Consider the following 55,719-nt stretch of genomic DNA (forward strand, 5'->3'; position numbering starts at 1 on the left):
GGATCGGCACACCGACCACGCCCGAGGCCCAGGTAAAGATCTTCAAAGGAATCGGGGTGAAACCCACCAGCACCAGTGCCCAGAAGGCCTTCCACGGCGACTCTGCCACCAGCGCGCGCAGCATCTCGATCTGCGCCTGGATCTTCACGCTCCAGCCCAGCCATTCGATCACCGGCTGCAATGCGGCAAAGGCGAAATGGCCGAGCAGATAGCCGACCAGCGCGCCGCACACCGAGCCGATCAGGCTCAAGGTGGCGAACCACAACGCACGCTTGGGCTCGGCCAGCGACATCGGCGCCAACATCACTTCCGGCGGCACCGGAAAGATGAAGCCCTCCACGAAACTGAGGCCGGTCAGTAGCGCGGGTGCGCGCCGGTTGCGCGACCAACGAATGGCCACGTCGTACAACGGCCCGAAGATCTTCATCGAGGAACTCTCATGGATTCAATCCAGCATGCCCGACAACAGCGGGACGAACGTGACCGGCGCCAGAACCTGCTGTTCGATCGCGCCGTCGGCACCACGTGTGAGTTGCATCAGCGATTGCGAAGACGCGCCACCGACCGGGGCGACCAGACGTCCGCCGACCGCCAGTTGATCGACCAGCGCATCCACCAGCGCCGGAGCGGCAGCCGTGACCACGATGGCATCGTAGGGACCATGCTCGGGCCAGCCGATGCGGCCGTCGTCATGCTTGCTGCGCACGTTCATTCCCAGATGGCGGAAGCGCTTGCGCGCCTGCCGCAGCAGGTCGCCGATGCGCTCGACGGTGTAAACCTCCAGGCCCAAAGCGGCCAGGATCGCGCCCTGGTAGCCAGAGCCGGTGCCCACTTCGAGCACTTTGGTCGGGCCAACCTGCAGCACCGCCTCGGTCATGCGCGCGACCACCCAGGGCTGCGAGATGGTCTGGCCGTGGCCGATCGGCAATGCGGTGTCTTCGTAGGCGCGCGAGGCCAACGCTTCATCGATGAACAGATGCCGCGGCACGGTACGCACCGCGTTGAGCGTGGCCTCGTCCTGGATGCCGGCCTCGCGCAGGCGCTCGACCAGCCGGTCGCGCACGCGTTGCGAGGTCATGCCGATCCCCACCGACTCCGGTTGCAGCAGACGCAGCCTCGGCGTCATGCCGGTGCGTCCAGTGCGGCAGTCAGGCCACCGACCCAGCCGGCCACGGTTTCCAGCGCCTGATAGCGGGTGAGGTCGACATGGATCGGGGTGATCGAGATATGCCCGGTGCGCACGGCGTGGAAATCGGTGCCGGTGCCGGCATCCTGCTCGGGACCGGCCGGGCCGATCCAGTACACGGTACGGCCGCGCGGATCGCGTTGCGGCACGCAGGGCTCGGAACGGTGGCGGTTGCCGAGCCGGGTGACTTCGAAACCGAGCAGATCCGACCAGGCCAGATCCGGCACGTTGACGTTGAGAATGGTGTCGGCGGGCAAGGGATCGGATTTGAGCCGCGCCACGATCTCCACCGCTGCGCGCGCGGCGGTTTCATAGTGATGTGCTTCGTGGTTGTGCGTCACCAACGAGACCGCCACTGCGGGCAAGCCGAGAAAGCGGCCTTCCATCGCGGCCGACACGGTGCCCGAATAGATCACGTCGTCGCCGAGATTGGCCGAGTTGTTGATGCCGGAGACCACGATGTCCGGGTCGTAATCGAGCATGCCGGTCAGCGCCAGATGCACGCAGTCGGTCGGTGTGCCGGCCACTGCGCAGGTCTGCGCGTCGATGCGGCGGGTGCGGATCGGCACGTCCAGCGTCAGCGAATTGCTGGCGCCGGAGCGGTCGCGGTCGGGGGCGACCACCATCACTTCATGACCGGCACGCCGCAGCGCCTCGGCCAGAATCTGGATGCCGGGGGCGTCGACACCGTCGTCGTTGCTAACCAGTACGCGCATGGGACTCCTCGGAAAACCGGGTCATGATACCGGATGCGTCCCTCGCCTTCGCGCTTGATCTTCGCTTGCACCTGAGGTTGGGCACGTTACGCTGTGAGCATGTCGCATCCTGAAGACGAAGACGACGGCGCGCTGTTCCGCGCAGCGATTGGCGCGGTCAAGCCGATTCGTGAAGTCGCCCCCCCGGCCAACGCCAAACCGCGCCCGAAGCCGCGCGCGCGCATGGCCGAGCGCGACGACGCCGAAGCGCACACCGAATTCGCACGTCTGCTGCGCGACAGCGCGCCGTTGGAGGCGGGCGACACCGCCAGTTATCGGCGCGAGAATCTTCCCACCCGCTTGTTTCAGCGGCTCAAGCGTGGCCAGTTCTCGATCCAGGACGAACTGGATCTGCATGGCGCCACCGCAGCGCAAGCCGAGTTGTTGTTGCGGCAGTTCCTGCTCGATGCGCATGCGCACGAACATGGCTGCGTGCGCATCATCCACGGCAAAGGCCTGCAGTCCGATAACGGCGCGCCGGTGCTGAAGAACCTGATGGACCGTCTGTTGCGCCAGCGCAACGATGTGCTGGCGTTTCATTCGGCGCCGGCCACGCAAGGCGGCACGGGGGCGTTGTTGGTGTTGTTGGCGCGGCGTTAGGGAAGATGCGCTGGCGCGTTGTTCGGTTTTATCGGTAACGCCCGTCGCGGCCAGGGCCGCTCCTACAACGCCTCGGCTCCGGCAACGTTTGTTTGCGCTGCGCGTCGCCGCACGACGCAAAACTCAAGTGTCGGAACGGACATTGGCCATGCCGCGACCTGCGTCGATCACCTCGCCCAGCTCCCACAGCACCGCGGTGGCGTAGCAGCCCGGCGGCAGTGCGAATTCGACCTGCAGGGTCTGCGCATCCAACCAACGGTAGTCCAATCCTTGCGGGCGCAGACGCAAGGCGCGGCGCTCCTGCTTCAAGCCAGCGGCTTCCAGACCGATCCGCAGCGCCTCGGATTGCGGATCGGACAACGCGCCCCGCTCCACTGCGGCAGCCTGGTCGGTGGAACGCAGTTCGCCCACGCCCCACAACGGGCCACTGGGATGGATATCGAAACGCGCCAGCCGCTCGGCCAGCACCTCGCTCCACGGCTCGGGGCCGAACACGCTGCGTGAGCCATCCAGCATCCAGGCCTCGCCCTCCAGCGCGGCGTCCCAACTGCCCTGCTCCACGCGTGCAGTGAGCACGCGATTGAACAGTGCCGAGCGCGCCGCCGACAGCAATATCGAACGTTGATCGTTGCGCAGACGCCGCTTCGGTGCCGGCACCAACGCCCCCTCGGCATCCTGCATGTAGCCGAACATCGCCAACGCCGATGCCACGTTGCCGCCATCGCGACCAAAGCGTTGTTCGCCAAACCAGTTGGGAATGCCGCGTGCAGCGATCGCCTGCAAGCGTTGCTCGATCGCGCCGCGTTCGCCCTGCACCTGGCGCAGCGTCAACACAAAGCGATTACCGTGCAGCGCGCCGCGTTGCAGCTTGCGGTTGTGCCAGGTGCTGTCGACCACCTGCATTTCGTCGTCGTCGAGCGCAGCGATGTCCGGCGCGATACGTTTGGGCAGATGCACGCTGAAACGCTGCGTGGTCACCGCATGGCGATCCTTCAAGCCGGCGTAGCTGACGCCCATTTCCGCAATGCCCGCCCACAGCGCAAGTTTCTTGGCGATATACGCGGTGTTCTGGCCACGTTTGCGCACGCTGAGCAACAGGTGCTCGCCTTCGCCGGAGGCTTCGAATGCAGGCAGCTCATCGACCTGAAAATCTTCGGGCGTGCTGCGCATTGCTGCGCCAAGGACCGCAGCGCCATGCGCGCGCGGCAGGAGAGAGGTGTCGCTCATGCTGTGGTTACCTTCGCGCCGACGTGTCGTGCGCTGTGTGCCGAATGCCTCGGCGCGGTGGTGTCGCGTTGCAACGCCGAGGCGAGCCCGGCGTGCGTGACTACGAGTTAGAGCGGCTAAAAACCTGGCCGGCAGGCGTCAGGTGAGTGTGGACGGCACGCTCGGAACCGCAGGGTACGCGTGCTACATGCTGTAACGAGCATCGGTCGCGCCCGCCTGACGATGAGCCCCGTTGTTTCGTTGGTCGCCGTCAGGCTGCGATCCTGCCGAGCAACACCGCCGCCTGCGCAGCAATGCCTTCGCTGCGACCGGTGAAACCGAGTTGTTCGCTGGTGGTGGCCTTGACGCTGACCGCATCGAGCTCGATCGCCAGCAGGCCGGCGATGCGTTCGCGCATTGCCAGCGCATGCGGGCCGATCTTGGGGCGCTCGCAGATCACGGTGATGTCGGCATTGCCCACGCGCCAGCCACGCTCGCGCAGCAAGTGATCGCAGTGCTGCAGGAACTGCGCGCTGTCGGCGTCCTTCCAGCGCGCGTCGGACGGCGGGAAATGCTGGCCGATATCGCCCAGCGCCAGCGCGCCCAGCATCGCATCGCATAGCGCGTGCAGCACCACGTCGCCGTCGCTGTGCGCGAGCACGCCATGGCTGTGCGCAACGCGCACCCCGCCCAGCATCACGTGGTCGCCCGCGCCGAACGCATGCACGTCGTAGCCCTGACCGATTCGAACATTGAAAGACATGGAAAATCCGTGGTGAGTGAGAGTGCCCAACAACAGGGAGCAAGCTGTCGTTTAGGTCGGCATGGACGTTGCAAAGAGAGCGCAGTGTACGAGTGGCCTACACAGCCGGTTCCGCAAACCGGCCTCGCAATCGTTCGACAGCCGATCTAAACGTCGTGATTGGCACCGGCAAACACCGCATCGTTGCGTATAGCCACTAATTCGGCATCCACCGCCACGCCGCGACGTGCCAGTTCGAATTCGAAGCGTGCCAGATCCACCGGCGTGGTCACCTTGAAGTTGTCCTCGGCACCTTCCACCAGCAACGGACGCAATCCCAACCGTTCCATCGCCATCGCCTCGTCGGTCACATCCACGCCAGCGGCCGATGCTTCGGTGAGGCCACGGATCAGTTGATGGCGACGAAACAGCTGCGGGGTCAGCGCGCGCCACAGACGCTCGCGCGGCTCGGTGGCATCAATGCCGCCATCGTCGCCGGCCCGCTTGAGGGTATCGCGCACCGGTGCGGCCAGGATCGCGCCGACCGGATCGCCGCGACCGATTTCCAGCAAGCGCTCCAGATCGGCCAGCGCCAGATTGGGACGTGCGGCATCGTGCACCAGCACAAAGTCGTCGGCGCGCACGCTCTCGGGCAAGGCCAGCAATCCGGCCAGTACCGATGCCGCACGGGTCACGCCGCCCACGCAGGTCAACACCGGCTTGGACTGCACCGCCGTCCAGCCCGGCCAGTCGGCATCGTCGGGCGCGATCACTACGACAATTCCGGCCACTACCGGATGCGCTGCCAGTGCCGCCAGCGTGTAAGCCATCAAAGGCTGACCAGCAGCATGCAGATATTGTTTGGGGGTCTGCCCGCCAAAGCGCGTGCCGCGCCCTGCGGCCGGCACGATCGCCCAGATCGAACCGGTCATGGCTGTTCCACCGGAGCGGTTGCGGCGGGCGCCTCGGGTTCGGTCGACGGTGCGGCCACTGCGGGCGGCAGCGGCGGCGCATCCTCGACCACGCGATAGAACGTCTCGCCCGGCTTGATCATGCCCAGCTCGCTACGCGCGCGTTCCTCGATTGCCGCCTCGCCGTCCTTCAAATCCTTCACCTCTGCTGCCAACGCCTGGTTGCGTTGGCGCAGACCTTCGTTGTCCTGTGTCTGATGCGCGACCTGGGCTTCCAGCATCATGACTTCGCCGGAATTCCCAGGCCCGAACCAGAAGCGGTACTGCAGCCAAGCCAGCAGCACCGCCAGCACCAGCAGTAGCCAGCGCCAGTTGCGCACGGCTTATCGCTTGATCGAAACGAACGCGTCGCGGCCGGCATAGCGTGCGCCGGAACCCAACGCCTGCTCGATGCGCAGCAACTGGTTGTACTTGGCGACGCGATCGCTACGGCACAGCGAACCGGTCTTGATCTGCGTGGCGGTGGTGGCCACGGCGATATCGGCGATGGTGGTGTCTTCGGTTTCGCCCGAACGGTGCGAGACGATCGAGGCGTAGTTGGCCGCATGCGCCATCGCGATGGCTTCCAGCGTCTCGGTCAGCGTGCCGATCTGGTTGACCTTGATCAGGATCGCATTGGCGGTGCCCGAGTCGATGCCCTGCTTGAAGATCTTCGGGTTGGTGACGAACAGATCGTCGCCGACCAGCTGCACCTTCTTGCCGACACGGTCGGTGAGCAGCTTCCAGCCCGCCCAGTCGTCCTCGGCCAGGCCGTCTTCGATGCTGATGATCGGGTACTGCGCGACCCAGTCGGCCAGGAAGTCGACGAACTGCTCGCTGGTCAGGCGCTTGTTCTCGCCGACCAGGTTGTACTTGCCGTTGTCGTAGAACTCGCTGGAAGCCACGTCCAGGCCCAGCAGGATGTCTTCGCCAGCGGTGTAGCCGGCCTTGCCGATCGCTTCGAGGATGGTGTCCAGCGCTTCGACATTGCTGCGGAAGTCCGGCGCAAAGCCGCCTTCATCGCCCACTGCCGTGCTCAGGCCGTGGCCCTTGAGCACCGACTTGAGCGCATGGAAGATTTCGGTACCGGCACGCAGCGCTTCGGAGAACGAGCTGCAGCCGACCGGCAGCACCATGAACTCCTGGAAGTCGACGTTGTTGTCGGCGTGCGCGCCGCCGTTGATGATGTTCATCATCGGCACCGGCAGCGACACATCGGATTCGGTAATGGTGGACAAGTACTGCCACAGCGGCTGCTTGCGCGAGGCGGCCACGGCATGCGCGGCGGCCAGCGACACACCCAGCAACGCGTTGGCGCCCAGGCGGCCCTTGTTCTCGGTGCCGTCCAGGTCGATCAGGCGACGGTCCAAGCCCTGCTGGTCGGCCGCATCGAAGCCCTTGAGCGTCTCGGCAATGGTGCCGTTGACGTTCTGCACCGCATGCAGCACGCCCTTGCCCAGGTAGCGGGTCTTGTCGCCATCGCGCAGTTCCACCGCTTCCTTGGTGCCGGTCGAGGCGCCCGAGGGCACAGCGGCGCGGCCGAACGAGCCGTCTTCCAGCGTGACTTCGGCCTCCAGCGTGGGATTGCCGCGAGAGTCGAGGATTTCGCGGGCGAGGATCTTGGCGATAGTGGTCATAGGAACGATCGGTTACCAGTAAGGGGGGAAGTACACCGGAAACAAGCTGCGGGATTATCGCCGCACACCGGCACATTGCCAAATCGCATTCAGCCGCCGCACGCGACAGGCCGGCGAACATGCCGCTAGGCCATCAAGCCCAGCAGCGGTAAACCAGACAGCAGCAGCAAGACCGACAGCAACACCAGCGCAACGATCGCTGCGCCGGATTGGCGAGCCAACCGCAACGCCAGCGGGCCGGCGATCAGGCAACTTGTGATCGCTACCGCGGCCAGCAGCAGCGTGACCAGCATTGGCACCCGCGTGGCCCGCATGGCATGGTCGCCGTCGCCCGGCATGCCCATGCTGGCAGCGACCAGCACCGTCATCGCGGCCATGCACGCCCACGCGGTGATCGATGCGACCAGCGCGATCCAGCCCCAAGGCCAGTGGCGCCACTGCCGACGCTGGCGGCGCGACGCGGCCAGCGCCCACGGATCGGAACTCATGCGAAGCGCGCGAACCCGTGCTTCTTGGTCACTGCGTCCAGTTCCATCAGGGTCTCGAGCAGTTCCTCCATGCGGTCCAGCGGCCACGCGTTGGGGCCATCGGACAGCGCCTTGGACGGATCCGGATGGGTTTCGGCGAACAGCCCAGAGATACCCACCGCCACCGCAGCGCGCGCCAGCACCGGCACGAACTCGCGCTGACCACCGGAACTGCTGCCCTGCCCGCCCGGCAACTGCACCGAATGGGTGGCATCGAAGACGACTGGGCAGCCGGTGTCGCGCATGACGCTCAGCGAGCGCATGTCGCTGACCAGATTGTTGTAGCCGAACGAGGCGCCACGCTCGCAGACCATGATCTGCTCGTTGCCGGTCGACTTGGCCTTGTCGACCACCGGCTTCATGTCCCACGGCGCCAGGAACTGGCCCTTCTTGATGTTGACCGGCTTGCCGGCCGCGCAGACGTTCTTGATGAAGTCGGTCTGGCGCACCAGGAAGGCCGGGGTCTGCAGAACGTCGACGACGGCGGCGACCTCGTTCATCGGGGTGTATTCGTGCACGTCGGTCAGCACCGGCACGCCGATCTGCTGCTTCACCGCAGCCAGCACCTTCAGGCCCTCTTCCAGGCCAGGGCCGCGGAAGCTGGTGCCGGAGGTGCGATTGGCCTTGTCGAAGCTCGACTTGAAGATGAAGTTGATCCCCAGCTTGCCGGTGATCTCCTTGAGTTTGCCGGCCACGTCGAGCTGCAGCTGCATCGACTCGATCACGCAGGGGCCGGCGATCAGGAACAACGGCTGATCCAGGCCAACGTCGAAGTCACACAGTTTCATCAGGTCACCTTGTTGATTGAAGCCCCTCTCCCATCGGGAGAGGGGCTGGGGTGAGGGTATGGTTGCGAAGCGCTTGTGAAGCCCGATGGTTTGCCCTGGCTGGCGCGTGGCGACGCGTTCGTCATGGTTGCCATCTTCCGGTTTACTGCGGCGCCCCTCATCCGGCGCTTCGCGCCACCTTCTCCCGATGGGAGAAGGAAAATCTCAGGCGCGCGCTTCCTTCAACAACTTGCCGCCCGCCTTCTTCTCGCGCGCGGCGCGCACGAAGCCGATGAACAGCGGGTGCCCGTCGCGTGGTGTGGACAGGAACTCCGGGTGCGCCTGGCAGGCCAGGAACCACGGGTGCGTCTCGCGCGGCAGCTCCACCATTTCCACCAGCGTGTCGTCCATCGACTTGCCGGAAATCACCAGGCCGGCATCTTCCAGCTGGGTGCGGTAGCGGTTGTTGAACTCGTAGCGATGACGATGCCGCTCAGCCACCACGTCCTTGCCGTACACCTCGCGTGCCAGCGTGCCCGGCTTCAGGCGCTGCTCCTGCAGACCCAGCCGCATGGTGCCGCCCAGATCGGACTTCTCGTCGCGCTTTTCGACTTCGCCGGTGGCGGTACGCCATTCGGTGATCAGGCCGATCACCGGGTGCGGCGACTGGCGATCGTTCTCGGTACTGTTGGCCGCATCCAGATTGGCGACATGGCGCGCATAGTCCACCACCGCGGCCTGCATGCCGTAGCAGATACCGAAGTACGGCACCTTGTGCTCACGCGCGTACTTGGAGGTCTGCACCTTGCCTTCGAAGCCGCGATCGCCGAAACCGCCCGGCACCAGAATGCCGTCGATGTCCTGCAAGGCGGCCATGTCGCTGCCTTCCAGATCCTGCGCTTCCAGCCACTTCAGATTGACCTTGGTGCGCTGGCGCAGGCCACCGTGCCGCAATGCTTCGGCCACCGACTTGTAGGCGTCCTGGTGATCGACGTACTTGCCGACCACCGCAATGGTGACTTCGTCCAGCGGATGCTTGACCGCATCCACCACCGCAGCCCATTCGGAGAGATCGGCCGCGGCGACCTTGTCGCGCAGCTTGAACTGATCGATCACCAACTCGTCCAGGCCCTGGCGGCGCAGTTCCAGCGGCATGCCGTACAGCACGTCGATATCCGGGCAGCTGATTACCGCGCGCTCGGAGACGTTGGTGAACAACGCGATCTTGCGGCGTTCCGAATCCGGCACCGCCTGCTCGGAGCGGCACAGCAGTACGTCCGGCTGGATGCCGATCGAGCGCAGTTCCTTGACCGAATGCTGGGTCGGCTTGGTCTTCAACTCACCGGCAGCAGCGATGTACGGCACCAGGGTGAGGTGCATGAACATGGCCTTTTCGGCGCCGCGCTCGGTGCGCACCTGGCGAATCGCTTCCAGGAATGGCAGCGACTCGATATCGCCCACGGTGCCGCCGATCTCGATCAATGCGACATCGAAACCTGCGGTGGCCTCGTCAATGCAACGACGGATCTCGTCGGTGATATGCGGAATCACCTGTACGGTGGCGCCCAGATAATCGCCGCGACGCTCCTTGCGGATCACGTTCTCGTAGATCCGGCCGGTGGTGACGGAGTTCTTGCGCGAAAGGCGCGTGCGCACGTAGCGCTCGTAGTGGCCCAGATCCAGATCGGTCTCGGCACCGTCGTCGGTGACGTAGACCTCGCCGTGCTGGAACGGGCTCATCGTGCCCGGGTCCACATTGATGTACGGGTCCAGCTTCATCATCGTGACCTTCAGGCCACGCGCTTCAAGAATGGACGCAAGCGAAGCGGCCGCAATGCCCTTACCCAACGAGGACACTACGCCGCCTGTAACAAAAATCAGGGGGGTCATGGGGCTTGAAGCCTCCCGGAAAGCCATAGTTTAGCGGGTGACGGACGAATGCCCAAGGGTTGCGTGACGCCGCTGCGATCACGCAGTGACAAACGCGCGCCGCGTGGGCCGCAAATGCAGACGCCCCGACCTAGGCCGGGGCGTCTGTGGAGCAGATGACCGATGTGAAGCCAGCCGATGCGCAGCGCGATCAGCGCGCCGGCTTCTTTTCTTCCTCTTCCTCGGGCAGCGCGGCATCGGCCTTGGGCTTCTGCGCGGCAGCGGCGGCACGGCGCTCGGCCTTGCGCTCGGCTTCGGTCTTGGCCTTGGCGTCGTCGGCCTTCTGCGCGGCGGCGCCCTGGCCCGTCTGCTGCGGAGCGGCCTGGGCCATGGCAGGAAGCGCCGCGACTGCGGCCGCACCCAGGGTGAGCATCAGAATGTGCTTGAACTTCATGGTGTCCTCCGGTTTCGGTGACATCCTCAGGTGGGGACGTTTGGTTCCGAATCCAACGCCAGGGTATCCAGCCGCACCCCGCCCTGCACTGAACGCCTGTCGCGTGCAAAAAAACGGTTCTGCCCCCACACTTGCGCGTCGTTTCACGTGCCAAGAGATGCATGAACACCCGTTATAACGCCGCCGATATTGAAGTGCTGTCGGGCCTGGACCCGGTCAAACGCCGTCCTGGCATGTACACCGACACTGCGCGCCCGAACCATCTGGCGCAGGAAGTGATCGACAACTCGGTCGACGAGGCGCTGGCCGGTCACGCCAAGCAGGTCGAAGTGACCTTGTTCAAGGATGGCAGCTGCGAGGTCTCCGACGACGGCCGCGGCATGCCGGTGGACATGCACCCGGAAGAGAAGATTCCCGGTGTGGAGTTGATCCTGACCCGGCTGCATGCCGGCGGCAAATTCAACAATCGCAACTACACCTTCTCCGGCGGCCTGCACGGCGTGGGTGTGAGCGTAGTCAATGCGCTGTCGACCAAGGTCGAGCTGTTCATCAAGCGCGAAGGCAGCGAGCACCGCATGGAGTTCCGCGACGGCATCGCCGCCTCCAAGCTGGAAGTGGTCGGCACCGTCGGCAAGAAGAACACCGGCACGCGGCTGCGCTTCTGGGCCGACCCGAAGTACTTCGACACGCCCAAGTTCAACGTGCGCGCGCTGCGCCATCTGCTGCGCGCCAAGGCGGTGTTGTGCCCCGGGCTGACCGTCAAGCTGCATGACGAAGCGACCGGCGAGCAGGACAGCTGGTACTTCGAAAATGGCCTGCGCGACTATCTGAAGGGCGAGATGGCCGAGCACGAGATGCTGCCGGCCGACCTGTTCGCCGGCAGCCTGAAGAAGGACACCGAGATCGTCGACTGGGCTGCAGCCTGGGTGCCGGAAGGCGAACTGGTGCAGGAAAGCTACGTCAACCTGATTCCGACCGCGCAGCACGGCACCCACGTCAACGGCCTGCGTTCGGGCCTGACCGATGCGTTGCGCGAGTTCTGCGACTTCCGCAATCTGCTGCCGCGCGGCGTCAAGCTGGCGCCGGAAGATGTGTGGGACCGGGTCACCTTCGTGCTCAGCCTGAAGATGACCGACCCGCAGTTCTCCGGGCAGACCAAGGAGCGTCTGTCCTCGCGTCAGGCCGCCGGCTTCATCGAAGGCGCCGCGCACGACGCCTTCAGCCTGTACCTCAATCAGAACGTGGAGATCGGCGAGAAGATCGCGCAGATCGCCATCGATCGCGCCAGTGCGCGCCTGAAGACCGAAAAGCAGATCGTCCGCAAGAAGGTCACCCAGGGCCCCGCCCTGCCCGGCAAGCTGGCCGATTGCATCAGCCAGGACCTGTCGCGTACCGAGTTGTTTCTGGTCGAAGGCGACTCGGCCGGCGGCTCGGCCAAGCAGGCGCGCGACAAGGATTTTCAGGCGATCCTGCCGCTGCGCGGCAAGATCCTCAACACCTGGGAAGTGGCCTCGGGCAGCGTGCTGGCGTCCGAAGAAGTGCACAACCTGGCGATCGCGATCGGCTGCGACCCGGGCAAGGACGACATCAGCGGGCTGCGCTACGGCAAGGTCACCATCCTGGCCGACGCCGACTCCGATGGTTTGCATATCGCGACCTTGTTGACTGCGCTGTTCTTAAGGCATTTCCCGGCATTGGTGGCTGCCGGCCATGTGTTCGTGGCAATGCCGCCGCTGTTCCGTGTGGACGTGGGCAAGCAGGTGTTCTACGCGCTGGACGAGGAAGAAAAGACCACGCTGCTGGACAAGATCGCGCGCGAGAAGATCAAGGGCCAGGTCAGCGTCACCCGCTTCAAGGGCCTGGGCGAGATGAATCCGCAACAGCTGCGCGAATCGACCATTCACCCGGACACGCGCCGGCTGGTGCAGCTGACCATCGACGATGGCGAACAGACCCGTTCGTTGATGGATATGTTGCTGGCGAAGAAGCGCGCTGGCGATCGCAAGCAGTGGCTTGAGAGCAAGGGCGATCTGGCTTCGCTGGAAGTCTAAAAGATACGGAAAGGGTAAAAACATCGGAAGTTAAAGCCCCTCTCCCCTCGGGAGAGGGGTTGGGGTGAGGGTACGGGCGAAGCCACTCTGTAATGGATGACACGAGGCTTCGCCCGTACCCTCATCCGCCCCTGCGGGGCACCTTCTCCCGAGGGGAGAAGGGTGTGCTATCGATTTTCTTTGACGTGGATGCTTATTTCAGCGGACTGCGAAAACCTCACCCCTTGGGTCAGACGGCTGCCTGCTTCGGCACATACTGCTGCAGGCCAGGCAAGCCACATCGGTCAACGCGACACACATGCCTTTGTGCACATCCACCGAGCGCTGCCGGGGCCTAGCATCGTCGCTCCCCTGTTCGAACCTCGATCGCCATGCCCTCTTTTCTCCGTGCCAGCCTGCTGGCCTGTGTCCTGCTCAGCGGGACGGCGCTGGCCGCTGCGCCAGATAAAAACGATAGTAAAAGCGACGCCAAAAGCGATGCAAAACCCGACGCAGCGGCATCCAAGCCTGCGCCGTTGCCGGCCGATGCCAGCGTGCGTCAGAGCACGCGCGTGGCCGGCCGGACGCTGAGTTACACCGCCACCGTCGGCACGCTGCCGGTACGCGACGCGCAAGGCAAGACCACCGGCGAGGTGGTATTCACTGCCTACACCGTGGATGGCAAGGACCGGCCAGTCACGTTCGCATTGAACGGCGGGCCCGGCGCGTCGTCGGTGTATCTGAACATGGGCGCGATAGGGCCGAAGGTAGTGGGTTTCGGCGCCGAAGGCGATAGCGCCTCGGCACCGGCAGCATTGCGCGACAACCCCGGCACCTGGCTGGACTTCACCGATCTGGTGTTCATCGACCCGGTCGGCACCGGCTTCAGCCGCTCCCTGATCGGCGACGACGATGCCAAGAAGCAGTTCTACAACCCGCAGGCCGACGTGGAATACCTCTCGCGCGTGGTCTACGACTGGCTGCTCAAGAACCGTCGTCTGCAGGCGCGCAAATATCTGGTCGGCGAAAGCTATGGCGGCTTCCGTGGCCCGCGCATCACCCATTACCTGCAGACCCGGCTGGGCGTGGCGATGAACGGTGTGGTGCTGGTGTCGCCGTATCTCAACCCGACCCTGGACGACAACAGCGATGTGTCGCCACTGGCATGGATGATGACGCTGCCCTCGATCGCCGCCGCGCACCTGGAGCGCCAGGGCAAGCTCAGCGACAGCGCCATGCGCGAGGTGATCGATTACACCCGCGGCGACTACGCGGTGGCGCTGATGAAAGGACGCACCGACCCGCAGGCCAGCGAGGCGATGCTGCAGCAGGTCACGCGCATGACCGGGCTGGATCCGGCCTATGTGCGGCGCTCCGGCGGACGCCTGGAAACGCAGGCGTATCTGCGCGAGGTGTTTCGCGACAAGGGCGAACTGGGCAGCCGTTACGACTCCAACGTGACTGCATTCGACCCGTTCCCGAACGATCCGGAGCAACGCGCCAACGACCCGTTGCTGGACAGCATCATCGCGCCGACCACCACCGCGATGGTGGACTTCGTCACCCGCGTGGTCGGCTGGAAGGTCGACGCGCGTTATCAGGCGCTCAATTACGACGTCAACAAGCTGTGGGACTGGAACGACGAACTGCGCAAGGGCGCGGTGACGCAACTGCGTCAGTCGGTGGCGATCGACCCGAAACTGCGCGTATTGATCGCGCACGGCTGGAACGATCTCTCCTGCCCGTTCATGGGCTCGGTGCTGACGGTGGATCAGATGCCGGCGATGGGCAACGACCCGAAACGTGTGCAGGTGCGCGAGTATCCGGGCGGCCACATGTTCTACAACCGCGCCGACAGCCAGACCGCATTCCGCAACGACGTCAAGGCGATGTACGAAACACGCTGAGCGCAAGCATCGCCAGCCGCACACGCGGCTGGCGATGCTGCAGGCCGGTTGCAGCAAGCGAATGCGCAGCAGTCGCAAAGCCACCGTGCCAAGCCGTTACTTTTCCCGGCCGCCGCGCATGCGTTGCTCCCGTCGAGATCTCCACGGCACCAGGCAACGTTGAAAATAAATCAGCCGCGCACACCAGGACGCACGCCGGCTTTTACGAATCTCGAATCTCGAATCTCGAATCCCGAATTCCCAATCCCGGCTCACAACTCCCCAGGCAGCGTAGCCTTCACATTCCAGCCCAACCACTCGTAGACCCGATAGCGCGCAATGCCCAGATACTCGTGCAAGGCGACATCGGCCACGGTGAAGTTGTAGCTCTGCGGCAACCAGGCCCAGGAGGCGGTCAACCAGTCCGAGCGCACCGGCGTGGCCTCGATGCCGAAGTGACGGAAGTAGAGTTCGGCGCGGCGCAGATGCGTGGCCGACGACACCAGCACCACCCGATCGGCACGGTACTTGCGCAGCAACGGCTGGCTGAACTGCGCGTTCTGCCAGGTATTCATGCTGGACGGCTCCATGATCAGATCGGCCTGATCAATGCCTATCCCGATCAGCACCTTTCGATACACCACCGCTTCGGACAGGCCCAGCCCGCGCGCGTCGCCGCCGCTGATCTCGATCTTGCAGTCGCCGCCATGCGCGCGGCATTGCCGATACAGCCGCGCCGACTCGACGATGCGGCCGTAAGCAAACATGTTCGCTTCGGCGGTGGCATCCGGGCCATCGGGCCGCACCGTGCCCGCGCCCAGCAACACGATCATGTTGCGCGCGCGCCAGTCGTTGAAATCGTTGACGCCGGTCTGCTGCAAGCCGTGCAGCATCCAGCTCGACAAGGGACCGCAACCGACCAGCAGCAGCAACGCCAACGTGGCCGCCGCCAGCGCGCGGGCGCTGCGCCGCCAGCGCCGGCGGCCGATCAGCCAGGACAGCAGGAACAACACGCACACCAGCGCAAGCATCATCGGCGCGTTTTCCTCAGGCAGAACGCGTTAGAACATCAGTGTCGAACGGGATGACCTGCAACAGGACCACCCGCAATCAGCGCCGTATCGTCGCCGACCGAGGTGACCAGGCTACGACAGCGCTCAGGTCCAGCCAAACCATTCAAAGCAACGCAGGATCAGATACGCCACGCCGCCGGCGGCCGGGATGGTCAAAATCCAGGCCCAGACGATGCGCTCGATCACGCCCAGCCGCAGCGAGCGTGGATTCTTGGCAAAACCCACGCCCATGATCGCAGTGGAAATGCTGTGCGTGGTCGATACCGGCATGCCGAAATGCGCGGCCACGGTGAGCACGGTGGCCGAGCTGGTTTCTGCGGCAAAGCCGTGGATGGGGTGCAGCTTGACCATCTTGTGGCCGAGCGTCTTGATGATCTTCCAGCCGCCCGAGGCGGTACCGGCGGCCATCACCACCGCGCAGGTCAGCACGATCCACATCGGGATGCCGTCGCCGGCTCCAATGCCGGTACCCGGATGCAGGAAGCTCAACCAGCTCGGCAGATCGTCCAGTGCACCGGCCGACTGCGCGCCGATCAGGGTCATGGCGATGATGCCCATGGTCTTTTGCGCATCGTTGTGGCCGTGCGCATACCCCATGTAGGCGGCCGAGGCGATCTGCGCCTTGCCGAAGAAGGCGTTGACCCAGCGCGGACGCGCCAGCCGGCCGATCGGCCCGCCGAGCTTGGCCATGCCGGCGATGATCGCCCACAGCAGCAGCATCACCACGATGCCGAGCAGGAAGCCGGCGATCGGCGAGGTGATCATCGGCACGAACACCTTCCACAACAGGCCCTTGTTCTTGGCCCAGTTGCCGATGTTCTCCGACCAGATCAGCGCGTCCCAGTTGTTGTGCGCCGCAGCCAGGCCGGCGCCGCACAGGCCACCGATCAAGGCGTGCGAAGACGACGACGGCAGGCCCTTCCACCAGGTGATCAGGTTCCAGATGATGCCGCCCAGCAGCGCGCACAGAATCACCTGCGGGGTGACCTCGACCACGTTGGTGTTGAGCAGGCCGGAGGCGATCGTCAGCGCCACGGCGGTGCCGGTGAGCGCGCCGATGAGGTTCATGCCGGCGGCCAGCATGACCGCCCAACCCGGCGACAACACCTTGGTGGCGACCACGGTAGCGATGGAGTTGGCGGTGTCGTGGAAGCCGTTGATGAATTCGAATACCAACGCCGCCAGGATCACCACCAGAACTAGGGTAAGCACGCGGCGACCTCAGCTGTTCTTCAGCACGATCTGGTACACCACCACCCCTGCCTCGCGGCAACGGTCGATGGCCTTTTCCAGAATCTCGAAGAATTCCTTGAGCAGGAACATCTGCAGCGTGTCCAGGCGGCCGGAATAGATGTCGCGATACAGCTCGAGCATCAGCCGGTCGGCTTCGTTTTCCAGCATGCGCAGCTTGTCGTTGAGCGCGGTCATGCGATCGATGTTCATCTGCGGCAGGTCGGTCACCATCTCCACCACGACGGCCGCAGCCTGTTCCAGCATCGCCGCGCGCGGCGCGAAGTCGATGTGCTCCAGATGCTTGGTGGCCAGCGAATAGCGGTCGGCGAATTTCTCGACCTGCTTGGGGATCTTGTACAGCGCCGAACCCAGCGCTTCGATGTCCTCGCGCTCGATCGGGGTCATGAAGCTGTCCACCAGCGCCTGGCCGATTTTGTCCGAGGCGGCGCGTTCGCGCAGGCGGGCCAGCTTGAAGGCGTCCAGCGCGGGTTGGCGGTCGGACGTGCGCATCATGGCGTGCAAGGCCTTGGTGCTGTCGTAGGCGGCCTGCGCCGCTTCGTTCAGAAGCGCATAGAACTGCTTGCCGGAACCGAAGATGGTCTGCAACGAGAACATGGGTGAAGAACTTCCTGCCGTCGAGGGAGAGACGGACGCCGAGGGCGAATTATGACCGTTCCATGACGTGTCTGGATATCTCGGTGCCTGGGGCGGCCTTCACATGCGCATTTCCCGGTTCGAACCACCCTGCGGTTTGCTAACATGCTCGCGCGCCTTCGGGTGCACCCTATGGAAGACGACCCCCTACCCTCCCGTTGCCGCCCCGCCCTCGTGCGCGCCGGCCAACCTATTGCTCGCCCGCCCTCCCCTTCACTGACCGGGGAAGACGCCCGTGGTTGAGTTTCTGATCGTTATCGCGCTGATTTTGTTGAACGGCTTCTTCGCCATGTCGGAGATGTCGCTGATGACCTCGCGCAAGAGCCGCCTGAAGCAGATGGCCGGCTCCAGCAAGCGCGCCGCGCGGGCCCTGGCATTGGCCGAAAGCCCGGAAAACTTTCTGTCCACGGTGCAGATCGGCATCACCTCGATCGGCATCCTGACCGGCCTGTTCGGCGGCGAAGCCATCGGCGAGGCGATCGGCGAGCGGCTGCAGTTGGCCTTCCCCGCGCTGTCGGCCACTTTCTCGCTGGTTGGCGAGCCCAAACCGTATTCGGCGGTAATCGGCAGCACGCTGGCGGTAGCCTTGATCACCTTCCTGACGCTGATCTTCGGCGAACTGGTCCCCAAACGGCTGGCGCTGCGCAATTCAGAAGACATTGCCGGCGTGGTCGCGGTGCCGATGGCGTGGCTGGCAAAAATCGCCGCACCCGGCGTGTGGGTGCTGGCGCGCTCGACCCGGTTGGTGCTGCGCATGCTGGGCATGGGCAAGGACGAATCGGCCTCGGTGACCGAAGAAGAGATCCGCATGCTGGTGGCCGAAAGCCACGAAGCCGGCGTGATCGACGCGCACGAGCGCGACATGATGAATCGCGTGATGCGGCTGGGCGACCGCACCGCCGACAGCCTGATGACGCCGCGTAACCGCATCGCCTGGCTGGATGCCAATGCCGAGCCGGAACGCAACCTGCAGATGATGCGCGAGCACGAGTTCTCGCGTTACCCGGTGTATCGCGGCAGCGACCAGGACATTGCCGGCGTACTGGAAGTCAAATCGCTGGTCACGCGCATGGGCGGGCACGGCGAGAATCTGTTCCAGGCGCTGCGCGACACCTTGTTCGTGTCCGAATCCACGCATGCGATGAAGCTGCTGGAGATCTTCCGCGAAGAACAGCAGTCGATGGCGCTGGTGGTGGACGAATACGGCGAAATCCGCGGCCTGGTGACCATCAGCGACCTGATGGGCGCAGTGGTCGGCCGTCTGCAGGCGGTGGAAAACACCGACGAAGACGCGCTGGTGATCACGCGCGCCGACGGTTCGTTACTGATCGACGGCTCGCTGCCGGTGGAAGAACTGCGCGAAGTGCTGGGCGCCGAATTGCCCGAAGCCGACGAGGGCGATTACCACACGCTCGCCGGTTTGTGCATCTACTACTTCGGGCGGATTCCGCAGGCGGGCGAGTTCTTCGATTGGGCCGGGTGGCGTATCGAGATCGTGGATCTGGATGGCGCGCGCGTGGACAAGCTGTTGCTGAGCCGCATCGGCGATGAGGACAGCGATGACATCGTCGGATAACGGCGCGCCGCCATCCGATGATTCCGGCGGCGAACACATGCGGTATCGCAACGAAGGCATCCGCAGCCTGCTGGCGGCCTTCAGCGAGGGCGACCCGAATCATGTGTTGCGTGTGCGCGAGATTCTGGCCGATCTGCAGCAGAGCGCGTTTGGCGTGTTTCTGTTTCTGGCGATCCTGCCCTCTTTTATTCCGATTCCCGGCGTGGCCGGCGGCATCAGCGGCCCGCTGACAGTGCTGATCGGCGTGCAGATGATGTGCTGCCTGCGCAAGCCGTGGGTGCCGCGTTTCATCGGCGATCGTGGGCCGCGCCGCAGTACCAGCCAGCGTTTCGTTGCGCGGCTTGCACCGACGTTGCAACGCCTGGATCGGCTGCTCAAGCCGCGTCTGCACGGCATGCTGGATCGTATTCCGGCGCAGGTGTTCACCGGCTTGCTGCTGGTACTGGTCGGCATCTTGCTGACGCTGCCGATCCCGTTTACCAACTACATTTTCGGCCTGATCCTGCTGTTGTTCGCGCTGGCCCTGCTGGAGCGCGATGGCGCCTTGCTGCTGGTGGGCTGGGCGGCGGCGCTGGTGTCGGTGGCGGTGTTCGGGGTCACTTCCGACCAGCTGCTGGATCTGGTGCGCGATTGGTGGCCGGTCGCCTGGCGCTGATGCGCGAGACGATCGGCACACCCGATCGGTCGCCGTTACTTCAGATCGACCACACGGTTGTCTGACAGGCTGCCCGTGTCGTCGGTGACTGCCGTCATCACGAAGTACAGCGCCTTGCCCAGCAGCCCGCTCGGGCCATCCCAATATTCGGCCGATTCGGCACGCACGTGGATCAGACGCAGATTGGGGTCGTCCTTGCCACCCGGAAAAAACACCTTCATTGCCGGCGACCAGAGTTCATCGATCTTGGCGCGGTCATTGACCACGCGTGCGGTACCGGCGACCGACACATAGCTGTTCTTCGACGCCGAGGCATACGCCACATTCACGCGCGGATCGGCGGCAATCTCTGCCACCTTCGGGCTATCTGCAGCGGTGGCGAACCACAGGTCGCCATCGAACTCGACTTCCTGCGTGCCCAACGGCCGGCTCACCAACTTGCCGTCGGCCGAGACGGTGGTGAACATCGCAATGTCCACGCCGCGGATCAATTCCGCCAACTGCTTGATGCTCTCGCTGCGTTGCTGAAGGTGCATGCTGGTCTTCCCAATGGATGTGCACACATCTGAGCGGATCGCCGCGCAAAGCGACGTGAATCACGCAGTGGTCACGTCCAGTTCGCGGCAGGCGATGGCGGCGATTTCGAACGAGCGCAGACGCGCGGCATGGTCGTAGATGTTGGCGGTGAACAACAGCTCGTCCGGCGTGTGGCGGTCGATGAACTCGGCCACGCCCTGCGCGATCTGCTCGGCATCGCCCAGCACCGTGCAGGCCAACGCGCGCTCCACACCGGCACGTTCGTGCGGCTGCCAGAAGCTGTCGATATCGTCGATCGGCGCGGGAATCTTGCCCGGCTTGCCGCGACGCAGGTTCACGAAACTCTGCTGCTGGGTGGTGAACAGGCGGCGCGCCTGCGCCTCGGTCTCGGCGGCCACCACGTTCAAGGCCAGCATCACGTGCGGCTTGGCCAACTGTGCGGACGGGCGGAACTCGCGGCGGTAGATCGCCACGGCTTCGTCCATCGCATCGGGTGCGAAGTGCGAGGCGAACGCGAACGACAGGCCCATCGCTGCGGCCAGGCGTGCACTGAACAGGCTGGAGCCCAGCAACCACACCGGTACGTCCAGCCCGGCGCCCGGCACTGCCTGCACCAGTTGGCCCGGCACCGCCGGTGCGAAGTAGCGCAGCAGCTCGGCCACGTCCTGCGGGAAGTGATCGGCACTGTCGAAATAGCGGCGCAAGGCGCGCGCGGTGGGCTGGTCGGTACCGGGCGCGCGGCCCAGGCCCAGGTCGATGCGCTTGGGATACAACGACGCCAGCGTGCCGAACTGTTCGGCCACCTGCAGCGGCGCATGATTGGGCAGCATGATGCCGCCGGCGCCGACGCGGATGGTCTTGGTGCCACCAGCCACATGACCGATCAGCACCGCAGTGGCGGCGCTGGCGATGCCTGGCATGTTGTGGTGCTCGGCCAACCAATAACGCTGATAGCCCCAGCGCTCGGCGTGCTGGGCCAGATCGAGCATGTTGGCGAAGGCGTGTGTGGTGTCGCTGCCTTCGCAGACCGGCGCCAGGTCGAGCACGGAAATGGGCGTCATCGGATGACTCCGGGGAATGAATGATGTGCAAGAGATGGGGCTGGCCGGCCGGCATTGCTACCCGCTCAGGTGGCGCTGAGGGGATTACAGCATTCCAGTGGTCGAACAGCGGGGATGGTTTATGGAGGCGTTACTCCCTTCTCCCCTGGGGAGAAGGTGCCCCGCAGGGGCGGATGAGGGTACGTGCGAAGCCTCGTGTGCTCAACTATTGCTAGGGCCTCGCCCCCGCTCCGCGCCCCGGCCCGTGCTTGCGGCGCGGGCGCTCCAAGACAAGCACGCCAGTGGCGCGCAAGCCGTGCCTTCTCGCCCCGCAGGAGAGGGGCTTTTAGAGGGGCTTTTAGATGCCTGTGGCTGCTGGTGCGCGAATGCGTTGAGCGCGCCGCGAAGCACAGCTACTGACCCGTCAGATGGCTGGCTATGATGAATGCCGAACTGACCGCGCTGCATGACAATGGCTTTGACCGCTCCGCTTGACCCTGCTTCCGGCGCTGCGCAGATCGCGGCGCGCATCGATCGGCTGCCGGCCAGTGCCACGCTGTGGCGGCTGGTCGGCTTGCTCGCGCTGGGCGGATTTTTCGAGTTGTACGATCTTTTCCAGACCGCGTACATCAGCCCCGGGCTGATCCGCGATGGCATTTTCGCCAGCGGTGCGGATGGTGTGTTCGGCATGTCCGACCAGGCCGCGTTTGCGGCGGCGACCTTTCTGGGGCTGTTTGTCGGCGCCGCATTGCTGAGTCCGTTTGCCGATCGTTTTGGGCGCAGGCTGGTCTTTACGTTCGCGTTGATCTGGTACACCGCTGCCACTATGGCGATGGGCCTGCAAAGCACTGCCACCGGCGTCATCGTGCTGCGCTTTGTGGTGGGGATCGGGTTAGGCATCGAGCTGGTCACTATCGACACCTACCTGTCCGAATTGGTGCCGCGGCATATGCGTAGCGCCGCATTTGCGTTTGCGTTCTTCGTGCAGTTTCTGGCGGTGCCGGCAGTGGCGCTGACCGCCTGGCTGCTGGTGCCGCATGCACCGCTAGGGGTGAGCGGCTGGCGTTGGGTGGTATTGCTGAGTGGCGTGTTTGCGCTGGCGATCTGGTGGCTGCGCAGCCGTTTGCCGGAATCGGCACGTTGGTTGGCGGCGCAAGGACGCCATGCCGAAGCGGACGCGGTGCTGATCCAACTGGAGGCGCGCTGCGAACGCGATCTGGGCGCGCCATTGGCCATGCCGCAGCAGGTGGCGGTGCCGTTGGCACACAGCGACACGCAGGCATCGCTGTTATGGCGAGCGCCCTATCGCGGGCGCATCGGCATGCTGGTGGTGTTCCATATCTTTCAGGCGATCGGCTTCTTCGGTTTCGGCAATTGGCTGCCGGCACTGATCTCGGCGCAAGGCACCGGCGTGACCAAGAGCCTGGGCTATTCCTTTGCGATCTCGCTGGCCTACCCGTTGGCACCGCTGCTGTTGTTGCGGTTTGCGCAGCGCTGGGAAAACAAGTGGCAGATCACCGCATCGGCGTTGGGCGCGGTGCTGTTTGGCGTGCTGTTTTCGCAGCAGCATCAGGCGACCGGCATGGTGGTGTGCGGGGCGATGATTGCGTTCTGCAATGCCTGGATGAGCTTCGCTTATCACGGCTACCAGGCCGAGCTGTTCCCCACCGAATTGCGCGCGCGTGCAGTAGGGTTCTGTTATTCCTTCAGCCGTCTTTCCACCGCCGTGAGCAGCGTGCTGATCGGTTGGCTGCTTGCCCAGGTCGGCAGCCATGGCGTGCTGGCGTTTATCGTCATCAGCATGTCGATCGTGGCGAGCGTGATTGCGCTGTTCGGGCCGCGTACGCGCAATCGTGCGCTGGAAGAAATTGCCGGTTAATCCCGGTGCCGACGCAATTGAACTGCGCAGCGATTACGCGCGCGAGCTCGCAACTGCATCGACTTTGGCAGCTGCCTGCGCAGCAAGCACGACGCCGAGCGCAACCGTGCGATCTGCCACCGCCGCCAAGCTGGTGCGGTGCGAGACCACCACCAATACCGTCTGCGGCAGACGCTGCCGCAACATGCATAACACCTGATGTTCGGCATCCGCGTCCAGCGCACTGGTGGCTTCGTCCAGCACCGCCAAGGTCGGTTTGCGCAACAGCACTTGCGCCAACAACAAGCGCTGCGATTCGCCACCGGACAGGCGTCCCTCCGGGCCGTTGATCGGCGTGTCCAGACCTTGCCCGTCGCGCTGTAGGCGCGCGCTCAAGCCGACATCGCCCAACACCTCCCACATGCGTGCATCCGCTGTGCCGGGCAGCGCCCAGTCCAGACAATTGCGCACGCTGCGCTGCCATGGCCGCACGCCCTGGCCGATGTAGGCGCTATGCCGAACCAATGCGCGATACGCGCCGAAATCCAGCCGGCGTCCGGCCATATGCGCGGTGAACTGTGCGGGCGGGGTTTGCCCGGAAAGCACATCCATCAGACTGCTCTTGCCGATACCGGACGGCCCGACGACCAAGGTCATTTCGCCCGGCAGCAGAATCATCGGACCCAGATCGAGCCTGGGCAGCGGCGGTGCCAGGCCGATGTGTTCGATATGCAGCGCTGCCGGCAATGGCACTGCCGTCTCGGCCGATGCCTGCGCACGCGTGGTACCGAGTTCCACATAGCGCCGCCACAACTGCAGCGCCGGCCAGGCCGAGCGCAGTTGCTGCACGCTTTGCCGCGTGGTGACCAGATACGGCAGCAAGCGCCCGAGCAGCAGGCTGACGGTGATCAGCGCGGCGCGGTCGGCGCCCTGCCAGAGATTGGCCAGCACCAGAATGCCGGCGATCGCGGCCACGGCAGTGAGTTCGAGCACCAAGCGGCTACCCGCCACCAGCTCCTGCTGTTGTGCATAGCCCTGCCCCAGCCGCGTGGAAATGCGCTCGTAATGGCGGCTTTCGACATCTTCGCGCTGGAACGAGCGCACATGCCGCAGGCGACGCGGGAAGTCTTCGCTCAACCAGAACAACTGCGTCATATCGGCCACGTAGTCGCGGCTGATGCGTGCCTGCCTGTCGCTGCTGGAGATGCGCAAGCCCAACCAGGCCAGGGCGAGCAGCAACGGCATCGCCATCACTAACGCGGGTGCGATCAGCACGGCAATGCAGATGCTCACCAGCGCCGTCATGCCGGCCACCAATAGCTGCAGCACCGCGCTGAAACCTTGTGTGGCGATTTCGATGTTGTAGGTGAGCACGTTGGCGATTTCTGCCGAACTGGCACCGGACAAGGCTGGCAGCGGTGCGTCGATCAGTGCGGCATGCACGCGGCGGCGCAGCCCGATTGCGTAGCGGCTGGTCAGCCGTGCGGCCAGCCGCGCGCTATGCCATCGCAGTGCGGCAAATACCAGGCTGACGCCGGCAAACAGCGCCGCCTGCATCGCCAGACCATCAGGCAACGCCAGCCGATAGCCGGCCAACTGCACGCCATGGCCAGGCTGCACCAAGGGGACCAAGCAGACCGCCACGATGCTGCCGGCCAATGCAGCCGCCAGCGACAGGGCGACATAGAGCGCAATGGTTGGCAGGTCTGCAGGCACCAGCGTGCCGACGAACGTGCGCAAGCTGGCACGCCTACGATCGCGGGGGATGGAGGTCTGCATCTCAGTGATGCATGTCGTGCGAGAGGCGCTTCGGCACGCTGGCAGGCGTATGGATCACACCACAACGCACCGGCATCTGCGCCCTCATCGCAGCAACTGCAGCAGTGCATCCACCGATGCCTGTGGATGCGCGCCGCGCCGCAGCGTGAACATGCCCACGCGCTGCACCTGTTCGACAAAGCGCTGCCACCCCGGTTGACCGGCGGCGTAAGGTTGATCGCGCGCCAGACACTCGGCAATCTGCTCGGCCGGCGTTGGCAGCAGACGCTGCGCCGACGTGCTGGCAGGTGTGCCGGACAGCATCACCACAGCGCACAGCTGCAAGGGCGTGCGCGCCAGCTGTGCACGGCCATGGCGGATATCGATCTCGAACTTCTCCACACCACTGCGGCGACGGATGGTCGGCGATGCGCTGATCCACGCGCGAGTGTCTGCATCGACCAAGCCAAGCGCGTCCGAGCGCAGATGCAGGAAGTTGGCAACGCCGGTGGTCAGCAAACTTTCCGGCGCAACGAACACGCCGTCTTCGGCAATGAAGTCCAGCCCATGCAGCAAGCTGTGCAGCGCCAGCGTCGACTTGCCCGCGCCGCTGGCGCCGAGCAGCAACACGCTGCGTCCGTGCCGGCCCACGCAGGCACCATGCAGCGGCACCAACGCCATGCCACGCGCGGCGAGCAGGAACACCGCAAATTCGATCAGCTCATAACGCACGTGATAGGCGTGGGTGAGCATGTCCTCGGAGACCACCAGCATGGCGCGACGCTCGGGCACCGACAGCATCAGGTAATTGCAGGCATCCATGACGCCGCACAGCAAGCCACCGCTTGCGTGCGTGCGCACCGGTGGCGGTTCTGCGCTCGATGGCGCCTGGCCACGCGGCACCAGATCCAGCGTGATATGGAATTCCGGCGCAGCCGGCAGGCGATGCGCGGGCAAGCCTGCATAGGCGGCATCCACCAACGCCAGCAACGCCTCGCTGTCGCTCTGGAAATGAAACAGCGCGCCGAGAATCTGCCGGCGCACGACGAAGCGACGCGCACTGCGCTCGCCGAACGGGTCTGCAGGCGATAGCGCATTGCCGGGCGCCGCCAAGCGTGCGGTATCGCTCACTGGCAGGAGTTCCGCCAACGCGGCCGAGTGCGGCATGCCTTCCATCCATTGCATCAATCAGCCGGTGGGTGCCGATCCGTTGCTGAAAGGTTGCATCGCTGCCATCGATGAAGATGCACAACGCTTTGCACAGTGTGCATCGCAGCGGCGCAACCAAACGCATCTGCGTGCGCACCTACTGCCGAGCCGAATGCCGGTGTCTGCGCACGCCATTGCTGCGCGTACCTGGCAACAGAACGAGAGCCTTGTGCAGATGCTAAAGATCCAGGTCAGTCATTCGTATTTTCTGCGTTACGACCCAAAGCAATGGGAGCGCGGCAAGCCGTATCCACCGTTGGCAACACTGCAGGTCGCAGCGTTGCTGCGCGAGCGTGGCCACACCTTGAGCCTGTTCGACGCGATGCTGGCCGAGGATGTGCAGGACTACACCGGCGCCTTGCACGCCGCGCAGCCGGACCTGGTGGTGTTCTACGAGGACAACTTCAACTTCCTCACCAAGATGTGCCTGAGCCGCATGCGCGAGGCTGCCTGCCAGATGATTGCGCAGGCGCGTGCGGCCGGTTGCCGCGTGCTGGTGGCCGGATCGGATGCCTCCGACAACCCGGATGTGTTTCTGGCCGCTGGCGCGCATGCGGTACTGATCGGCGAAGGCATCGCACCGCTGCTGGAACTGGTGGCGCGCGTCGAAGCAGATCCCACCATCGACACGGGTACCTGGCTCGCGGGCGTTGCACGTATCGCCACCAGCCCCTCTGCTGAGGCACACGTGCATCGTGGCGCACAACCGCCGGACGCACGCCTGAGCGGCCTGCCGGCATGGGACCTGGTCGACATGCCGCGTTACCAGCGTTTCTGGCAGCAACGGCACGGCTACTTCAGCTTGAACATGGCCGCTTCGCGTGGTTGCCCGTTCCGCTGCAACTGGTGCGCCAAGCCGATCTGGGGCAACCACTACAAGCGCCGCGATGCCGAAGATGTGGCTGCGGAAATGATCCACCTCAAGCGCAGTTTTCAACCCGATCATATCTGGATGGCCGATGACATCTTCGGCTTCCATATCGATTGGGTGGAAACCTTTGCGCAGCGTTTGACCGATGCCGATGGCGCGATTCCGTTCACCATCCAGACCCGCGCCGATCTGGCCAGCGAGCGCATGGCCGCGGCACTGGCGCGCGCCGGCTGCGCAGAGGCATGGCTGGGTGCGGAAAGCGGCAGCCAGCGCATCCTCGACAAGATGACCAAGGGAACCACGGTTGGCGAGGTGATCGCCGCACGCCAACGCCTGGGTGCGCGCGGCATTCGCGTGGGTTTCTTCATTCAACTCGGGTATCTGGGCGAGGAACTCGACGACATCCTGGCCACGCGCGCCCTGGTGACGCAGGCCAACCCGGACATCATCGGCGTCAGCGTCTCCTATCCCCTGCCCGGCACCAAGTTCTACGAAGAAGTGAAAAACCAGTTGGGCGGCAAGACCCATTGGCAGGACAGCGACGACCTGGCGATGATGTTCCGTGGCGCCTACGGCTCGGAGTTCTATCGCAGCGTGCGCGATCTGCTGCATACGCAAGTGGATCTGCAACAGGCGTGCGCAACGATGAGTGCCGATGCGTTTGCGCAGGCATCCGATCGCCTGGAAGCACGCTGGTCCGAACTGATCGCCTCGGAAAAACAGCATCGCACCGAACCGCTGGTCAGCGTTGCCGCAGGTCAACCGCGGCAGCTGGCAACCGTGCTGGTCGGCTAGCGCGCAACGCCTCTCGATCTTCTCGCACATCACCTCGCCTTACCGGATCACCTTCGCATGCAGCCTTCCCTTCGCACCATCAAGCACGGCCTGCGCACGGCCACCGAACGGCTGGCGCAGGAATTGGCGCAGCCGGGGGAAGTGGCGCCGCAGTGGGATCGGTTGCAATGGCAGCTGGCAGCCGCAGCGGCGGCAGCGCATGGCGTATCACCGCTGCTGCAGCGTCGCTCGCTATGGCAGAACGCCGAATGGACGACGTTTCTGAGCGAGCAACGCCGCCATGTCGAAGATCGGCATCGGCGCATCGCCCTATTGCTGACGCACATCGATGCTGCGGCGCGTGCTGCAGGCATCGCGCTGGTCGGTCTGAAGGGAACCGCACTGCATCGGCTTGGCGTGTACCTGCCGGGCGATCGGCCGATGGCCGATATCGATCTACTGGTGGAGCCGGGAGACGCACCAGCTGCAGCAGCACTGTTGTGCGGACTCGGTTACGTGGCCTCGTTCGAACAATGGAAGCATCAGGTCTTCAAGCCGATCCAAGGCGAAGCGGTCGCGGGACTGGGCGAGCATCGCGATGCGCCGATCAATATCGAGCTGCATACGCGCATCCAGGAACGCTTGCCGGTGCACAGCGTGGACATCACATCACGCATCCTGCCGGAGCGCCCGCAGCCAGGCTTGAATCCCTATCCGTCCGTCGGCGCATTGATGTGCCATCTGCTGCTGCACGCGGCCGGTGGCATCTGCCATCGCAGCATCCGGCTGATGCATCTGCACGATCTTGCGTTGCTGGCCACGCGCATGGGGCAGCGCGATTGGGACCAATTGTGGGAAGAGACGAGCGTGTCGCCGTGGTGGGCATTGCCGCCGCTGCTGCTGCTGCAACGCTACTACCGCAGCGTGGTGCCGGCGGCGGTGATGGCGCGCCTGCAGGCCGATTGCCCGCGGTTGTTGCGTATGCGTGCGGCCCGCCAGACCTTAACCACGGCCTCGTGCTCCAACCTGTGGTTGCCGGCACTGCCCGGCATCGAATGGTCGCGGTCGCTGAGCGAAGCGCGGCAGTATCTACACAACCGCGTTGCGCCGTCGGCCGAAAGCCGCAAGGAACGTGCGGACATGTTGCAGACACAGCTGTGGCTTCAAGGGCAACCATGGGTACGGCAGACCCAGGCACGCCGATTGATGACGCGGCTTACGCGACCAGTACCGCGCACCGACATGTTGTATGTGGTGCGTGCGGCATTGGATGGGTATTTGCAGCCAGTTTGAAGGTAGGAGCGACTGACAAAACCACTTTACGTAGGTTTGCTGCAGGGCGGCTTGGCTGCAGAGCGGTTGATCTGCGGCCTGGTTGCAGGGCCCTTGCCCGCCCACCATCGCGGGACACGCCGCAAGTACGTCCGTGTAGGCTCTTACGCGGCATCCATGCCGCGTAAGGTCCCGCGATGGTGGGCGGGCAAGGACCAATCAAGATGGTCGGTGTGCATGTTTTCAAGCAACCAGCAAACTGTCTGGTGCGGTGCCCTCACCGATTGCGGGACCGTGTGGCGGCATGGATGCCGCCACCGAGCCTACATGGACGTACTTGCGGCGTGTCCCGCGAGCGGTGAGGGCATCGCGCCCTCGACCGACTCAGCGTTTGAGCTGGGCTTCTGACTGCATCCAACAAGAGAAAGCCAACAAAACCCATGCGCTCACCGCCAGGCGACCGCTCTTTGCGTTTTGTTGGCTGATCTGAAAGTGGTTTGCGCAAGCCCGCAGTCTATTGCCTACTCCGTGCCCAGGTACCTAGTGCAGCGGGCGCTTCTCGCATAGTTGGCGGTAGAGCTTTTCGAACAGACGCGTGGTCGATGCCGCGTCTTCGCGTACCGCACGGCACTGCGCCGCCCAGGCCAGACGCAAGCGCAGTTCGTCGTCGGCCACCACCTGACGGACGGCTTCTGCCAGCGCGGCCCAATCACCCGGCGGCACTGCCAGTGCGCAGACCGGTGCCCACTCGACCAGATGCCCGACGGCCGTCCCCACTGTGGGAACACCTGCCACCGCAGCTTCCAGCAGCACCAACGGCCCGGCCTCGTGCAAGGACGACAACACCAGCAGATCGGCTGATTGCATGATCGGGCGCAACTCGCGCTGGGTCTTGAAACCCAAGAAACGCACCTGCTCGCTCAGGCCCAGCTGCTGCACCAGGCGATGCATGGCGCCATCCAGGGTATCGACGCCGACCATGTCGAGGGTAAAGGCGACATCGGCGCGTTTGAGCGCCGCCATCGCCCGCAACAACGTGGTCTGGTCCTTGACCGGGTTGAGGCTGGCCACGTGCAGCAAACGTGCAATTGCGCCAGTACGCGCGCGTGGTGCGGCCGCTGGCCAGGCGCGCAGATCCACGCCCAATGGCACCCGCTGAGCGCGGATGCCGAGTGCTTGCAGCGAATCGACGATGGGCGCGCTGGCGGCAGTGACGCAGTCGGCCAGGCGCAGGATCACTGCTTCGCGCAGACGCCCGCGCCACTTCCGCCGGCCGCCGTAGCCGATGGCATGCAGTGCGACCAGCTCGCCACCGGCGATATGCACCATGCTTGGGCGACGCAGCAGTTTTGCCGCCGCAACGGCGATCAAACTGCAGTAGCCGGAAAAGATCGCCTGGATGACGTCGAACGGTGCGCGCCGATGTTCGTCACGAATAGCGGCGATCGCGCGTAGACGGGTACGCTGCGCGCCGATGTTGTGCACGGTGGCGCCGCGCAATGTCCAGGTGCCCGGCATCGGCTCCTGATGCAGCACGAAGACATGCACCTGATGATGGCGCGCCAGCCATTCGATCAGGGTCAGGAACACCGGAATCACACGGACTTCGCCGCTGCGGTCCACACCGCCCGGTACCACCAAGGCCAGTTTCATGCTGTGCGTCCCGGCGCGGTGGTCAGTAATTGGGTGTAGGCGTTCGCCCAGCGTTGCCCCACGGCGGCAAAGGACAGCCGTGCATCGAAATGCGCACGGATCTGTGTGCGATTGGATCGCTGCCGGGAGACACGCAATAGCAGTTCCGCCAAGGCCGAGGCGTCGCCCACGGGATACAACTCGCCCACCGCACCGGCATCGCTGAGCGCGCGGAAAGCAGGGATATCGGTCAATAGCGGCAAGCTGCCGCAGGCATACGCTTCCACTGCGGCATAACCGCAACTTTCCGCATGGCTGGCCGAGACGAACAGGTCGCAGGCGCGCAACAGGGTTTCCACGCGTGCATGCGGCACCTTGCCCAGTAGCTGCACACAGCGCGCCAGCTGCGGATCGTCGCGCAGGCGCTGCTGTATCTGCTCCATCAACGGCGCCTGGTCGAATACGCACCATAGCCGCAGCCCGGGCAACACGCGTGCGGCCATGGCGATGGCATCGAGCACGCACAGCGGATCCTTGGCTGCGCTCAGATGGCCGACCCATAACACACACGGGTCGCCATGCAGACGCGTGTGCTCGCGTGCCTGCAAGCGATCGCCCGGCAAGAAGCGGCTGCTCGATTCGGGAATCTCGAATAGCTGCGTGCTGGATCGAAACAAGCGCGCACGCAGAAACGGCTGCGCCAGTTCCAGCGAGGTAAACGCAATACCGGCAGCAGCCGCATAGCGCGCACGCCATACAAGCCGGCGCCACCAGCGTGGCGGGCGATTGGCATGGTCCTGCAACAGGATGGGACTCTGCGGCAGCAGGCGCGCAAGCCGCCGCGCATCGCCGGCAAATTCCAGCCCGTGCACGTGGATCACGTCTGCGTCGATCTGGCGCAGCATCGCGGCGAGAATGTGCGCACGCTGCTTGCTACCACGAGCGGCCAGCTCGACGAAGCGGTAGTCCACGCCCTGGCGTGTGAGTCGAGTGTTCAGTGCCGAGGCCTGGATCACCGTCACGCGCACCCCCGCGCTGGCCACCGCCTCGGCGATGTCGGCCAGCGATGGCCATTGCGCGAAGACCTGTTCGACGCTCAGGCCGTCGGGCGTTGGCAGCAGATTGAGTTGCGCCACATGCAGGGTCATGGCGCAGACATCGACTGGCATGCACATTCTGCAACGCCAATGACGCGCTCTTGCGCGCAACGCAAGCGGCTCGGGTCGTAGCGCTTGCAGGCCGTGCATGCGCTGCCATCGGGAATCGCAATGAACACCACATCACTCACGCGATGCGCCGCAGACGCATCACCAAGGCAACCGGCACCTGCAGAGCCGCCTGGTCGAAACGTGCACCGGGCGGAATATCGGCCGGGTCCAGCATCGGTTCGGCCACCGCTTCGATCGCCAGGCCCAGCGATGCGCATGCCGCATGCCAATGACTGTAGAGATGTTGCGTATGTCGCACTGCGTACTGCCGGCCGTCGGCCTTGAAATCGCGTCGCCAGCCCAGTGCATGGCCAATCGGATGCACATCGCTGCACAGCACGATCCCACCCACGCGGGTGACGCGATGCAGTTCTTCCAGCGCAGGCCACAGCTGCTGCAGATGCCCGACCACCAGACCGCAGACGCTGAGATCGGCAAGTGCGTCGGGCAAGGGCAATTTATCGAGACTGCCTTGTTGCAGACTCACGCGTGCCGCTGGCCAGTCGCGGGCGAGCTCGGTGCCGGCGCGTTGCAGCATTTGCGGCGACAGATCCACACCGGTGACATGCAGCGCGCCACGCTGTAATGCATGCAGCATGTAGCGACCACTGCCGCAGCCGGCATCCAGCACATGTTGGCCCTGCAGGGCGCCGGGCATCAGCGCGAGCATGGCGCGTTCTTCGGCCAGCATCACCGGGTTATGCGCATGCGGCGGATACGCCTGCGCCCACAACGCATAGGCCGCTGCCGGCTCAAGTGTCGGCACAGCACTCATGACACAGCACCGTTGGCTGCCATCGCGATGGATGGCGCGTGCGCGGCGTGCGGCACGCACTCCAGGCCGGGTTCGAGTGCCAGCACTGCCGGGTCGGCCAGCCTGGCATCGAGCAGTTTGGGGCGACCGTCCAGCAACACCGGTACGGTCTGGATACCGGCCGCCTCGAACCAGTCGGCGAAATCCGGATCGGCGATGCGCGGGGCGCCATCGCGTATCACTGCGCGCAGTTCACTCCGTTGGCAACCGATGACGCTGGTGGCAGGATCGCCACCGCGATCGCGCACGATCAGCAGATCTGCGGCTGCGCCTGGGGCGATGCACCCGCGCGCTTGCATGCGCAGGATGCGCGCAGATTGCTGGGTGACCATGCCGAGCAATAGATCCGGTGCGAGCCCGCTGTCGGCGGCGATGCGCAGTTCTTCCAGAAGATCGCGCGCACCGCTGATGCGCGAATCGTTGCCCAATGCCAGCCGCCCGGCCATGCACAAGCGCCACGGATCGAGCGTGCGGCCCAGCAGCGCGAGATTGCTCGAAGGACACCACACCACCGCCGCGCCGCGTGCGATCACCCGGTCGATATCGCATTCGCCCATGCCCACGCCGTGGATCAGCACGCTATTGGAGGCCAGGCAGCCGAGCCGATCCAGTTCGTCGAGTTCGGCACCCGCCACTGCGTCGGTGCCTTCGGCCAGGTGGATCATCCACGGATGTTCGGGCGAAGTGGCTGCAAAGCTGCCCTGCACCGGCGGGCCATAGCCGGTCCAGCCCAGCGCATAGCTCCAACCGAACTCGCGCAGCAGACCGACCGGGAAATTCGCCTCATCCAAGGTCGCGTGCCAAGGGTCGTGCTGCGCCACGCAGGTGACACCGGCCAGCAGATTCTTCAAACCGCCGTGGCGCAAGCGCACCGCCTTGGGCACGCGCAACGCAGCTGCCACCTCGGGATGCTGAAAATGTGCCTGAAACGCCTCGATCCATGCGTAGCTGTTGGCGAACGGTGCGCCTTGCGGCAGTGGCGGCACACAATTGACCTGCAGATGATCGTGCGCGTTGATCAAGCCCGGCGCCAGCACGTGGCCCTGTAAATCCAGCCGCAGGCTGCCGGTGCCGAGCGTGCCGCCGAAGCGGCCCGCGCGCATCGTCACTGCAGCGCGCGAAGGACCGGCCAGGGTGATCGCGCGTGCACCCTGCAGACAGACATCGGCCATGGACATCGGCGTCTCCACTCAGCGCTTGCGCATCACGATCAGGAAGTGGTCGCCCATGTCGCGCAGCAGCGGCAGCCCGCCCAAACGGTCGTCGCACTGGCCCAGGCGCTCAGACAGACGCGGATGCCGTTCGCAAAAATCCACCAGATACGGCGGCGGCAGGAACAGGCTCAAGGCGCGATAGCTGTCCAGCACGAAGTGCTTGTTGAAGGCGCGGTAGAACTCCCGCGGCAGGTGGTACCAGGTCCAGATGGTGTGGCCGTTCATGCCTACCGCGGTGACCCCGCGCGCGGCACGCACCGCTGCGCGCTTGAAGCGCCCGCGCAGCGTGTAATGGCCGATTTCCCACGGGCAGATGCGCCCGATCACCGAAAACACCAGGCAGCCATCGGCGCGCAGCAGACGTGCGCACTCGGCAGCCACTGCCGGCAGGTCGGGAACGCAATTGAGCGGGCCGAAGTTGGAGTACATGCCATCGAAGGTGCCGTCCAGCTGATCGAGCTGCTGGATACCGACGTGGGCGGCGGTCAACCGTGCTTCAAGACCTTGCGTGGCAGCGCGATGGCGGGTGCGTTCGACCATCGCCGGCGACCAGTCGGTGGCCAGCACGCTGTAACCGCGGCGTGCGAACTCGCCGGCATCCAGACCGGTGCCGCAGCCCAGATCCACCAGCCGCGACCCCACCGGCAACTCGGCCGCAACCGTGTCCCAAAGCGTGGTGCGCATCCGCTGGATCAGCGCATTGTTGCCGCGCGGGCCATCGTAGTCGGGGGCCACGCTATCGAACGCACGTTGCGTCTCAAGCAAGCGCTCCGGAGCCACCGTGCCGCCACGCGCCGCATGCTCATTGACCACCGACATGCGCAGCCTCCCACACCAGACCAGTTGTTCTCACGACACGCTCCAGACGCGACACCGCCAACGCGGTATCGCTTGATTGACCCGTGAGTGCCACGCGCAGCGGCTTTGGTTGCAGCCTGGTGATCGATGTCCCACCTGCAACGCGTTGCCGTTTACCTCAGGCGACGGAATGCCCAACGGCAACCCTGCGACGCCGCCAGGCATTGCGTAACACCGCTGCCAGCACACCCAACCCGGCGCCAGCGAGCAAACCGGCCGCCCAGGCCGTGATCGCATTCGGAAATGCCTGGCGATCGGGCACATACAGCGGCCACGCCAACGAGGTCTGATACGTGTAGCGGGTGGTAAGGCGGGCGATGAGATCGTCGCGCTCGGCTTTCAACGCGCGGATGGTGGTGTTGCTGTCGGTCAGCAATACACCGGCAACCAGCTGCGCCGGAGTGGCCGCAGCACCGCCCTGCCCGGCCTGCACTTGCTGTTGCAGTTGCGTCCGGTTGACGAGCGCCGCGCGCAGGTCTTCATTCAACCCTTGTAGACGCGTGCGTGCGAGCTCAAGCGCCACCGCGTTGGTCTGGCCGTGCAGCGTCTGCAGCTCGGTCACGGTGGCCATCGCAAGGCGGCGTGCCTGCGCGGACGATTCGGCACGAATGGTCACGCCGATCAGATTCGCGTACGGGTCCGGATCGGGCTTGAGACTGCCGCGATACAACTGCGCAGCGCGGCTGTTGAGCGACACGCCAGCCTTGCGCAGCACCGCATCCTGAAACAGCCGCGTCTTCATACGATCGATCACGCGTTGGAACGGCTCGACCTTGGGGTCGCGCCCGGCCGGTGTAGGGCCGATTTCGCCGACCTGGATCCAGGCGGTGGCCTCCCACTGCGGTTTGGCCAACCGGGTGAAGGCGAACGTCAGGCCAAGCACCACCACCAGCGCGGCCAGCGCCCAGCGCCATTCGCGGCGCAGGATGTGCCACAGGTCGATCAGGTAGATATCGTCGTGTTGATTCATGGTGCACCGGCTCTGGAACGTGGTGAAAAAACGAAGTTGCCGCGCACTACGCAGCAGCGCTAGATGCCGCATTGCGGCTGGGCAGCAACACGGTGCAGGCATGCAATACCAGGCACAGCGCGATGAAGCCGAAGTTGGTCCAGGTGAATGCCTGCGGCGCGAACGGCGACATCAGGCAGGCATAGGCGAGGCGCAGGAAGATCAGCACATGAAAGATCGACAGCGAGCTGCCGAGCAAGCGCACGCTCCACACCAGGCCTGCATATAACGCCAGCAGTGCAATCACGGCGCCTGGCGCGCCCCAGGCCATCAGGAACGGGAAGAATTCCGTGCCCACATTGATATTGGGCGCATCCAGCGGAATGCTGGTGCCCGCGGTGGCGATCGAACCACTGAACGGCACCAGTTGATTGACCAGAAAACTGGCGTTGACGTAGCCCTTGGCCAGAATCGCGCCGAAGTTGTACGGCCCGGCGCTGATGTACAGCAGCAGCCACTGCACGCCCTGCGGCATCGCGCGATACAACGCACTGAACGGCAAGGCGACCGTGGCCAACGAACCGGAACGCAGTGCGCCGAGGATCGAAAACACCCCGCCCCCAGCCAGCACGAGCAGGCCAATGGTCTTCCACGGCAGGCGGCGCGCAGGATCGCGGCGCAACAGCATCACCAGCACGAACGAAAACAGCCCGGCAAAGATGCGGTTGCGGTCAATCACCACAATCGGAAACACGAACCCCAGCGTCACCATCGCCGCACGCAGCCCGCGGTGGCGCACGCACAGCAGCGCGATCGGCGGCAGGATCCAGCACATGTTGGAGATGTGCCGCACATGCGAGCGCAATGGGCTCAAGGTTGCGTATGAGGACGGATCGCTGAACAACGGAATCGGAAACAGCGCCACATCCACGATGCAGAACACCGTCACCACTGCCGCCAGCGTCATCACCACGAAGGCATCGCGCGTGCCGGCGTAGCGATAGTTGCGAAAGCGCTCCACGGCAGGCAGCTGAGTGCGTAGCAACGCATCCAGCACAAACGTCGCAGCGGCAGCGATCGCCAGCAACGCGATGCCGTCCAGATAGTCCCCGGGCAGCGTGTAGGTCAGCAACGTCAGCGCGCAGCTGAGCAGCATCGGCAGTGCCAGATACGTCGCAGGCCGGCGCAACAGCGTGTTCATGCCGGCTCCACCGCGCTACGCGCATGCCTGGGCCGCCATCTGGCCGGCAACGACAACCAGGCATAGGCGAGCAGATGCCCGATCACCCTGTGCGGCCGGCGCTGCAGAAATGCCACCTTGGCCGCGATGTAACGCGATTGCGCCCGCAGCAAGGTGCGCTCGGGCTCATCGAACAACTCCGCACAACGCAACGCCACTTGACGCGACTCGCTCAAGTTGGCAATCCGCGCACGCACGTTTGCGGTCTTGCTGAGGTTGTTGCCATGCAAACGGTACGCACAGACCGGCACGTCGACGAAACCAAGCGCGTTGCGCGCGGCCAGGCGCAGGAAAAAATCCCAGTCCTCGATCCGCAGCGATTCGTCCCACCCGGCGCGCGCATCAAAGGCACTGCGACGCAGCAACGCCACCGCACCACTGACCGCCCACTGCTGGATCACCGCGCGGCGGATGCCCGGCTCTGAGCGGTACATACCGGTATCCACCCGATGCAGGTCGCGCATGGCGCTGCCGTGCAGCAGTCTTCCATGCTGATCGACCACGCAGGCGTCGCCGATCACCGCCAGTTTTTGCGGATGCGCACGTAAGTAACGCACCTGCGCATCCAACCCGCCGGCCAACAGATAATCGTCGCTCGCGCCAAGACGCAGGTAGTCGCCACGCGCACGCAAGGCCAGCTCGTTGAGCGTGGCCGCCACACCCCGATTGTCACGTTGCACGAACTGCACCGGCAGCCGATGACCATGGGTGGCAATCCACTGCGCGATCTTTTCGCCCGTGGCGTCGCTGGAGCCGTCGTCGATGATGACGATCTCCTTGCACGGGTACGGGTCTTCCAACACGCTATCCAGGCACCGTTGCACGAAACGCGCGTGGTTATAGGCCGGAATCAGCACCGACACCAGTGGCCAGCTCGCTCGCCCGCTCGGTTGGGTTTGATCGCTCATGCGGCCTGCACCAGATAGCGACGCACCACCACGATATTGAACAGCAGATACACCACGTAGTTGGCGACAAAGGCATACATCGCCCCGATCAGCCCGAACTGCGCCGTGAACAGATACACCAGCGCCAGATAGCTGGCGGCGAACACGCATTCGGAAATCACGAACAGCCGCGTCATCGCCTTGGCCAGCATCACGTACGACAGCACGAACGCGGCAATCTTGATCACATCGCCCAGCAACTGCGGACCATAAAGCGGTGCTGCTGCAGCGAATCGCGCATCGAACAGCAGCCAGGTGACCCAATCGCGGAGCATGTACACACCTAGCGCCATCGCGATCACCGCCGGCATCACATAACGATACGCGGCCCGCAGCTCGCGCCCGAGCGCCGCACGATCGTGCAGGGAGGCCAGCTTGGGCAGGTAATACACGTTGATGGCGGTGGTGAAGAACAGCAGATAGGCATCCGACACCCGGCTGACGGCCTGCCAATAACCCACCTGCTGCCATCCGAACTGCAACGCCAGATGATCGCGCACCACAATGGCCACCAACTGCGGCACCAGCGTGGCGGTCAGCGTCATCGCCGAGAACGCGGCCAGCTTGCGCGTCATCGGCGCATCGAAACGCAGGCGCAACATCTCGCGTTGGAAATACGGGCTGCGTCGCAGTGCCGGCACGCCGGCCAACAACCACAGCACCTGGCCCAGCACCAGTGCCAGCAACGCGCCCTGCAGCTGCGCCCGGCTGGACAGCCACGCCACCAGCGCAACGCTCAACACCGCGCCGCTCGCCTGCACAAATGCCAGACGGCGAACATCCATGAAACCGTTGATCACCGCCAGGATGTAATTGACCAGGGCAATGCCCAGCTGCGCGATCGCCAGCACGCAGATCAGCGGCCGATACGCTGCATCGCCCAACAGGCGCTCGGCGATCACGCCACTGAACAACACCGCCAACACTGCCATGACGCAAGCCGCGCAGAAGGCGTACCAGAGCGCCGCGCTGAGCAAGCGTGCCAGTGCCGGTGCGTCGTTGCGATACTCGGCCACGTACTTGACGATGCCGGCGCTGATACCGCCGCCCGCCAACACCGCCAGCACCGACATCAGATTGAGAAACTGGCCCAAGCGGCCGACACCCTGCGGGCCGGCATAGACGGCTACCAACTTCACCACCACCAGCGCAGCCAGCAGCTTGGCCAGCGTCGCAACGCCGGTGTACACGCTGCTGTGCATCAGATTCATGCAGGGCTGCCGAACGATTGGCATGCGGCAATCACACGTTCCACCGACGCGTCATCCAGTGCCGGGCCCATCGGCAGACTCAACACTTCACGATGCAGGCCCTCGCTCACCGGCAGGCAGGCATCGCCCAGCGTGGTATAGGCCGGCTGCCGATGCGGCGGCACCGGGTAATGGATCTGGGTGTGGATACCCAGCCGCAGCAAATGCGCCTGCAAGGCAGCGCGCTGCGGACTGCGCACCACGAACAGATGCCAGACGTGCTGTTCCTCAGCGACCACCGTAGGCAACGTGATCAACGGGTTATCGATGCCTTGCAGATAATGCTGCGCCACCGCGCGCCGACGCGCGATCTCATCCTCCAGATACCCCAGTTTGACCCGCAAGAACGCCGCCTGCATTTCATCCAGCCGCGAATTCACGCCCTGGCAGGTGTGGTGATATTTCACTTCCGAGCCGTAATTGCGCAGCGCGCGAATGCGCTCGGCCAGGCGCGGATCCGAGGTCACCACCGCACCACCATCGCCGAGTGCGCCCAGGTTCTTGGTCGGAAAAAAACTGAACGCCGCCGCATCGCCGAAGGCACCGGCACGCCGCCCATGTGCGCGCGCGCCATGCGCTTGCGCGGCATCTTCGATCAGCAGCAGCCCGTAGCGATGGGCAAGCGTTTGCAACGCGGCCATGTCGGCCAGCTGCCCATACAGATGCACCGCCATGATGGCGCGCGTGCGTGGGCCGATCGCCTTCTCCACACTGGCCGGGTCCATGTTGAAAGTCAGCGGATCCGGCTCCACCGGCACCAGCACCAACTGGTTCTGGCTGATCGCCAGAAAGCTCGCGATGAAGGTGTTGGCAGGCACGATGATCTCGTCGCCCTCGCGCAACACCCCCAGCTCGCGATAACCGCGCAGGATCAGCGACAACGCATCCAGCCCGTTGCCCACGCCCACTGCATGCGCGGCGCCGCAGTAGCTGGCGAATTCTTCTTCGAACGCGGCCAGCTCCTGCCCGAGCACATACCAGCCGGCATCGATCACCCGCGCGGCAGCCACTTTCAATTCATCCGCGTAGCGCGCATTGACTGCACGCAAATCCAGAAACGGCACATCCATTACAACGTCCACCGATAGAAATCCTGCACCACGGCACGCGCGCCGAAGCGTTCCTTTTGTTCGACCAAGCCATCGTTGAGCACCTGCCCGCCCTGCTCGGTGGAGATACCGAAGCTGAAGTAATGGCGCTGCGCGTACACCTCAGTGATCAGCTCGGCCAGCAGCAGGCTCAGCGCATCCAGCTGGCGACCGCGTTCGGACACCGCCAGATACTGGGTGTGCACGCTGCGACCGAAATCCAACACCAGTGCGGCGGCCACCAGCTGCCCCTCAGCGCGCGCTTCGTGCAGCACGATCTGCTGCGGAAACCGGCTGTGCAGCAGCTGCAATTCGTCCAGCCGATGGGTCGGCGCCACACCGTGCCGTTGCAACACCTGGGTCAGCAAGGCATGAAACGCCTCCAGCTGCGTGCCGGTCTGGATCTGCACACCGGCCTTGCGCGCCTTGACTAGCGAACGCCGACGCTCGGCACTGAACGCGAACGGCTCGCGCAGCGCGATCACCGACGACAGGTCGCGCCGGAACAGCTGCGCGCCCAACCGATGCAAGGCATACAGATCTTCCTCGGCCGGATACGCATGAAACACATGCGGCACCGGCTTGTACACGATCTGGCGCACGGCGCGCGCGCGATAGTGCGCGGCAATCTGTTCGAACACCTGCAATGTAGCGCCCGCACGCAACGCCATCGACGACAACAAGCCCGCATAGGTCAACCCGGCGTGGCTGCTGACGCAATCGCCGTGCACGCTTGCCGGAAACACCGCCACCACCTCGCCGCCACGTTCGACCAGCAACGACGCATCCACGAAGCGGTCGGCGTGATAGTCCATATAGCCACGCCGATGCAACAGGTTGCCGTTGCGCGAGAACGCCACCAACGCGTCCCACGCAGGCGCATCGCTGGCGGCATACGGCCTAACCGAAAACATGGCGTCCCTGCAGGTCCACCGGCAGCGCGGCCTCGGCCAGACCGAAGCCGGCCTGCCCCATTGCGTTGCCGTTGTAGAACATCAGCACGCGATCGTGCTGCTGGATCAACGCTGGGTAGCACAAGGTCTGCGCATCCCACCCATGCTCGGAGAGCTGCAGCCCCAGCTGACTGTCGTCGCGTTCCCAGTGCACACCATCGCCGCTGAAGGCGATGCCCGGGAAGTAGCCGCCGTGCGTATCGCCGCGGGTGAAATACATCAGATAGCGATCGCCCAGGCGATACACGCGCGGGCGGCCGATGCGGTATTCGTCGTCGCACGAACGCAGGCACACCACGTCGTCGCTGGGGATGTGGCGCAGATCGTCGGTCTCTGCGTAACGGATGTGGTACCGCGGATACGGCTGGCCGCCGATGGTTTCCCAATCGTCGCCCACCGCGTACCACAATCGCCAACGGCCATCTTCATAGCGGGCCGAATGCACCGCAGCAATCGTGCTGCGACCAGGGGCACGATCCAGCAGCGGCGTGTCCTGCCGGCGTTGAAAGCTCTCTCCACCATCGCGGGAGACCGCAAGCCCGGTGAAGGCCAGGAACTTGGCCTTGGCCACACGCTGGAAGCCGACATAGAACATGTACAGGCCATCCGGCCCGGCCACCACATCGCCCAGAATCATGCCGTTATCGTCGAAGCAGCCATCGCGGCCGATCTCAAGCACCGGCTGTTTGCTGACGCCGACGATCTGGGTCGGCGCATCGGCGCGCACGTCCACATAGCCGATCCGGCTCACGCCCTGCGCATCGCGAAAACCTGCATAGATGCGTAGCACCTGCGCAGACAACCGATACGGTGTCGGCGTCAGCGCGGCATGCTGCATCCAGCCGCCCACGCCATCGCGCGCGACATCGAACACCAGGCCTCGCTTGGTCCAGGCGAACATGGGTTAGAGCTCCACGTCGAAGCTGGACCTGCCGGCCACCGCACGCGCCGGCGAGCCCACATACACGCGCTCGGCTTCGGTATGCCGGGTGACCAGCGCGCCGGCGCCGATGATGTTGTCTGCGGCAATCCGCACCTTGTCGCTGAGCGTGGCATTGACGCCGATGAAGCTGCCGCGCCCGATCTCGCAATAGCCGGAAATCACCGCATGCGAGGCGATGAACACATTGTCCTGCACCACCGTGCGGTGGCCGATATGGTTGCCGCTCCATAGCACGCAGTTGTCGCCGATGCGGGTGAACGGCTGGATGACGTTGCCTTCGAAGATGAAGCAGTTGGCGCCGATCTGCGCATTGCGCCAGACGAACGCGCGCGAGCTGACATAGCTGGCGCAGCGGTAGCCGCGGCGCACCATGTCTTCGAAGAAGCGTGTGCGCAGGCGGTTGAGCTGCGTGGCCGGAATCGCCACGAAAACCTCGTACTGCTCGGGTGGATAGCGCTGTTCGAGTTCTTCGAATGCCACCACCGGCAGCTCGGCCAGCGTGGGCCGCAGCAGAAAGTCGCGCTCCACGCTGAAGGCGACCACGGTGTAATCGCTGTCGTGCTGGAAATACTCGCAGGCGATCTGCGCAAACTCGCCGTCCCCGATGATCACCAATGGCTTATGCATGCTCATGCTTCCAGCCTGCGTGCGTCCAGGCGATGTTCGCCGCGCACTTCGCTCAGGAATTCGTCGTAATCCAGAATGTAATCGGCCGGGTCGTAGAACTGGTCGGCCAGTACCATCAACACGCAGTCGGGGCTGAAGCGATACAGATCGCGCCACACCATGCGCCCGAGCAGCAGGCCCTGCGAGGGGTCGTCCAGCACCACTTCTTCCTGGCCGTTGCCATCGCCCCTGTCCAGCAGAATCGTCACCGAGCCATGCAAGGCGACGGCGAGTTGATTGAGCTGGCGGTGCGCATGCTGGCCGCGGTGCACGCCGTCGCGGGTGCCGAACAGGTAATACACGCGCCGTATCTCGAACGGGACGTTGCGCTGCTGCTCCAACGAGATGAGCAGACCGCGATCGTCACCGTGGGTGTGCAACTGGATGCGTTCGATGGCCATGATTCGGGGGCGTAACCGCTGACTGCACGTAGTGCGACATGCCTGAGTGCACCGGGATGCGCCAAAGGTTGCACCACGTCACGGCACTGCGAATCCATGTGCGCGCAAGCGCAGTTGCAGACGCAGCAGACGTGGATATGCACGGATTGCAGCGTAATGCCCACAGGGCGATGCAACCTTTTGCCGGCATCGCCGCACATATCGGTGCACGTTCACCTGGCCGCAGATCGGCCGGCGTGGGGAGCCAGGCCTGGCAGCGCACGACGCACTGCCGGAACCAACGACCAGCACCGGAGCACACCGACCAAATGCGTTCATCCCCCCAGGCGCCCGACACCGCCGCCACCGACAGCGCCACTGTGCTGCCGCAACAGGCGCCACCCACAGCGCAGGTCATTCCACTTCCCAAATCGATGCGCGTGCTGCACTGGCTGACGGTGCTGTGCCTGGCCATGGCCGCCACCCTGATTTTGCTGCGCGCCGAGCTGGAAGGACGCGCATTGCGTCAGTGGCTGATGGAAGGCCATCGCCACTTCGGTTTGATGGTGCTCTTTCTCTTCGTCCTGCGCGTGGGCTTGCGCATCCGCCTGCGCAAGCTGCCGCCCGGCCCGCCGTCGCCGTTGCTGATGCGGCTGGCTGCAGGCGCCACCCATTTCGCGCTGTACGGCCTGATGGTCGCGTTGCCGCTGATCGGCTGGTCGTTGAGCAACGCCTATGCCAAACCGGTCTACCTGTTCGGATTGACGCTGCCGAATCTGGTCGCGCCGGACGAAGATCTGGCCGACACCCTCGGCACCTGGCACTTGAATGCCGCCTGGGTCTTGCTGGCCCTGGTGATCCTGCACATCGGCGCCGCGCTCTGGCATCACCTGGTGCTCGGCGATGGCGTGTTGCATCGCGTGCTGCCGAAAAAAGCCCGATGAATTCCCCCGAGTTGCCAGCCCTCCCCCGCTCCCGCAGCGCCGAACCCCGCACCGTCGAACAAGGACTTTCCATGCCTACTCCCCAGCCCGCCCCGCGTCGCGTTGCCGCCACGCGCACCGCCTCCCTGACGTCCTTGTTGTGCGTGTCCGGCCCGTTGTTGCTGCTGGCCAGCACGCAGGCGCAGGCGATCCCTTCGTTCGCGCGCCAGACCGGCTCTTCATGCGCGGATTGCCATATCGGCTCCTATGGCCCCTCGCTCACGCCGTATGGCATGCGCTTCAAGCTCGGCGGCTTCACCGATACCGATGGCAACGGCACCAAGATTCCGGTCTCCGGCCAGGTCACCTGGACGCGGAGCAATCCCAGCCGCGGCGACAGCAGCGCACGCATCAACGAAGCCGATCTGTATCTGGCCGGCCGGGTCAACGACCACATCGGCGGTTACTCCAAGATCCGCTCCAACAACGGCGGCAACGACACCTTCAACACTCAGTTGGACGATGTGGATCTGCGCTTTGTCAGCAAGCCGTTCCAGCTGGCCGGCAAGGACGCCATGGTCGGCGTCAGCGTCAACAACAACCCCGGCGTGTCCGATCCGATCCAGGTGCTGCCCAATGCATCGACCCTGAGCCCGGTCTCCAATGCAGGTTCGGCCAGCATGCTGAGTTCGTCGGCGCTCTCCAACCGCGTGATCGGCGCCAGCGTGTACGGCTTGTTCGACCGCAATTGGTACGGCGAAGTCGGCAGCTACAGCGCATTGTCCGCCGATGCGCAGGACCACCTGGGCTGGAACCCCAACAACGACCCGGGCAAGCTCAGCGACACCGGCTATGCGCGCTTTGCCTATATGAAGGACATGAAGCGGCAGTTCTTCTCGGCCGGCCTCACCGCGATGACCACCCGTCGCCAACGCCTGCGCAGCGGCGGTCCCACCGATGACTTCACCGATCTGGGTTACGACCTGACCTATCAGTTCCTCGGCACCCGCGAGCACGTGTTGTCGCTGGCCTACGTCAACATCTACGAGCGCCGCAAGTACGGCAGCCCGCTGCAGCCGACCGACCCGAGCATGTCGCCGCGCGACCGCGGCAGCGTGCGCGACCAGAACATCAGCATGAACTACGCGTTCAAGCAGACCTACGGCGTGCTGGCAGCGCATCTGATCAACAGCGGCTCGTTCGATGTGGCGCGTTATCAGCCCTACGGCATCCCCGACACCACCGCCAATCTGATCCTGCTGTACTGGACCCCGTTCGGTAAGGAAGGCACCTACACCACCAACGCCAACGTGCGTTTCGCGGCCACCTGGTTCCGCTTCGACAAGTTCAACGGCAGCACCACCAACGTGTTCGGTGGCGGCAATCCAATCACCAACCCGCGCGATCTCGACACCTTCTCGTTGTCGGTCAATGTCTCGTTTTGATTCCCCCGCACGCGTAAGGACCCCCATGAAGTCACTCCACAAAACCTTGTTGTGCGCCCCGCTGGCCGGCCTGTTGATGGCCGGCGCACTGCTTGCCCCGGCCGCGCGCGCGGCCGATGGCAAAGGCGTGTTCATGACCGAATGCGCCGAATGCCACAGCGCGGCCCAGGGCAAGAACAAGAAAGGCCCGTCCATGTTCGGCGTGGCCGGGCGCCCGGCCGCCAGCCTGGCGGACTACAGCAATTACTCAGATGCACTCAAGGGCAGCAAGTGGCAGTGGACGCCCGCCCAGCTCAAGACCTATCTGTCGCAATCCTCGTCCAAGGCCCTGCCGGGGACCAAGATGAAGTACGAAGGCCTGGAGGATCAGAAAGAGCTAGACGCGCTGATCGCCTACCTCAACACGCTGCACTGACCGTTGCTTGACCGGTCGGCAGTCACCCCTGCCAGCCGGCAACCGGGGCGCGCTGCGCTTCGGGCGTCGCGCCGGCCGCGTTGCCGGCCGCGATTCCTTCGCGTATATGAACGGAACCGTCGTGCCCGCGGCGGTCTGCCCGACGCAATCAGGCACTATTGCGCCCCGCTCACCGTAGACGCTCATCCGTTGCCCCCTGTCTCGCCTGCCAGGTCGTCCCCCTTCCGAACGCGACGCCATTGCGCCTGCGGCGGGCAGCCGTGGGACAGGCCATGCCTGAACATGCGGCGGCGGCACTGCACAACGGCCAGCGCCAACCCGCCTTGCCTGTGCCCGCACGTGCGCCGGCGCAACTCCACGTTGCGCCACTGCCTGCTGCTGGCCCTGGTCATCAGCCCCGGCGCCGTGGCCGCCAATGTCGGCGGCGCGGTGGCGCTGACCTCGCAGCTGATCGACCGGGGCATCTCGATCGCGCCCAACAAGGCCACGCTGCAGGCGGCCGGTTATTGGCTGCCCTCGCCCGGCTGGTCGGTCTCCACTTCGGTCGCGCTGCAATCGCCCTCGCTGAGCAAGCCGGTGGCAGTCACCGCCCAAGCCGCACGCGCCTGGATGCTGGACGACCGCTGGCAGATGCAGGCAAGCCTGCTCTACTACGGCTACCCGACCAACCAGGCCACACGCACCTTCGACCGCCAGGAAGCCAGTCTGGCCTGGTCCTACCGCGACGTGCTGACCTTTTCGGTGTCGGTGTTCAACTTTCCCCGCGCCGACCAATCGCCGTGGAATGTGGCCATCGACGTCACCGCCAATATCCCGCTGCAAAACGACTTCAGCCTGTTGGTCGGCGCCGGTTCTTCGCGCTTTCCGGCGATGGCCTACGGCGCTGCCGAATCCGGCCGCTATCAGTACGGGCAATTGGGCCTGAAGTGGAGCCGGGCACGATGGACGCTGAAACTGGAACGCATCGTCACCAGCAGCAACACCCCACGCCTGCAGGGCGGCCCGGGCGAAACGCCCTGGCTGGGCACGGTCTCCACCACGTTCTGATCCAGCTGCAACCTTTTGCCCCTGTGCGGGCACTGACCTACGTCTTCTGCCGTGCCTGCCTCGATGAATGATTCCGACACCCTGGGTGATGCCACCGACCGCATGCTGCTGCGGCGCATGGCTGCGGGCGATCGTGCCGCCCTGGCGACCATGTACACCAGCTACCACGGCCGGCTGTGCCGGTTCCTGTCGCGGCTGACCCGCCGCCCGGACATCATCGAGGAAGCCATCAATGACTGCTTCTGGATCGCCTGGCAGAAAGCCGGCGACTTCCGCGGCGATTCGCAGGTGTCGACCTGGATCATGGGCATCGCCTATCGCTGCGGGCTCAAATGCCTGCGCCAGCATGACGGCGAGGCCATCGACGACACCGCCGTGGTGGAAGACCACGCCCCCAGCGCCGACGACAACGACGACCGCGAGCTGCGCGACTGGCTCGACAAGGGCATGCAACGGCTCTCGCCGGACCAGCGCATGGTGATCGAACTGGTCTATGGCGTTGGCCACAAGCTCGAAGAAGTCGCCGAAATCATGCAGTGCCCGGTCGGCACCATCAAAGCCCGGCTGTTCCATGCGCGGGTCAAATTACGCAATGTGCTGCCCGGCCTGGCCGGCGGCGCCCCTTACACGGAGACCATGCAATGAAGACGTTTTTCATCGCGCCTGGCAAGGAATGCTCGCACGCCTGGGAACTGATGCCCGCAGTATTGCTGGACAGTGCCACCGAGGAAGAGAACACCTGGCTGATCGCGCACGTGGCCAAATGTGCCTCGTGCAGCGCCGAATTCGCCCAGCAGAATCGTCTGCGGCAAGCGCTTGCACTGCCGTCGGCGGTCAAGCTGGACGCCAACGCAGGCCTGCTGCGCCTGCTCGGCCGCCTGGATGCGCCGGAACAGCACACCGCGCCGGCGGCACCGGTGCCGGCAGCACGCCGCTCCGGCAACTGGACGGTGCGCGCCCTGGCCGCCGCCGCCCTGGTGCAGGCCATTGGTCTTGGCGTCATGGGCGTCAAGCTGGCCGCGCCCGCGCCCTCGCACGACTACCGCACGCTCAGCAGCGCCACCGCCTTGCCGGTCCCGCAAGGTGCCATCCGCGTGGTGCCCGACGCCAGGATGACCGTGGCCGACTGGGACAGCCTGCTGCATGCGCAGCAGTTGCAGGTGGTCGGCGGCCCCAATGAAATGGGCGCCTACACCGTGGTGCCTGTCGCACCGCAGCCGCCTGCCCAGCCGCAGCACACCGTGCAGCAGCTGCGTGCGAACCCGCGTATCCGCCTGGCCGAGATCGTGTCGGCACCATGAGCCGCTTCTACGTTATCGGCTTGATCGCCGGCTTCATCGGCCTTGGCAGCTGCACCTGCGTGCATGCCCAGGACACGCCCCAGCATGCTGCGCAAGCTGTCGGCACCAGTACCGCGCCGGCGCAGGCCGATGCGCATACGCCCGATAGCAGCCGCGACATCCTGCTGGCGGTGGCCAACCCGCTCACCGCGCCGCCGGCACGCGCCGGCTCCAGCCTGATCGGCTACGCCTCCAGCTATTACGGCGCCGGCCAGAAAGCCGCCGTGCGCATGGAAGCCATCAAGCAGCGCTACAAGCTGCGCGAAGTCTCCGGCTGGCCGATCACCTCGCTGGGCCTGTATTGCGCCGTGCTGCAGCCGCCGGCTGGCGTATCGCGCGACGAGCTGGTCAGCGCGCTGGCCGACGACGAAGGCGTGGAGCTGGTGCAGCCGGTGCAGGATTTCTCGGTGTTCTCCGCCGATGCATCGGAAAAGACCACCTCGCTGTCCGGCTATAACGACCCATACGTGGACATGCAACGCGGCTTCATCACCACCGATGCGGCCAGCGCGCAGACCGTCACCCAGGGCCGCGGCGTGGTGGTGGCGGTGGTCGACACCGGCGTGGACACCGCTCACCCCGATCTGAAGTCGCGCATCCGCGACGTGCACGATCTGGTCGACGACACCGCGCTCGCCACCAGCAGCGATTCGCACGGCACCGAAGTGGCCGGCATCATTGCTGCCGGCAGCAACAACCATCAAGGCATTGTCGGCATGGCGCCCAAGGCCATGCTGAGCATCTACAAGGCGTGCTGGTATGCACCGACCGTCGGTGCCACCGCCCGCTGCAACACCTTCACCCTGGCCAAGGCGCTGGCGGCGATCAACAACAGCTCCGCGCGCGTGATCAATCTGAGCCTGGGCGGCCCGGCCGACCCGCTGTTGAGCAAGATGCTGCTGCATCTGGTGCAACAGGGCCGCATCGTGGTGGCCGCAATGCCGCCGAACGGGCGCATGGATGGCTTTCCCAACGATGTGCCCGGCGTGCTGGTGGTGCGCAGCAGTAGCGCCACCGCCGCGATGCCCGGTGTGCTGAGCGCGCCCGGCAAGGACATCCTCACCACCCAGCCCAATGGCCGCTACGACTTCACCTCCGGCTCGTCGATGGCCACCGCGCATGTCAGCGGCATGGCCGCGTTGCTGTTGTCGATGTCGCCGTCGATGGACGCGACCGCCTTGCGCGAACTGATGCAGCGCACCAGCAAGATGTCCGACGGCCAGCTGCAGGTCAACGCCGGCGCTGCGGTCGACGCGCTGGCTTCGCACGCCAAACATTCCAACTGACGACACCGGCATGGCCAAGTGGATTCCCTTGTGGCTGCATAAACTCAGTTCGCCGCCCACGTTCTACCGCGTCGCCGGCATCGTGCGCCCGTGGGCGCTGGCGCTGGCGCTGCTGCTCGGCGCGGTGGCCGCTTACGGCGGGCTGGTGCTGGCGCCACCGGATTACCAGCAGCACGACGCCTACCGCATCATCTTCATCCACGTGCCCAGCGCCTGGATGAGTCTTTTCATCTACGCGGCAATGGGCGTGTCCGCGTTTATTGCGCTGGTGTGGCGGATCAAGCTGGCCGAAGTGGTGACCATGGCCTCGGCGCCGATCGGCGCGGCCTTTACCTTCATCACCTTGTGCACCGGCTCGCTGTGGGGCAAGCCGATGTGGGGCACCTGGTGGACCTGGGATGCACGGCTCACCTCGGAGTTGCTGCTGCTGTTCTTGTATCTGGGTGTGCTCGGCCTGTATCACGCGGTGGAAGATCGCCGTCAGGCGATGCGTGCGGCCGGCTTGCTTGCATTGGTGGGCCTGGTGAATCTGCCGATCGTGCATTACTCGGTGGTGTGGTGGAACACGCTGCATCAAGGCTCCACCGTGCGCCTGCTGGGCCCCTCCAAGATGGGCGCCGACATGCTGTGGCCGCTGCTGACGATGATGCTGGCCACCAAGTTTTATTACCTGGCCAGTCTGTTCGGCCGCGTGCGAGTGGACCTGCTCGCACTGGAAAGCGGCAAGGACTGGGCACGCCGCATCGTGTTGACGGAGCGCACCGCATGAACACCTTTCTGGCGATGGGCGGTTACGGCCACTACGTGTGGACCGCGTACGCGTTGTTCGTGCTGGTGTTGCTGGCCGATCTGGCAGCGCCGTGGTTACGTCGACGCCGCCTGCCACGCGAATTGCGTGGCCAGCTGCAACGACAGACACCGCGACGTGCACGCGATCAGCCAGTTCCCGCGCTGGAGCGGGACGCGCCATGAATGCAACACGCAAGCAACGCCTTTGGCTGGTGATCGGCGTCATCGCCGCTGCCGCATTGGCGGTGACGCTGATCGTGCTCGCGCTGCAGCGGAACATGAGCTATCTGTTCACGCCCAGCCAGGTGCACGCCGGCGAGGCGGCCAGTTATCAGCAATTTCGCCTCGGCGGCATGGTCAAGGCCGGCTCGATCCAGCGCGCAACCGATAGTCTGAAAGTCAACTTCACCGTGATCGACAAGCACGCCGCAACGCAGGTCGAATACACCGGAATCCTTCCGGATCTGTTTCGCGACAACCAATCGGTAATCGCCAACGGACGCATGCAAGGCGGGCGCTTTGTCGCCAACGAAGTGTTGGCCAAGCACGACGAAACCTATATGCCCAAGGAACTCAAAGACGCGATGGCCGAAGGCCATGTCGGCAAGCCGATTCCTGCCGCCGCGGTGCCGCTGTCGGCGCCGCGTTGATGCCGCGCGCACCGCTTTCCACCACTTCCATGATCTTCCTTGGTTGCACGATGCGATTTGCCCATGACGCCTGAACTCGGCCAGATCGCACTGATCCTGGCGCTGCTGTTGTCGCTTGCCCAGGGCGTCTTGCCGCTGATCGGTGCCTGGCGTGGCAACTCCGCCTTGATGGGCATTGCACGGCCGGCAGCGGTAGGCCAGGCAGTGTTCGTATGGATGGCGTTCGGCCTGCTCGCCTGGTCGCTGCTGTCGCTGGATTTTTCGGTGGCCTATGTCGCTGCCAACGCCAATATCGCCCTGCCCTGGTACTACCGCTTTGCCGCGGTATGGGGCGCGCACGAAGGCTCGCTGCTGCTGTGGATCGCCATCCTTGCAACATGGACGGTGTTGCTGGCCGCCTTCAGCCGGCATCTGCCGCAGCATTTCGCCGCCCGCGTGCTGGCGGTGCTGGGGCTGGTATCGGTGGGCTTTCTGGCCTTCATCCTGCTGACCTCAAATCCGTTCGGGCGGCTGTCGCCGATTCCCCTGGATGGCAACGAGCTCAATCCGGTGCTGCAGGACCCGGGCATGACCTTCCACCCGCCGGTGCTGTACACCGGTTATGTCGGCTTCTCGGTGGCGTTCGCGTTTGCGGTGGCGGCCTTGCTGGGCGGCGAGCTGGAACAGGCCTGGGTGCGCTGGGCGCGGCCGTGGACCAACGTGGCCTGGGCCTGCCTCACCGCCGGCATCGTCGCCGGCAGCTGGTGGGCGTACGCGGAACTGGGCTGGGGCGGTTGGTGGTTCTGGGACCCGGTGGAAAACGCCAGTTTCATGCCGTGGCTGGTCGGCACCGCCCTGATCCACACCCAGGCGGTCACCGAAAAACGCGGCAGCTTGCGTGCTTGGACGATTCTGCTGTCGATCCTGGCGTTCTCGCTGTCGTTGCTGGGCACCTTCCTGGTGCGCTCGGGCGTGCTCACCTCGGTGCATGCGTTTGCCGCCGATCCGCGCCGCGGCCTGTACATCCTCATTTTCCTGGTGGCCGTGGTCGGCGGCTCGCTGCTGCTGTACGCCTTGCGCGCGCCGAAGATCGCCAGCGGCAAACCGTTCGCCGCCGCCTCGCGCGAGACGGCCATTTTGATCGGCAATCTGCTGCTCACCGTGGCCGCCGCGATGGTGTTGCTGGGCACCTTGTTCCCGCTGATCGCCGACGCGTTCGGACTGGGCAAGGTCTCGGTGGGGCCACCGTATTTCGGCCTGTTGTTCCCGTTGCTGATGTTGCCTGTGGTGCTGTTGCTACCGTTCGGCCCTTACCTGCGCTGGGGCAAGGCCGAGGCAGCACCGTTGAAGGCACTTGGCACGCGCGCCGGCATCGCCGCGATTGCGTGTGCGTTGGTCGGCAGCCTCTTCGCCGATGGCCAGATCAAGGCGATTGCCGGCATCGGCGTTGCTGCTTGGGTGGCTGCCGGCACCGCGCTGTACATGCACAAGCGCTGGCGCGAAATGCCGCGCGGGCGGCGCTTTCCGGCTGAAATGGCCGGCATGTTGCTCGCGCATGCCGGCGTGGCGGTATTCGTTGCCGGCGTGCTGGTGTCCGACAGCCTGTCGGTCGAACGCGATGTGCGGCTGTCGCCCGGCCAGAGCGCGGAGATCGCCGGCTACGCGTTCCGCTTCGACGGCGTGCAAATGATCGATGGGCCGAACTGGAAGGCCGAACAAGGCAGCGTGCAGGTCAGTCGCGATGGCAAGGTGATCGCGCTGCTGCATCCGCAAAAACGTCTGTACAGCAGCGAGCGCATTCAGACCGAATCGGCGATCGACCCCGGCATCACCCGCGATCTGTACGTCGCACTAGGCGAGCCGCTGGACGATCAACACATCGAATACGACTGGACGCTGCGGCTGTACTACAAACCCTTCATCCGCTGGATATGGGCCGGCGGCCTGCTGATGATGCTGGGCGGTTTTGTCAGCGCCTGCGCGCGCCGTTTTCGTGCGCCAGCCGTCGCCGGCAAGGCGGCCACCTCGCCGGCACACGATGCCATCGTCACTGCGCAGGAATCGCCCGCATGAACCGTCTGCTGCCCTTGCTGGGTTTCCTGTTGCTGGCGGCGCTGTTCGGCTTCGGCATCTATTGGACGATGCAGCACAACCCGCGCGATGTGCCCTCACCGTTGATCGGCAAACAAGCGCCAGCGTTCTCGCTGCCAAGGCTGGATCAACCCGAACAACAGGTCAGCCGCGACCAGCTGCTAGGCAAGCCGTATGTGCTCAACGTGTTCGGCAGCTGGTGCGCCGAATGCGTGCACGAACATCCGGTATTGATGGCGCAGGCCAACCGGCTCGGCGTGCCGCTGATCGGCTACAACTATAAAGATGCACCCGCCGATGCCACCGCCTGGCTCGCGCAATACGGCAACCCGTATGCCTTAGTGATCGCCGACGAAGCCGGCCAGACCGCGATCGATTTCGGCGTTTACGGCGCGCCGGAAACGTTTCTGATCGATGCGCAAGGCGTGATCCGCTACAAGCACATCGGCGTGCTCACACCCGATGTCATCAACGACACACTGCTGCCGGCCATCGCCGCGCTGCCCAAGGGCGCGCAGTGATGCCGGCTCGCCCCTGGTGGCGCTGGCACTGGCGTCTGCAAGGCCGGCAACTGCGCTTGCTGCTGGTGTTGCTGCTTGGCGTGCTGCTTGCACCGCCGCTGGCGGCGCAAGCAGTGGACCCGCTGCCGTTCAAGAACCGCAGCGAGGAAGCGCGTTACCAGCGTCTGACCGCACAACTGCGCTGCCTGGTGTGCCAGAACGAAAACCTGGCCGACTCCAACGCCGCGCTCGCACGCGATCTGCGCCATCAGGTGTTCGCGCAGATCCAGGCCGGCCACAGCGACGCGCAGATCAAGCAGTACATGGTCGAGCGCTATTCGGATTTCGTGCTGTACGACCCGCCAGTCAAACGCGGCACCTGGCTGCTGTGGTTCGGCCCGCTGCTGATGCTGGGTGCCGGTGCAGGCGTGGTGATCCACACCGTGCGCAAACGTGCGCGTGCCGGGACACCGGTGGCACCGCAAGCTGAGGAAGAGTGGTGATGACCGGTTTCTATTTGATAAGCGCGGCGTTGGTGGTGATCGCGCTGCTGTTGTTGCTGGTACCGCTGCTGCGCCGGCCAACACGCAATCGCAGCACACGCTATGCGCTACCGATTGTGCTGGTGCTCGGCTTGCCGATCGCCACCGCCGGCCTGTATCGCCTGGTCGGTGCGCCCGACGCCATCGCAACGCGCGTGTACGCTAGGCCAGCGCAACAGACAGCGCAGGCGACGCCTGAGGCGACTGCTGCCGGCAGCACGCAAGCACAAACACCAGCCATCAGTCCGGCTGAAGAAGCACAACTGCAGGCGCTGGACGCCTGGATGCAGCAGGCCAAGGCGCACGAGCAGGAAAACCGTTCGGCCGACGCGCGCGATGCCTATGCGCAAGCACTCAAGCTCGCCCCCGACAACAGCGCCGCCATTGTCGGCTGGATCGCGGCAGACATGGGTACGCGCAGCGATTTCGCCATCGACGCCACATCGCGCACGCGCCTGCAACAGGTGATCGCACGCGAGCCGGATCATCAACGCGCCCTGTGGTTGCTCGGCATCAGCGACTTCCAGCAGCAGGACTACAGCGCCGCCACCGAACACTGGCGCCATTTGCATGACCTGCTGGACACCGGCTCGGCGATGCAGAAAGCGGTCGCCGAAAAAATCGCCGTGGCCGAATCGTTGGCGAGTGCGCGGCAGGCCAAACGCGCTGCTCGCTAGTAACGGCTGACAAAACCCACTTCGCGGCCATCAGCGGGTGCCGCTGTACTCAGTGCGCATATACCACGCGTAGATACCGCTATTGAGTGCGCCATCCACATCCATCTGCCCATTGCTCGTGCCGTTCTTCAGCCATTTCGAGATCGTGAGATCTTGGTTGTCTTGAAAGATTGGACGCGATGAGTGCGTAGATTGCAGAGCGGACGATCTGTGGCTTGGCTGCAGGGCCCTTGCCCGCCCACCATCGCGGGACACGCCGCAAGTACGTCCCTGTAGGCTCTTACGCGGCATCCATGCCGCGTAAGGTCCCGCGACGGTGGGCGGGCAAGGACCAGTCGAGATAGTCGGTGTGCACGGTTGCAAGCCATGCATGACGTTCTTTTAATTAGCGAGCTATCGTGCTCTGCGACCCGCACCTGCAAGTCCACGCAACCTGCGAGACGCGCAGCTTTTTACCCAGCGACCGACCAACATTCTGGTGCGGTGCCCTCACCGATTGCGGGACCGTGTGGCGGCATGGATGCCGCCACCGAGCCTCCACGGACGGATTCACGGCGTGTCCCGCGAGCGGTGAGGGCACCGCGCCCTCGACCTACCAGGCGTTTGACATGAGCTTCTTGACTGCATCTATAAGCCGCGACGACTCAAATCACAGTATGTCGAAATGATTGGACAGTGCGGATAGATCAGTCGTAAAGCGGACACTCTCTGCCTGGCTGCAGGGCCCTTGCCCGCCCACCATCGCGGGACACGCCGCAAGTACGTCCGTGTAGG

General features: G+C 64.7%; 55 protein-coding genes (1 of these 55 cut by a window edge). 22 read left to right on the forward strand and 33 right to left on the reverse strand.

Annotation, left to right across the window (positions count from 1 at the left end; genetic code table 11):
- The 3 genes in view from AC1KVG_RS17465 to surE are tightly spaced (at most 18 nt apart) and all read right to left on the reverse strand, a layout consistent with a single transcriptional unit that may run on beyond the window.
- Positions 1-427, reverse strand: partial view of a YqaA family protein gene (locus AC1KVG_RS17465; protein WP_006453310.1) — the 5' portion only. 188 nt of this gene lie to the left of the window's left edge; 427 of the gene's 615 nt are visible here — the first part of the coding sequence; it begins with the start codon at positions 425-427; its stop codon lies off the left edge, out of view.
- An 18-nt stretch (positions 428-445) separates the two neighbouring features.
- A complete protein-coding gene (locus AC1KVG_RS17470; RefSeq protein WP_006453312.1) occupies positions 446-1,126 on the reverse strand; it encodes a protein-L-isoaspartate(D-aspartate) O-methyltransferase in 681 nt (226 codons plus the stop codon).
- The gene (surE, locus tag AC1KVG_RS17475) at positions 1,123-1,902 is read right to left on the reverse strand and encodes a 5'/3'-nucleotidase SurE (RefSeq protein ID WP_481095228.1); all 780 of its coding nucleotides are present in this window, start codon (positions 1,900-1,902) and stop codon (positions 1,123-1,125) included. The genes AC1KVG_RS17470 and surE overlap by 4 nt, the downstream gene beginning before the upstream one ends.
- A gap of 99 nt (positions 1,903-2,001) precedes the next feature.
- Between surE and AC1KVG_RS17480 the strand changes: the two genes are divergently transcribed.
- Positions 2,002-2,541 (forward strand): Smr/MutS family protein, encoded by a 540-nt coding sequence (locus AC1KVG_RS17480; RefSeq protein WP_333921353.1) that lies wholly within the window; start codon positions 2,002-2,004, stop codon positions 2,539-2,541.
- Between the two features lie 123 nt (positions 2,542-2,664).
- Here AC1KVG_RS17480 and truD read toward each other — a convergent pair whose 3' ends face one another.
- The 9 genes from truD to AC1KVG_RS17525 form a co-directional block, all read right to left on the reverse strand.
- Complete coding sequence (gene truD / locus AC1KVG_RS17485) at positions 2,665-3,768, reverse strand: tRNA pseudouridine(13) synthase TruD (protein ID WP_481095229.1); 1,104 nt, start codon at positions 3,766-3,768, stop codon at positions 2,665-2,667.
- 250 nt (positions 3,769-4,018) lie between these two features.
- Complete coding sequence (gene ispF, locus AC1KVG_RS17490; protein ID WP_115038668.1) at positions 4,019-4,510, reverse strand: 2-C-methyl-D-erythritol 2,4-cyclodiphosphate synthase; 492 nt, start codon at positions 4,508-4,510, stop codon at positions 4,019-4,021.
- 146 nt (positions 4,511-4,656) lie between these two features.
- Positions 4,657-5,421 (reverse strand): 2-C-methyl-D-erythritol 4-phosphate cytidylyltransferase, encoded by a 765-nt coding sequence (gene ispD, locus AC1KVG_RS17495; protein ID WP_481095230.1) that lies wholly within the window; start codon positions 5,419-5,421, stop codon positions 4,657-4,659.
- Positions 5,418-5,780 (reverse strand): cell division protein FtsB, encoded by a 363-nt coding sequence (gene ftsB, locus AC1KVG_RS17500; RefSeq protein ID WP_154844590.1) that lies wholly within the window; start codon positions 5,778-5,780, stop codon positions 5,418-5,420. Before ftsB ends, ispD begins: the two co-directional genes overlap by 4 nt.
- Positions 5,781-5,783: 3 nt before the next feature.
- Positions 5,784-7,076 carry a phosphopyruvate hydratase gene (gene eno, locus AC1KVG_RS17505; protein ID WP_006453319.1) on the reverse strand — a complete coding sequence of 431 codons (1,293 nt, stop codon included), beginning with the start codon at positions 7,074-7,076 and terminating at the stop codon, positions 5,784-5,786.
- A 125-nt stretch (positions 7,077-7,201) separates the two neighbouring features.
- A complete protein-coding gene (locus AC1KVG_RS17510; protein ID WP_115038660.1) occupies positions 7,202-7,564 on the reverse strand; it encodes a hypothetical protein in 363 nt (120 codons plus the stop codon).
- On the reverse strand, positions 7,561-8,391 hold the full coding sequence (kdsA, locus tag AC1KVG_RS17515) for a 3-deoxy-8-phosphooctulonate synthase (protein ID WP_006453321.1): 831 nt from the start codon (positions 8,389-8,391) through the stop codon (positions 7,561-7,563). The genes AC1KVG_RS17510 and kdsA overlap by 4 nt, the downstream gene beginning before the upstream one ends.
- A gap of 204 nt (positions 8,392-8,595) precedes the next feature.
- Positions 8,596-10,260, reverse strand: coding sequence for a CTP synthase (locus AC1KVG_RS17520; protein WP_023903735.1), 1,665 nt, complete (start codon positions 10,258-10,260; stop codon positions 8,596-8,598).
- A gap of 190 nt (positions 10,261-10,450) precedes the next feature.
- Complete coding sequence (locus tag AC1KVG_RS17525) at positions 10,451-10,693, reverse strand: hypothetical protein (RefSeq protein WP_006453323.1); 243 nt, start codon at positions 10,691-10,693, stop codon at positions 10,451-10,453.
- 161 nt (positions 10,694-10,854) lie between these two features.
- Between AC1KVG_RS17525 and parE the strand changes: the two genes are divergently transcribed.
- Both parE and AC1KVG_RS17535 read left to right on the forward strand, forming a co-directional pair.
- Entirely contained in the window at positions 10,855-12,744 is a 1,890-nt protein-coding gene (gene parE, locus AC1KVG_RS17530) for a DNA topoisomerase IV subunit B (protein WP_074057659.1), read from the forward strand.
- Between the two features lie 371 nt (positions 12,745-13,115).
- Positions 13,116-14,630 (forward strand): S10 family peptidase, encoded by a 1,515-nt coding sequence (locus AC1KVG_RS17535; RefSeq protein ID WP_481095231.1) that lies wholly within the window; start codon positions 13,116-13,118, stop codon positions 14,628-14,630.
- 251 nt (positions 14,631-14,881) lie between these two features.
- On the opposite strand, the gene AC1KVG_RS17540 is transcribed toward AC1KVG_RS17535, so the two are convergent.
- From AC1KVG_RS17540 to AC1KVG_RS17550, 3 genes are all read right to left on the reverse strand, one after another.
- The gene (locus AC1KVG_RS17540; RefSeq protein ID WP_006452780.1) at positions 14,882-15,643 is read right to left on the reverse strand and encodes a YdcF family protein; all 762 of its coding nucleotides are present in this window, start codon (positions 15,641-15,643) and stop codon (positions 14,882-14,884) included.
- A 123-nt stretch (positions 15,644-15,766) separates the two neighbouring features.
- Positions 15,767-16,894, reverse strand: coding sequence for an inorganic phosphate transporter (locus AC1KVG_RS17545; protein ID WP_104549334.1), 1,128 nt, complete (start codon positions 16,892-16,894; stop codon positions 15,767-15,769).
- 9 nt (positions 16,895-16,903) lie between these two features.
- Positions 16,904-17,530: a DUF47 domain-containing protein gene (locus AC1KVG_RS17550; protein WP_006452783.1), complete on the reverse strand. Its 627-nt coding sequence runs from the start codon at positions 17,528-17,530 to the stop codon at positions 16,904-16,906.
- Between the two features lie 274 nt (positions 17,531-17,804).
- Here AC1KVG_RS17550 and AC1KVG_RS17555 point away from each other — a divergent pair, with 274 nt between their 5' ends.
- The gene (locus AC1KVG_RS17555; RefSeq protein WP_006452784.1) at positions 17,805-19,145 is read left to right on the forward strand and encodes a hemolysin family protein; all 1,341 of its coding nucleotides are present in this window, start codon (positions 17,805-17,807) and stop codon (positions 19,143-19,145) included.
- A complete protein-coding gene (locus tag AC1KVG_RS17560) occupies positions 19,129-19,800 on the forward strand; it encodes an exopolysaccharide biosynthesis protein (protein WP_023903729.1) in 672 nt (223 codons plus the stop codon). The genes AC1KVG_RS17555 and AC1KVG_RS17560 overlap by 17 nt, the downstream gene beginning before the upstream one ends.
- A 35-nt stretch (positions 19,801-19,835) precedes the next feature.
- Here the strand turns inward: AC1KVG_RS17560 and AC1KVG_RS17565 are convergent, their stop codons facing one another.
- Both AC1KVG_RS17565 and AC1KVG_RS17570 read right to left on the reverse strand, forming a co-directional pair.
- Positions 19,836-20,336, reverse strand: a complete 501-nt coding sequence (locus AC1KVG_RS17565; RefSeq protein WP_006452786.1) for a pyridoxamine 5'-phosphate oxidase family protein — start codon at positions 20,334-20,336, stop codon at positions 19,836-19,838.
- A 60-nt stretch (positions 20,337-20,396) separates the two neighbouring features.
- Positions 20,397-21,398: an LLM class flavin-dependent oxidoreductase gene (locus tag AC1KVG_RS17570; protein ID WP_481095232.1), complete on the reverse strand. Its 1,002-nt coding sequence runs from the start codon at positions 21,396-21,398 to the stop codon at positions 20,397-20,399.
- A 445-nt stretch (positions 21,399-21,843) separates the two neighbouring features.
- Here AC1KVG_RS17570 and AC1KVG_RS17575 point away from each other — a divergent pair, with 445 nt between their 5' ends.
- Positions 21,844-23,256 carry an MFS transporter gene (locus AC1KVG_RS17575; protein ID WP_481095233.1) on the forward strand — a complete coding sequence of 471 codons (1,413 nt, stop codon included), beginning with the start codon at positions 21,844-21,846 and terminating at the stop codon, positions 23,254-23,256.
- 33 nt (positions 23,257-23,289) lie between these two features.
- On the opposite strand, the gene AC1KVG_RS17580 is transcribed toward AC1KVG_RS17575, so the two are convergent.
- Together AC1KVG_RS17580 and AC1KVG_RS17585 are read right to left on the reverse strand one after the other, a co-directional pair.
- Positions 23,290-25,014, reverse strand: coding sequence for an ATP-binding cassette domain-containing protein (locus AC1KVG_RS17580; RefSeq protein WP_481095234.1), 1,725 nt, complete (start codon positions 25,012-25,014; stop codon positions 23,290-23,292).
- Between the two features lie 84 nt (positions 25,015-25,098).
- Positions 25,099-26,160, reverse strand: coding sequence for a phosphoenolpyruvate carboxykinase (ATP) (locus AC1KVG_RS17585; RefSeq protein WP_481095235.1), 1,062 nt, complete (start codon positions 26,158-26,160; stop codon positions 25,099-25,101).
- Between the two features lie 154 nt (positions 26,161-26,314).
- On the opposite strand from AC1KVG_RS17585, the gene AC1KVG_RS17590 reads away from it, so the two are divergent.
- Positions 26,315-27,868, forward strand: a complete 1,554-nt coding sequence (locus AC1KVG_RS17590) for a B12-binding domain-containing radical SAM protein (protein WP_481095255.1) — start codon at positions 26,315-26,317, stop codon at positions 27,866-27,868.
- A gap of 57 nt (positions 27,869-27,925) precedes the next feature.
- Positions 27,926-29,140 carry a nucleotidyltransferase family protein gene (locus AC1KVG_RS17595; RefSeq protein ID WP_481095236.1) on the forward strand — a complete coding sequence of 405 codons (1,215 nt, stop codon included), beginning with the start codon at positions 27,926-27,928 and terminating at the stop codon, positions 29,138-29,140.
- A gap of 519 nt (positions 29,141-29,659) precedes the next feature.
- On the opposite strand, the gene AC1KVG_RS17600 is transcribed toward AC1KVG_RS17595, so the two are convergent.
- The 14 genes from AC1KVG_RS17600 to AC1KVG_RS17665 form a co-directional block, all read right to left on the reverse strand.
- A complete protein-coding gene (locus AC1KVG_RS17600; protein WP_481095237.1) occupies positions 29,660-30,772 on the reverse strand; it encodes a glycosyltransferase family 4 protein in 1,113 nt (370 codons plus the stop codon).
- Positions 30,769-31,899: a glycosyltransferase family 4 protein gene (locus AC1KVG_RS17605; protein WP_481095256.1), complete on the reverse strand. Its 1,131-nt coding sequence runs from the start codon at positions 31,897-31,899 to the stop codon at positions 30,769-30,771. The genes AC1KVG_RS17600 and AC1KVG_RS17605 overlap by 4 nt, the downstream gene beginning before the upstream one ends.
- A 136-nt stretch (positions 31,900-32,035) precedes the next feature.
- Positions 32,036-32,734, reverse strand: coding sequence for a class I SAM-dependent methyltransferase (locus tag AC1KVG_RS17610; RefSeq protein ID WP_481095238.1), 699 nt, complete (start codon positions 32,732-32,734; stop codon positions 32,036-32,038).
- Complete coding sequence (locus AC1KVG_RS17615; protein ID WP_481095239.1) at positions 32,731-33,951, reverse strand: amidohydrolase family protein; 1,221 nt, start codon at positions 33,949-33,951, stop codon at positions 32,731-32,733. Before AC1KVG_RS17615 ends, AC1KVG_RS17610 begins: the two co-directional genes overlap by 4 nt.
- 12 nt (positions 33,952-33,963) lie before the next feature.
- Positions 33,964-34,806: a class I SAM-dependent methyltransferase gene (locus tag AC1KVG_RS17620; protein WP_481095240.1), complete on the reverse strand. Its 843-nt coding sequence runs from the start codon at positions 34,804-34,806 to the stop codon at positions 33,964-33,966.
- Positions 34,807-34,963: 157 nt separating this feature from the next.
- Entirely contained in the window at positions 34,964-35,815 is an 852-nt protein-coding gene (locus AC1KVG_RS17625; protein ID WP_481095241.1) for a Wzz/FepE/Etk N-terminal domain-containing protein, read from the reverse strand.
- Between the two features lie 46 nt (positions 35,816-35,861).
- Positions 35,862-36,995, reverse strand: coding sequence for a hypothetical protein (locus AC1KVG_RS17630; RefSeq protein WP_481095242.1), 1,134 nt, complete (start codon positions 36,993-36,995; stop codon positions 35,862-35,864).
- Positions 36,992-37,942 (reverse strand): glycosyltransferase, encoded by a 951-nt coding sequence (locus tag AC1KVG_RS17635; protein ID WP_481095243.1) that lies wholly within the window; start codon positions 37,940-37,942, stop codon positions 36,992-36,994. The genes AC1KVG_RS17630 and AC1KVG_RS17635 overlap by 4 nt, the downstream gene beginning before the upstream one ends.
- On the reverse strand, positions 37,939-39,192 hold the full coding sequence (locus tag AC1KVG_RS17640) for an O-antigen translocase (RefSeq protein WP_481095244.1): 1,254 nt from the start codon (positions 39,190-39,192) through the stop codon (positions 37,939-37,941). The genes AC1KVG_RS17635 and AC1KVG_RS17640 overlap by 4 nt, the downstream gene beginning before the upstream one ends.
- On the reverse strand, positions 39,189-40,301 hold the full coding sequence (locus tag AC1KVG_RS17645) for a DegT/DnrJ/EryC1/StrS family aminotransferase (RefSeq protein ID WP_481095245.1): 1,113 nt from the start codon (positions 40,299-40,301) through the stop codon (positions 39,189-39,191). Before AC1KVG_RS17645 ends, AC1KVG_RS17640 begins: the two co-directional genes overlap by 4 nt.
- A complete protein-coding gene (locus tag AC1KVG_RS17650; protein WP_481095246.1) occupies positions 40,301-41,233 on the reverse strand; it encodes a GNAT family N-acetyltransferase in 933 nt (310 codons plus the stop codon). The genes AC1KVG_RS17645 and AC1KVG_RS17650 overlap by 1 nt, the downstream gene beginning before the upstream one ends.
- On the reverse strand, positions 41,220-42,173 hold the full coding sequence (locus tag AC1KVG_RS17655) for a hypothetical protein (protein ID WP_481095247.1): 954 nt from the start codon (positions 42,171-42,173) through the stop codon (positions 41,220-41,222). Before AC1KVG_RS17655 ends, AC1KVG_RS17650 begins: the two co-directional genes overlap by 14 nt.
- 3 nt (positions 42,174-42,176) lie before the next feature.
- Positions 42,177-42,848 carry an acetyltransferase gene (locus AC1KVG_RS17660; protein ID WP_268211812.1) on the reverse strand — a complete coding sequence of 224 codons (672 nt, stop codon included), beginning with the start codon at positions 42,846-42,848 and terminating at the stop codon, positions 42,177-42,179.
- Positions 42,845-43,282, reverse strand: a complete 438-nt coding sequence (locus AC1KVG_RS17665; RefSeq protein ID WP_023903706.1) for a sugar 3,4-ketoisomerase — start codon at positions 43,280-43,282, stop codon at positions 42,845-42,847. Before AC1KVG_RS17665 ends, AC1KVG_RS17660 begins: the two co-directional genes overlap by 4 nt.
- Positions 43,283-43,590: 308 nt before the next feature.
- Between AC1KVG_RS17665 and AC1KVG_RS17670 the strand changes: the two genes are divergently transcribed.
- The 14 genes from AC1KVG_RS17670 (at position 43,591) to AC1KVG_RS17735 (ending at position 54,945) form a co-directional block, all read left to right on the forward strand.
- Positions 43,591-44,205 carry a cytochrome b gene (locus AC1KVG_RS17670; RefSeq protein WP_084217869.1) on the forward strand — a complete coding sequence of 205 codons (615 nt, stop codon included), beginning with the start codon at positions 43,591-43,593 and terminating at the stop codon, positions 44,203-44,205.
- 71 nt (positions 44,206-44,276) lie between these two features.
- Positions 44,277-45,629 (forward strand): cytochrome C, encoded by a 1,353-nt coding sequence (locus AC1KVG_RS17675; RefSeq protein ID WP_104551831.1) that lies wholly within the window; start codon positions 44,277-44,279, stop codon positions 45,627-45,629.
- 25 nt (positions 45,630-45,654) lie between these two features.
- Positions 45,655-46,044, forward strand: coding sequence for a c-type cytochrome (locus tag AC1KVG_RS17680; RefSeq protein WP_481095248.1), 390 nt, complete (start codon positions 45,655-45,657; stop codon positions 46,042-46,044).
- 282 nt (positions 46,045-46,326) lie between these two features.
- On the forward strand, positions 46,327-47,091 hold the full coding sequence (locus tag AC1KVG_RS17685) for a TorF family putative porin (RefSeq protein ID WP_481095249.1): 765 nt from the start codon (positions 46,327-46,329) through the stop codon (positions 47,089-47,091).
- Positions 47,092-47,154: 63 nt separating this feature from the next.
- Complete coding sequence (locus AC1KVG_RS17690) at positions 47,155-47,736, forward strand: sigma-70 family RNA polymerase sigma factor (protein ID WP_006452988.1); 582 nt, start codon at positions 47,155-47,157, stop codon at positions 47,734-47,736.
- Positions 47,733-48,392 (forward strand): zf-HC2 domain-containing protein, encoded by a 660-nt coding sequence (locus AC1KVG_RS17695; protein ID WP_006452989.1) that lies wholly within the window; start codon positions 47,733-47,735, stop codon positions 48,390-48,392. The genes AC1KVG_RS17690 and AC1KVG_RS17695 overlap by 4 nt, the downstream gene beginning before the upstream one ends.
- Positions 48,389-49,717 (forward strand): S8 family serine peptidase, encoded by a 1,329-nt coding sequence (locus tag AC1KVG_RS17700; protein ID WP_481095250.1) that lies wholly within the window; start codon positions 48,389-48,391, stop codon positions 49,715-49,717. The genes AC1KVG_RS17695 and AC1KVG_RS17700 overlap by 4 nt, the downstream gene beginning before the upstream one ends.
- A gap of 10 nt (positions 49,718-49,727) precedes the next feature.
- A complete protein-coding gene (gene ccmC, locus AC1KVG_RS17705) occupies positions 49,728-50,486 on the forward strand; it encodes a heme ABC transporter permease CcmC (RefSeq protein ID WP_006452991.1) in 759 nt (252 codons plus the stop codon).
- A complete protein-coding gene (gene ccmD, locus AC1KVG_RS17710) occupies positions 50,483-50,689 on the forward strand; it encodes a heme exporter protein CcmD (protein WP_481095251.1) in 207 nt (68 codons plus the stop codon). Before ccmC ends, ccmD begins: the two co-directional genes overlap by 4 nt.
- Complete coding sequence (ccmE, locus tag AC1KVG_RS17715; protein WP_095574646.1) at positions 50,686-51,156, forward strand: cytochrome c maturation protein CcmE; 471 nt, start codon at positions 50,686-50,688, stop codon at positions 51,154-51,156. Before ccmD ends, ccmE begins: the two co-directional genes overlap by 4 nt.
- 63 nt (positions 51,157-51,219) lie before the next feature.
- The gene (locus AC1KVG_RS17720; RefSeq protein ID WP_229009251.1) at positions 51,220-53,208 is read left to right on the forward strand and encodes a heme lyase CcmF/NrfE family subunit; all 1,989 of its coding nucleotides are present in this window, start codon (positions 51,220-51,222) and stop codon (positions 53,206-53,208) included.
- Positions 53,205-53,747, forward strand: coding sequence for a DsbE family thiol:disulfide interchange protein (locus AC1KVG_RS17725; protein WP_115038612.1), 543 nt, complete (start codon positions 53,205-53,207; stop codon positions 53,745-53,747). The genes AC1KVG_RS17720 and AC1KVG_RS17725 overlap by 4 nt, the downstream gene beginning before the upstream one ends.
- Positions 53,747-54,229, forward strand: a complete 483-nt coding sequence (locus AC1KVG_RS17730) for a cytochrome c-type biogenesis protein (protein ID WP_268211823.1) — start codon at positions 53,747-53,749, stop codon at positions 54,227-54,229. Before AC1KVG_RS17725 ends, AC1KVG_RS17730 begins: the two co-directional genes overlap by 1 nt.
- Entirely contained in the window at positions 54,229-54,945 is a 717-nt protein-coding gene (locus AC1KVG_RS17735; RefSeq protein WP_481095252.1) for a tetratricopeptide repeat protein, read from the forward strand. The genes AC1KVG_RS17730 and AC1KVG_RS17735 overlap by 1 nt, the downstream gene beginning before the upstream one ends.
- The last annotated feature ends 774 nt before the right edge of the window (positions 54,946-55,719 follow it).

Source organism: Xanthomonas sp. NCPPB 3959 (assembly GCF_056675575.1).

Coding starts and splice junctions, on each gene's coding strand:
- AC1KVG_RS17470 (WP_006453312.1), bottom strand. CDS start 1,126: ATGACGCCGAGGCTGCGTCTGCTGCAACCGGAGTCGGTGGGGATCGGC.
- surE (WP_481095228.1), bottom strand. CDS start 1,902: ATGCGCGTACTGGTTAGCAACGACGACGGTGTCGACGCCCCCGGCATC.
- AC1KVG_RS17480 (WP_333921353.1), top strand. CDS start 2,002: ATGTCGCATCCTGAAGACGAAGACGACGGCGCGCTGTTCCGCGCAGCG.
- truD (WP_481095229.1), bottom strand. CDS start 3,768: ATGAGCGACACCTCTCTCCTGCCGCGCGCGCATGGCGCTGCGGTCCTT.
- ispF (WP_115038668.1), bottom strand. CDS start 4,510: ATGTCTTTCAATGTTCGAATCGGTCAGGGCTACGACGTGCATGCGTTC.
- ispD (WP_481095230.1), bottom strand. CDS start 5,421: ATGACCGGTTCGATCTGGGCGATCGTGCCGGCCGCAGGGCGCGGCACG.
- eno (WP_006453319.1), bottom strand. CDS start 7,076: ATGACCACTATCGCCAAGATCCTCGCCCGCGAAATCCTCGACTCTCGC.
- AC1KVG_RS17510 (WP_115038660.1), bottom strand. CDS start 7,564: ATGAGTTCCGATCCGTGGGCGCTGGCCGCGTCGCGCCGCCAGCGTCGG.
- kdsA (WP_006453321.1), bottom strand. CDS start 8,391: ATGAAACTGTGTGACTTCGACGTTGGCCTGGATCAGCCGTTGTTCCTG.
- AC1KVG_RS17520 (WP_023903735.1), bottom strand. CDS start 10,260: ATGACCCCCCTGATTTTTGTTACAGGCGGCGTAGTGTCCTCGTTGGGT.
- AC1KVG_RS17525 (WP_006453323.1), bottom strand. CDS start 10,693: ATGAAGTTCAAGCACATTCTGATGCTCACCCTGGGTGCGGCCGCAGTC.
- parE (WP_074057659.1), top strand. CDS start 10,855: ATGAACACCCGTTATAACGCCGCCGATATTGAAGTGCTGTCGGGCCTG.
- AC1KVG_RS17535 (WP_481095231.1), top strand. CDS start 13,116: ATGCCCTCTTTTCTCCGTGCCAGCCTGCTGGCCTGTGTCCTGCTCAGC.
- AC1KVG_RS17540 (WP_006452780.1), bottom strand. CDS start 15,643: ATGATGCTTGCGCTGGTGTGCGTGTTGTTCCTGCTGTCCTGGCTGATC.
- AC1KVG_RS17550 (WP_006452783.1), bottom strand. CDS start 17,530: ATGTTCTCGTTGCAGACCATCTTCGGTTCCGGCAAGCAGTTCTATGCG.
- AC1KVG_RS17560 (WP_023903729.1), top strand. CDS start 19,129: ATGACATCGTCGGATAACGGCGCGCCGCCATCCGATGATTCCGGCGGC.
- AC1KVG_RS17565 (WP_006452786.1), bottom strand. CDS start 20,336: ATGCACCTTCAGCAACGCAGCGAGAGCATCAAGCAGTTGGCGGAATTG.
- AC1KVG_RS17570 (WP_481095232.1), bottom strand. CDS start 21,398: ATGACGCCCATTTCCGTGCTCGACCTGGCGCCGGTCTGCGAAGGCAGC.
- AC1KVG_RS17575 (WP_481095233.1), top strand. CDS start 21,844: ATGACAATGGCTTTGACCGCTCCGCTTGACCCTGCTTCCGGCGCTGCG.
- AC1KVG_RS17580 (WP_481095234.1), bottom strand. CDS start 25,014: ATGCAGACCTCCATCCCCCGCGATCGTAGGCGTGCCAGCTTGCGCACG.
- AC1KVG_RS17585 (WP_481095235.1), bottom strand. CDS start 26,160: ATGCCGCACTCGGCCGCGTTGGCGGAACTCCTGCCAGTGAGCGATACC.
- AC1KVG_RS17590 (WP_481095255.1), top strand. CDS start 26,315: ATGCCGGTGTCTGCGCACGCCATTGCTGCGCGTACCTGGCAACAGAAC.
- AC1KVG_RS17595 (WP_481095236.1), top strand. CDS start 27,926: ATGCAGCCTTCCCTTCGCACCATCAAGCACGGCCTGCGCACGGCCACC.
- AC1KVG_RS17600 (WP_481095237.1), bottom strand. CDS start 30,772: ATGAAACTGGCCTTGGTGGTACCGGGCGGTGTGGACCGCAGCGGCGAA.
- AC1KVG_RS17605 (WP_481095256.1), bottom strand. CDS start 31,899: ATGACCCTGCATGTGGCGCAACTCAATCTGCTGCCAACGCCCGACGGC.
- AC1KVG_RS17610 (WP_481095238.1), bottom strand. CDS start 32,734: ATGAGTGCTGTGCCGACACTTGAGCCGGCAGCGGCCTATGCGTTGTGG.
- AC1KVG_RS17615 (WP_481095239.1), bottom strand. CDS start 33,951: ATGTCCATGGCCGATGTCTGTCTGCAGGGTGCACGCGCGATCACCCTG.
- AC1KVG_RS17620 (WP_481095240.1), bottom strand. CDS start 34,806: ATGTCGGTGGTCAATGAGCATGCGGCGCGTGGCGGCACGGTGGCTCCG.
- AC1KVG_RS17625 (WP_481095241.1), bottom strand. CDS start 35,815: ATGAATCAACACGACGATATCTACCTGATCGACCTGTGGCACATCCTG.
- AC1KVG_RS17630 (WP_481095242.1), bottom strand. CDS start 36,995: ATGAACACGCTGTTGCGCCGGCCTGCGACGTATCTGGCACTGCCGATG.
- AC1KVG_RS17635 (WP_481095243.1), bottom strand. CDS start 37,942: ATGAGCGATCAAACCCAACCGAGCGGGCGAGCGAGCTGGCCACTGGTG.
- AC1KVG_RS17640 (WP_481095244.1), bottom strand. CDS start 39,192: ATGAATCTGATGCACAGCAGCGTGTACACCGGCGTTGCGACGCTGGCC.
- AC1KVG_RS17645 (WP_481095245.1), bottom strand. CDS start 40,301: ATGGATGTGCCGTTTCTGGATTTGCGTGCAGTCAATGCGCGCTACGCG.
- AC1KVG_RS17650 (WP_481095246.1), bottom strand. CDS start 41,233: ATGTTTTCGGTTAGGCCGTATGCCGCCAGCGATGCGCCTGCGTGGGAC.
- AC1KVG_RS17655 (WP_481095247.1), bottom strand. CDS start 42,173: ATGTTCGCCTGGACCAAGCGAGGCCTGGTGTTCGATGTCGCGCGCGAT.
- AC1KVG_RS17660 (WP_268211812.1), bottom strand. CDS start 42,848: ATGAGCATGCATAAGCCATTGGTGATCATCGGGGACGGCGAGTTTGCG.
- AC1KVG_RS17665 (WP_023903706.1), bottom strand. CDS start 43,282: ATGGCCATCGAACGCATCCAGTTGCACACCCACGGTGACGATCGCGGT.
- AC1KVG_RS17670 (WP_084217869.1), top strand. CDS start 43,591: ATGCGTTCATCCCCCCAGGCGCCCGACACCGCCGCCACCGACAGCGCC.
- AC1KVG_RS17675 (WP_104551831.1), top strand. CDS start 44,277: ATGCCTACTCCCCAGCCCGCCCCGCGTCGCGTTGCCGCCACGCGCACC.
- AC1KVG_RS17680 (WP_481095248.1), top strand. CDS start 45,655: ATGAAGTCACTCCACAAAACCTTGTTGTGCGCCCCGCTGGCCGGCCTG.
- AC1KVG_RS17685 (WP_481095249.1), top strand. CDS start 46,327: ATGCGGCGGCGGCACTGCACAACGGCCAGCGCCAACCCGCCTTGCCTG.
- AC1KVG_RS17690 (WP_006452988.1), top strand. CDS start 47,155: ATGAATGATTCCGACACCCTGGGTGATGCCACCGACCGCATGCTGCTG.
- AC1KVG_RS17695 (WP_006452989.1), top strand. CDS start 47,733: ATGAAGACGTTTTTCATCGCGCCTGGCAAGGAATGCTCGCACGCCTGG.
- AC1KVG_RS17700 (WP_481095250.1), top strand. CDS start 48,389: ATGAGCCGCTTCTACGTTATCGGCTTGATCGCCGGCTTCATCGGCCTT.
- ccmC (WP_006452991.1), top strand. CDS start 49,728: ATGGCCAAGTGGATTCCCTTGTGGCTGCATAAACTCAGTTCGCCGCCC.
- ccmD (WP_481095251.1), top strand. CDS start 50,483: ATGAACACCTTTCTGGCGATGGGCGGTTACGGCCACTACGTGTGGACC.
- ccmE (WP_095574646.1), top strand. CDS start 50,686: ATGAATGCAACACGCAAGCAACGCCTTTGGCTGGTGATCGGCGTCATC.
- AC1KVG_RS17720 (WP_229009251.1), top strand. CDS start 51,220: ATGACGCCTGAACTCGGCCAGATCGCACTGATCCTGGCGCTGCTGTTG.
- AC1KVG_RS17725 (WP_115038612.1), top strand. CDS start 53,205: ATGAACCGTCTGCTGCCCTTGCTGGGTTTCCTGTTGCTGGCGGCGCTG.
- AC1KVG_RS17730 (WP_268211823.1), top strand. CDS start 53,747: ATGCCGGCTCGCCCCTGGTGGCGCTGGCACTGGCGTCTGCAAGGCCGG.
- AC1KVG_RS17735 (WP_481095252.1), top strand. CDS start 54,229: ATGACCGGTTTCTATTTGATAAGCGCGGCGTTGGTGGTGATCGCGCTG.